General features: G+C 39.9%; 55 protein-coding genes and 1 pseudogene. 28 read left to right on the forward strand and 28 right to left on the reverse strand.

Annotated features, from left to right (window positions below):
• The first annotated feature begins 502 nt into the window (after positions 1-502).
• Positions 503-1,393 (forward strand): DUF4886 domain-containing protein, encoded by an 891-nt coding sequence (locus B3297_RS10065; RefSeq protein ID WP_236560117.1) that lies wholly within the window; start codon positions 503-505, stop codon positions 1,391-1,393.
• Positions 1,394-1,400: 7 nt separating this feature from the next.
• Positions 1,401-1,901 carry a DinB family protein gene (locus B3297_RS10070; protein ID WP_070564653.1) on the forward strand — a complete coding sequence of 167 codons (501 nt, stop codon included), beginning with the start codon at positions 1,401-1,403 and terminating at the stop codon, positions 1,899-1,901.
• A 78-nt stretch (positions 1,902-1,979) separates the two neighbouring features.
• On the opposite strand, the gene sucD is transcribed toward B3297_RS10070, so the two are convergent.
• Positions 1,980-2,852: a succinate--CoA ligase subunit alpha gene (gene sucD, locus B3297_RS10075; protein WP_070564656.1), complete on the reverse strand. Its 873-nt coding sequence runs from the start codon at positions 2,850-2,852 to the stop codon at positions 1,980-1,982.
• A 90-nt stretch (positions 2,853-2,942) separates the two neighbouring features.
• Positions 2,943-3,476 carry an RNA methyltransferase gene (locus B3297_RS10080; RefSeq protein ID WP_070564659.1) on the reverse strand — a complete coding sequence of 178 codons (534 nt, stop codon included), beginning with the start codon at positions 3,474-3,476 and terminating at the stop codon, positions 2,943-2,945.
• Between the two features lie 113 nt (positions 3,477-3,589).
• Between B3297_RS10080 and rpsT the strand changes: the two genes are divergently transcribed.
• Entirely contained in the window at positions 3,590-3,844 is a 255-nt protein-coding gene (gene rpsT, locus B3297_RS10085; RefSeq protein WP_046671646.1) for a 30S ribosomal protein S20, read from the forward strand.
• 148 nt (positions 3,845-3,992) lie between these two features.
• On the opposite strand, the gene B3297_RS10090 is transcribed toward rpsT, so the two are convergent.
• Together B3297_RS10090 and B3297_RS10095 are read right to left on the reverse strand one after the other, a co-directional pair.
• Complete coding sequence (locus B3297_RS10090; protein ID WP_070564662.1) at positions 3,993-4,844, reverse strand: 3-keto-disaccharide hydrolase; 852 nt, start codon at positions 4,842-4,844, stop codon at positions 3,993-3,995.
• Between the two features lie 39 nt (positions 4,845-4,883).
• Positions 4,884-5,717, reverse strand: a complete 834-nt coding sequence (locus B3297_RS10095; RefSeq protein ID WP_070564665.1) for an AraC family transcriptional regulator — start codon at positions 5,715-5,717, stop codon at positions 4,884-4,886.
• Positions 5,718-6,149: 432 nt separating this feature from the next.
• On the opposite strand from B3297_RS10095, the gene B3297_RS10100 reads away from it, so the two are divergent.
• Positions 6,150-7,646, forward strand: coding sequence for a succinate CoA transferase (locus B3297_RS10100; RefSeq protein WP_070564668.1), 1,497 nt, complete (start codon positions 6,150-6,152; stop codon positions 7,644-7,646).
• 141 nt (positions 7,647-7,787) lie between these two features.
• Here the strand turns inward: B3297_RS10100 and B3297_RS10105 are convergent, their stop codons facing one another.
• Both B3297_RS10105 and B3297_RS10110 read right to left on the reverse strand, forming a co-directional pair.
• The gene (locus tag B3297_RS10105) at positions 7,788-8,438 is read right to left on the reverse strand and encodes a DNA alkylation repair protein (RefSeq protein WP_070564670.1); all 651 of its coding nucleotides are present in this window, start codon (positions 8,436-8,438) and stop codon (positions 7,788-7,790) included.
• Positions 8,439-8,529: 91 nt separating this feature from the next.
• Positions 8,530-9,027 (reverse strand): DinB family protein, encoded by a 498-nt coding sequence (locus B3297_RS10110; protein ID WP_070564673.1) that lies wholly within the window; start codon positions 9,025-9,027, stop codon positions 8,530-8,532.
• A gap of 315 nt (positions 9,028-9,342) precedes the next feature.
• Between B3297_RS10110 and B3297_RS10115 the strand changes: the two genes are divergently transcribed.
• The 4 genes from B3297_RS10115 to B3297_RS10130 all read left to right on the forward strand — a co-directional run bounded on the left by B3297_RS10115 (position 9,343) and on the right by B3297_RS10130 (position 14,385).
• Positions 9,343-10,389, forward strand: a complete 1,047-nt coding sequence (locus B3297_RS10115; RefSeq protein WP_083295883.1) for an alpha-L-fucosidase — start codon at positions 9,343-9,345, stop codon at positions 10,387-10,389.
• Between the two features lie 83 nt (positions 10,390-10,472).
• On the forward strand, positions 10,473-10,880 hold the full coding sequence (locus B3297_RS10120; protein ID WP_083295884.1) for an EthD family reductase: 408 nt from the start codon (positions 10,473-10,475) through the stop codon (positions 10,878-10,880).
• Between the two features lie 184 nt (positions 10,881-11,064).
• A complete protein-coding gene (locus tag B3297_RS10125; RefSeq protein WP_286778887.1) occupies positions 11,065-13,332 on the forward strand; it encodes a right-handed parallel beta-helix repeat-containing protein in 2,268 nt (755 codons plus the stop codon).
• Between the two features lie 621 nt (positions 13,333-13,953).
• Positions 13,954-14,385 carry a DoxX family protein gene (locus B3297_RS10130; protein ID WP_115049632.1) on the forward strand — a complete coding sequence of 144 codons (432 nt, stop codon included), beginning with the start codon at positions 13,954-13,956 and terminating at the stop codon, positions 14,383-14,385.
• A gap of 104 nt (positions 14,386-14,489) precedes the next feature.
• Here B3297_RS10130 and B3297_RS10135 read toward each other — a convergent pair whose 3' ends face one another.
• The 8 genes from B3297_RS10135 to B3297_RS10170 all read right to left on the reverse strand — a co-directional run bounded on the left by B3297_RS10135 (position 14,490) and on the right by B3297_RS10170 (position 26,578).
• Positions 14,490-15,782 (reverse strand): hypothetical protein, encoded by a 1,293-nt coding sequence (locus B3297_RS10135; RefSeq protein ID WP_286778888.1) that lies wholly within the window; start codon positions 15,780-15,782, stop codon positions 14,490-14,492.
• A gap of 271 nt (positions 15,783-16,053) precedes the next feature.
• Entirely contained in the window at positions 16,054-16,947 is an 894-nt protein-coding gene (locus B3297_RS10140) for a discoidin domain-containing protein (protein WP_286778889.1), read from the reverse strand.
• A 22-nt stretch (positions 16,948-16,969) separates the two neighbouring features.
• On the reverse strand, positions 16,970-18,802 hold the full coding sequence (locus tag B3297_RS10145; RefSeq protein ID WP_286778890.1) for a RagB/SusD family nutrient uptake outer membrane protein: 1,833 nt from the start codon (positions 18,800-18,802) through the stop codon (positions 16,970-16,972).
• Positions 18,803-18,852: 50 nt separating this feature from the next.
• Positions 18,853-22,227, reverse strand: coding sequence for a TonB-dependent receptor (locus tag B3297_RS10150; RefSeq protein WP_070564688.1), 3,375 nt, complete (start codon positions 22,225-22,227; stop codon positions 18,853-18,855).
• 217 nt (positions 22,228-22,444) lie between these two features.
• On the reverse strand, positions 22,445-23,590 hold the full coding sequence (locus tag B3297_RS10155) for a FecR family protein (RefSeq protein ID WP_070564691.1): 1,146 nt from the start codon (positions 23,588-23,590) through the stop codon (positions 22,445-22,447).
• A 148-nt stretch (positions 23,591-23,738) separates the two neighbouring features.
• The gene (locus tag B3297_RS10160; protein ID WP_070564694.1) at positions 23,739-24,341 is read right to left on the reverse strand and encodes an RNA polymerase sigma factor; all 603 of its coding nucleotides are present in this window, start codon (positions 24,339-24,341) and stop codon (positions 23,739-23,741) included.
• 462 nt (positions 24,342-24,803) lie between these two features.
• Complete coding sequence (locus B3297_RS10165) at positions 24,804-26,207, reverse strand: M56 family metallopeptidase (RefSeq protein WP_286778891.1); 1,404 nt, start codon at positions 26,205-26,207, stop codon at positions 24,804-24,806.
• Positions 26,204-26,578 carry a BlaI/MecI/CopY family transcriptional regulator gene (locus tag B3297_RS10170; protein ID WP_070564700.1) on the reverse strand — a complete coding sequence of 125 codons (375 nt, stop codon included), beginning with the start codon at positions 26,576-26,578 and terminating at the stop codon, positions 26,204-26,206. The genes B3297_RS10165 and B3297_RS10170 overlap by 4 nt, the downstream gene beginning before the upstream one ends.
• Positions 26,579-26,949: 371 nt before the next feature.
• On the opposite strand from B3297_RS10170, the gene B3297_RS10175 reads away from it, so the two are divergent.
• Positions 26,950-27,525, forward strand: a complete 576-nt coding sequence (locus B3297_RS10175; RefSeq protein WP_070564703.1) for a 2,3-bisphosphoglycerate-dependent phosphoglycerate mutase — start codon at positions 26,950-26,952, stop codon at positions 27,523-27,525.
• A gap of 196 nt (positions 27,526-27,721) precedes the next feature.
• On the opposite strand, the gene B3297_RS10180 is transcribed toward B3297_RS10175, so the two are convergent.
• Positions 27,722-28,381, reverse strand: coding sequence for a metal-dependent transcriptional regulator (locus tag B3297_RS10180; protein WP_075991207.1), 660 nt, complete (start codon positions 28,379-28,381; stop codon positions 27,722-27,724).
• Positions 28,382-28,497: 116 nt separating this feature from the next.
• Between B3297_RS10180 and B3297_RS10185 the strand changes: the two genes are divergently transcribed.
• Positions 28,498-30,813 (forward strand): TonB-dependent receptor, encoded by a 2,316-nt coding sequence (locus B3297_RS10185; protein ID WP_286778892.1) that lies wholly within the window; start codon positions 28,498-28,500, stop codon positions 30,811-30,813.
• A 67-nt stretch (positions 30,814-30,880) separates the two neighbouring features.
• On the opposite strand, the gene B3297_RS10190 is transcribed toward B3297_RS10185, so the two are convergent.
• On the reverse strand, positions 30,881-31,405 hold the full coding sequence (locus B3297_RS10190; RefSeq protein WP_070564708.1) for a hypothetical protein: 525 nt from the start codon (positions 31,403-31,405) through the stop codon (positions 30,881-30,883).
• Between the two features lie 323 nt (positions 31,406-31,728).
• On the opposite strand from B3297_RS10190, the gene B3297_RS10195 reads away from it, so the two are divergent.
• Entirely contained in the window at positions 31,729-31,968 is a 240-nt protein-coding gene (locus tag B3297_RS10195) for a hypothetical protein (protein ID WP_070564711.1), read from the forward strand.
• Positions 31,946-32,242, forward strand: a complete 297-nt coding sequence (locus B3297_RS10200; RefSeq protein ID WP_070564714.1) for a hypothetical protein — start codon at positions 31,946-31,948, stop codon at positions 32,240-32,242. Before B3297_RS10195 ends, B3297_RS10200 begins: the two co-directional genes overlap by 23 nt.
• Before the next feature lie 36 nt (positions 32,243-32,278).
• On the opposite strand, the gene B3297_RS10205 is transcribed toward B3297_RS10200, so the two are convergent.
• On the reverse strand, positions 32,279-32,644 hold the full coding sequence (locus B3297_RS10205) for a response regulator transcription factor (protein WP_286778893.1): 366 nt from the start codon (positions 32,642-32,644) through the stop codon (positions 32,279-32,281).
• A 487-nt stretch (positions 32,645-33,131) separates the two neighbouring features.
• On the opposite strand from B3297_RS10205, the gene B3297_RS10210 reads away from it, so the two are divergent.
• On the forward strand, positions 33,132-35,654 hold the full coding sequence (locus tag B3297_RS10210) for a cation-translocating P-type ATPase (RefSeq protein WP_286778894.1): 2,523 nt from the start codon (positions 33,132-33,134) through the stop codon (positions 35,652-35,654).
• A 145-nt stretch (positions 35,655-35,799) separates the two neighbouring features.
• Here B3297_RS10210 and B3297_RS10215 read toward each other — a convergent pair whose 3' ends face one another.
• From B3297_RS10215 to B3297_RS10230, 4 genes are read right to left on the reverse strand one after another with little or no spacing between them, the layout of a single operon-like run.
• The gene (locus B3297_RS10215; RefSeq protein ID WP_286778895.1) at positions 35,800-36,738 is read right to left on the reverse strand and encodes a glycerophosphodiester phosphodiesterase family protein; all 939 of its coding nucleotides are present in this window, start codon (positions 36,736-36,738) and stop codon (positions 35,800-35,802) included.
• A gap of 3 nt (positions 36,739-36,741) precedes the next feature.
• On the reverse strand, positions 36,742-37,257 hold the full coding sequence (locus B3297_RS10220) for a shikimate kinase (protein ID WP_070564726.1): 516 nt from the start codon (positions 37,255-37,257) through the stop codon (positions 36,742-36,744).
• Positions 37,258-37,262: 5 nt separating this feature from the next.
• Entirely contained in the window at positions 37,263-38,447 is a 1,185-nt protein-coding gene (locus B3297_RS10225; RefSeq protein ID WP_286778896.1) for a BT_3928 family protein, read from the reverse strand.
• 7 nt (positions 38,448-38,454) lie between these two features.
• Entirely contained in the window at positions 38,455-38,997 is a 543-nt protein-coding gene (locus tag B3297_RS10230; RefSeq protein ID WP_046673902.1) for a DUF1599 domain-containing protein, read from the reverse strand.
• A gap of 302 nt (positions 38,998-39,299) precedes the next feature.
• On the opposite strand from B3297_RS10230, the gene B3297_RS10235 reads away from it, so the two are divergent.
• From B3297_RS10235 to cysM, 4 genes are all read left to right on the forward strand, one after another.
• Positions 39,300-40,097 carry a HipA family kinase gene (locus B3297_RS10235; RefSeq protein WP_046673903.1) on the forward strand — a complete coding sequence of 266 codons (798 nt, stop codon included), beginning with the start codon at positions 39,300-39,302 and terminating at the stop codon, positions 40,095-40,097.
• Positions 40,075-40,458, forward strand: a complete 384-nt coding sequence (locus tag B3297_RS10240; protein ID WP_070564732.1) for a DUF3037 domain-containing protein — start codon at positions 40,075-40,077, stop codon at positions 40,456-40,458. The genes B3297_RS10235 and B3297_RS10240 overlap by 23 nt, the downstream gene beginning before the upstream one ends.
• 120 nt (positions 40,459-40,578) lie before the next feature.
• Positions 40,579-41,388 carry a serine O-acetyltransferase gene (locus B3297_RS10245; protein WP_046673905.1) on the forward strand — a complete coding sequence of 270 codons (810 nt, stop codon included), beginning with the start codon at positions 40,579-40,581 and terminating at the stop codon, positions 41,386-41,388.
• 5 nt (positions 41,389-41,393) lie between these two features.
• Positions 41,394-42,266, forward strand: coding sequence for a cysteine synthase CysM (gene cysM / locus B3297_RS10250; protein WP_070564735.1), 873 nt, complete (start codon positions 41,394-41,396; stop codon positions 42,264-42,266).
• A gap of 76 nt (positions 42,267-42,342) precedes the next feature.
• Here cysM and B3297_RS10255 read toward each other — a convergent pair whose 3' ends face one another.
• Positions 42,343-42,702 carry a bleomycin resistance protein gene (locus tag B3297_RS10255; RefSeq protein WP_046673907.1) on the reverse strand — a complete coding sequence of 120 codons (360 nt, stop codon included), beginning with the start codon at positions 42,700-42,702 and terminating at the stop codon, positions 42,343-42,345.
• Positions 42,703-42,944: 242 nt separating this feature from the next.
• Between B3297_RS10255 and B3297_RS10260 the strand changes: the two genes are divergently transcribed.
• Positions 42,945-43,919, forward strand: a complete 975-nt coding sequence (locus B3297_RS10260) for a YeiH family protein (protein WP_070564738.1) — start codon at positions 42,945-42,947, stop codon at positions 43,917-43,919.
• On the opposite strand, the gene B3297_RS10265 is transcribed toward B3297_RS10260, so the two are convergent.
• The 3 genes from B3297_RS10265 to B3297_RS10275 all read right to left on the reverse strand — a co-directional run bounded on the left by B3297_RS10265 (position 43,916) and on the right by B3297_RS10275 (position 45,481).
• Positions 43,916-44,380 (reverse strand): GNAT family N-acetyltransferase, encoded by a 465-nt coding sequence (locus B3297_RS10265; protein ID WP_070564741.1) that lies wholly within the window; start codon positions 44,378-44,380, stop codon positions 43,916-43,918. The genes B3297_RS10260 and B3297_RS10265 overlap by 4 nt on opposite strands.
• Before the next feature lie 40 nt (positions 44,381-44,420).
• The gene (locus tag B3297_RS10270) at positions 44,421-44,879 is read right to left on the reverse strand and encodes a MaoC family dehydratase (RefSeq protein ID WP_046673910.1); all 459 of its coding nucleotides are present in this window, start codon (positions 44,877-44,879) and stop codon (positions 44,421-44,423) included.
• A gap of 158 nt (positions 44,880-45,037) precedes the next feature.
• Complete coding sequence (locus B3297_RS10275) at positions 45,038-45,481, reverse strand: SRPBCC domain-containing protein (protein ID WP_070564744.1); 444 nt, start codon at positions 45,479-45,481, stop codon at positions 45,038-45,040.
• Between the two features lie 179 nt (positions 45,482-45,660).
• On the opposite strand from B3297_RS10275, the gene B3297_RS10280 reads away from it, so the two are divergent.
• The 8 genes from B3297_RS10280 to B3297_RS10315 all read left to right on the forward strand — a co-directional run bounded on the left by B3297_RS10280 (position 45,661) and on the right by B3297_RS10315 (position 51,950).
• The gene (locus B3297_RS10280) at positions 45,661-46,467 is read left to right on the forward strand and encodes an alpha/beta hydrolase (protein ID WP_046673912.1); all 807 of its coding nucleotides are present in this window, start codon (positions 45,661-45,663) and stop codon (positions 46,465-46,467) included.
• Between the two features lie 145 nt (positions 46,468-46,612).
• Positions 46,613-47,020, forward strand: a complete 408-nt coding sequence (locus B3297_RS10285) for a hypothetical protein (protein ID WP_070564747.1) — start codon at positions 46,613-46,615, stop codon at positions 47,018-47,020.
• Positions 47,021-47,195: 175 nt separating this feature from the next.
• Positions 47,196-48,077 (forward strand): DUF3347 domain-containing protein, encoded by an 882-nt coding sequence (locus B3297_RS10290; RefSeq protein ID WP_115049647.1) that lies wholly within the window; start codon positions 47,196-47,198, stop codon positions 48,075-48,077.
• 11 nt (positions 48,078-48,088) lie between these two features.
• Positions 48,089-48,520 carry a hypothetical protein gene (locus B3297_RS10295; RefSeq protein ID WP_070564753.1) on the forward strand — a complete coding sequence of 144 codons (432 nt, stop codon included), beginning with the start codon at positions 48,089-48,091 and terminating at the stop codon, positions 48,518-48,520.
• Positions 48,521-48,532: 12 nt separating this feature from the next.
• Complete coding sequence (locus tag B3297_RS10300; protein WP_070564756.1) at positions 48,533-48,805, forward strand: hypothetical protein; 273 nt, start codon at positions 48,533-48,535, stop codon at positions 48,803-48,805.
• 8 nt (positions 48,806-48,813) lie between these two features.
• On the forward strand, positions 48,814-49,194 hold the full coding sequence (locus B3297_RS10305; protein ID WP_159332752.1) for a DUF3347 domain-containing protein: 381 nt from the start codon (positions 48,814-48,816) through the stop codon (positions 49,192-49,194).
• 4 nt (positions 49,195-49,198) lie between these two features.
• Positions 49,199-49,663 carry a DUF2231 domain-containing protein gene (locus tag B3297_RS10310; protein WP_070564762.1) on the forward strand — a complete coding sequence of 155 codons (465 nt, stop codon included), beginning with the start codon at positions 49,199-49,201 and terminating at the stop codon, positions 49,661-49,663.
• 52 nt (positions 49,664-49,715) lie between these two features.
• Positions 49,716-51,950: a multicopper oxidase family protein gene (locus B3297_RS10315; RefSeq protein WP_376778164.1), complete on the forward strand. Its 2,235-nt coding sequence runs from the start codon at positions 49,716-49,718 to the stop codon at positions 51,948-51,950.
• Positions 51,951-52,428: 478 nt separating this feature from the next.
• Here the strand turns inward: B3297_RS10315 and B3297_RS10320 are convergent, their stop codons facing one another.
• Positions 52,429-53,427: a beta-ketoacyl-ACP synthase III gene (locus B3297_RS10320; protein WP_070564768.1), complete on the reverse strand. Its 999-nt coding sequence runs from the start codon at positions 53,425-53,427 to the stop codon at positions 52,429-52,431.
• Positions 53,428-53,727: 300 nt separating this feature from the next.
• Entirely contained in the window at positions 53,728-55,164 is a 1,437-nt protein-coding gene (locus B3297_RS10325; protein WP_201639683.1) for a PLP-dependent aminotransferase family protein, read from the reverse strand.
• A 317-nt stretch (positions 55,165-55,481) separates the two neighbouring features.
• On the opposite strand from B3297_RS10325, the pseudogene B3297_RS10330 reads away from it, so the two are divergent.
• A pseudogene (locus B3297_RS10330) lies at positions 55,482-56,540 on the forward strand (aspartate aminotransferase family protein); the annotation flags it as partial.
• A gap of 128 nt (positions 56,541-56,668) precedes the next feature.
• Positions 56,669-57,091, forward strand: a complete 423-nt coding sequence (locus tag B3297_RS10335) for an NUDIX hydrolase (protein WP_070564777.1) — start codon at positions 56,669-56,671, stop codon at positions 57,089-57,091.
• A 15-nt stretch (positions 57,092-57,106) separates the two neighbouring features.
• Here B3297_RS10335 and B3297_RS10340 read toward each other — a convergent pair whose 3' ends face one another.
• Positions 57,107-57,634, reverse strand: coding sequence for a hypothetical protein (locus B3297_RS10340; RefSeq protein WP_286767008.1), 528 nt, complete (start codon positions 57,632-57,634; stop codon positions 57,107-57,109).
• Positions 57,635-57,671 lie beyond the last annotated feature (37 nt).

Raw genomic sequence — 57,671 nt, forward strand, 5'->3', positions numbered from 1 at the left:
GCTACCTGCCTGTACTTCCCCGACCAGCCCTGCCCTCTAGCCTTTACTGTTAAAACAGCGGATGGTGCAGTAGCATGACCATCGATGACTGTAGTTCAGTTTACAACTGTGCTGTAATGGTATGGAGCATCCTCGGAGTCAGGGGCATGCAACCGTCACCGTGGTCTATCGTATGGTAAATCGACGTAGCCAGCAGGGGTATGCAGTCGTCACTGTGGTCTAGCGGTACTGTGTAGCGTCTGTTCCAAAACTTTCGTATCTGAGTTTTTTTTATATTGCTAGAAGTATTATTGGCCACATTTGGTATGCTGTAGCGTCATAGTCACGGGGTATTGTAAGCCAAGTGGACAACGGTCGCACAAAAGCTACTTGTAATGACCATTAGCCTACCTTGTCCGAACTGTTATCCTGATAGCTTGCAAATGGGATAAAATCTCTCTTTCTGGGGATATCAATTCGCATTTCTACGAGATATTATCTAATTTAGTTGTTATTGCATTATATGATGATAAAAGTAAAACAGGTATTGGTTTTTGGTTTTTTAATCGTATTCTTTTTGAGGAATAATCGATTAAATGCGCAAAATAAATCTTTGGATGATGGTGTGCTACGAATATTGGCCATCGGTAATAGTTTCTCGGAAGATGCTATTGAACAGAATTTATATGAATTGGCGAAAGCCGGCAAGAAAAAGATAGTGATCGGCAATCTCTATATTGGGGGAGCTCCTCTAAATTTACATGTAAGTAACGCAAAAGATGATAAGCCAGCTTATCGCTACCGGAAAATAAATCTTGACGGGCAAATGTCCGAGAAAGCAAATGAGCGCTTATCTGAAGCGCTTATCGATGAGGCTTGGGATTATATTAGCTTTCAGCAAGCAAGTCCGCTATCAGGAGATTATGATTCGTATGCGAAGGATCTGCCACCTTTATATGATTATGTAACAAAACATATTCTATTTCCTGAAACTAAGTATATATTGCATCAAACTTGGGCATATCAGAACGGTTCATCGCATGAAGGTTTTGTTCGTTATAACCGTAGCCAAGATAGTATGTATAGGGCTATTGCCAATACTTCGCAAGAGGTGTTTAACTGGGGTAATTTCGATCTGTTGATTCCTTCGGGTACAGCTGTTCAAAATGCACGTTCGAGTTTTGTGGGGGATAATTTTACGCGTGATGGTTATCACCTAAATCTGAACTATGGACGTTTCGTTGCTGCCTGTACCTGGTATGAGGCGTTATTCCATGAAAATATACTGAACAATACATTTTTACCGCTTAAAGTAACCTATGTAGAGGGAGAAATTGCGCGAGCAGCAGCACATAAGGCAGTGGAATTCCCCTATGCTGTTACCGTATTAAAAGATTTTCAATTAATGAACTAGTATTTATATGAGTATCAAAAAGAGCTATTTGATCGAATTGGATCACGAAACAAAAAATACCAAACGTATTCTAGATCGGATACCGGACGATAAATTGGATTGGCGCCCGCACGAAAAATCGATGAGTTTGGGCGAATTGGCTGCTCATGTTGTCGAGTTACATAACTGGGTACACAAGGCAATACCAAAGGACGTATTTGATTTTAAAGTAGATTATAAGCCTCTCAAAGTATCCTCTGTCGAAGAGTTGAAAACAATCCTCACTCTTGGACTGGAAGAGAACAAGGCAACACTAGCGGATATCGCCGAATCGGATTGGTTTAATGAATGGGTGCTTAAAGCTGGGGACCATGAGATTGCCCGTTTGCCACGAGCTGGAGCGATACGTTTTATTGTCAATAATCATATCGTTCATCATCGTGGTCAGTTGACTGTTTATTTGCGATTATTGGATATTGCCGTACCGGGCTTATATGGACCATCGGCAGACGAAGCAATGTCTAGTTAATGTTGTCATCTAATTATTAGGTATAAAAAAAAGGGAATCAAATTTGATTCCCTTTTTTTTATATGCTCGATGGTCTAATTATTTAGCCAATTCTTCTGCGATTGCTTTTCCAATTTCAGCTGGAGATTCAACAACACGAATACCACACTCACGCATGATTTTCATTTTTGCAGCAGCAGTGTCATCTGCACCACCTACAATTGCACCAGCGTGTCCCATACGACGTCCTGGAGGCGCTGTTTGACCTGCGATAAATCCAACAACAGGTTTAGTACCGTGTTCTTTGATCCAACGAGCAGCTTCAGCTTCCATTCCACCACCAATTTCACCGATCATGATGATCGCTTCAGTTTCAGGGTCATTCATTAATAATTCAACAGCTTCTTTCGTTGTTGTACCAATGATAGGGTCACCACCAATTCCGATTGCTGTTGTGATACCTAATCCTGCTTTTACAGTTTGATCTACGGCTTCGTAAGTTAAAGTTCCTGATTTAGAAACAACACCTACATTACCTTTTTTGAAGATAAATCCTGGCATGATACCGATTTTAGCTTCGCCTGCAGTGATGATACCTGGGCAGTTAGGACCGATCAAACGAGAGTTTTTGTCGCTCAAGTAAGATTTTACTTGGATCATATCTTTTGTTGGGATACCTTCTGTAATACAAACAATCACTTCGATACCAGCAGCGGCAGCTTCCATGATCGCATCTGCAGCAAATGCTGGAGGTACAAAAATAATAGAAACATTAGCTCCTGTAGTGTCAACTGCATCTTGCACAGTATTGAATACAGGACGGTCTAAGTGTTGTTGACCACCTTTACCAGGAGTAACACCACCAACTACATTTGTTCCGTACTCAATCATTTGAGTAGCATGGTAAGTACCTTCGTTTCCAGTGAAACCTTGAACGATTACTTTTGAATCTTTATTAACTAATACACTCATTTCTTCTTTAAATTTTGCACACAAATCTACTATTTTGCTTTCTAAAATGGAAGCAATGTGAATAGGAATGTGACCTTTATTGATAAATTTTTAATTGAAATTGCGTTTTTGGATAAAATCCCAAAGAATAATGCCAATTGCGACAGATACATTTAAGGAATGTTTGGTTCCGTATTGGGGGATTTCGATGCAGGTATCAATTTTTTCCATGACATCTTCATCTACTCCATTGACCTCATTTCCAAAAATCAATGCATACTTTTTATCATTTTCTGGTTCAAACTGATGTAACATAACACTATCATCTGCTTGCTCGATGGCAATAATGACATACCCTTCTGACCGAAGCTGATCAACAACAGCTGTGGTATCTTTGTGGTATTCCCAAGCAACTGATTGAGTAGCCCCGAGGGCGGTCTTTTCGATTTCGCGATGGGGAGGTGTGCCCGTAATGCCACACAAGTATATTTTTTCAATAGCAAATCCGTCTGCAGTACGGAAGGCCGAGCCCACATTATGCATGCTCCGTACATTGTCCATAACGATTGTGATAGGAGTTTTTTCTTGTTTTTTAAACGATTCAACATCTGTACGTTGAAGTTCATCCATCGATAATTTTTGCATGTCGCAAATATACTAAACCTAAAAAATAAAATAGATTTTGAATATTGAAAATAAGGTGTTATTTTTGCAGTCCGAATTACAAGAAAAAATTGAATAAAAATTAGCTAAAAAAAATGGCAAATCATAAATCAGCGATCAAAAGAATTAGAGCAAACGCTACTAAACGTTTAAGAAACCGTTACCAAGCAAAAACTACACGTAACGCAATCAAAAAATTACGTCACACTACTTCTGCAGAAGAAGCAAAAACATTGTTACCACGCGTAATTTCTATGCTTGATCGTTTGGCAAAGAAAAATGTGATCCACAAGAAAAAAGCTTCTAACAACAAATCTAAGTTAACAAAATTTGTTAACGGTTTAGCGTAAGCTTTTCGTATAGATATAGAGGGGTACAGCTCGCTGTATCCCTTTTCTTTATGTTATATACTTTGGATTTCTCTTTCCAAGCGAATGGTAAATAAAAAAGCATCGATATTCGATGCTTTTTTATTTTAAAACTGACTTGGAGTGTTTTTTATTGTTGCAAATTTGGAAGTAGCTCCGCGATGACCTTTTTCAATTTGTTGGGATCTTTCATGTAAGGTTCCAAATCGTAAAGTTCCACTTTTTTAAAGTCAATGGGATGACTCTCACTCTGCAGTGAAATAGTCCCCTTACTTAAAAGCTGACCATCCTTTTTCACTTTAGGATCGAAACCACTTACATTGCCGCCACCAATTTGGGGTTTATTATACTGTAATACGACCTTGTTTTCAAGGATATGCTGCACAAGTGAGTCTCCCAATACTAAGAAATCAGCAGTTACCCATTGATCTCCAGCATAGGTTTTTGATGTTGAGCTGCTGCAATGTGGTGTAAATAGCTTATTGTCGATCACAACGTTTGTGCCTGGTGTACAAAGGTTACTTGTGGTCCGTTCGTCCTTGCCATTTCCACCCAGCAGTTGCCCCTCGATCGATATTGGAAAGTCTTGATCCACCCCCATGGTATTAGGATCCTGTCCATGTAGCATGGCTCCGCTATTACGCCAGGCCCAACCTTCTCCACCATTTACCTGTTCACCAACAAATCTGTAAGTGACGCGCAATAAATAAGCTGAGAATTCTTTATTGTAGAATAGATGACCATACTGAAAATTAAAATTATCATAACCATCATATCTTACTTTGAGTAAACCGTCTTCTACACGAAATGTATTTTTATAATTATCCCCAACTTTGTGGTTTCTGATTTTTGGGGTCCAGTTCTTCAAATCTTTCCCATTAAATAACTGAATGGGTTTGGGTTTCTTATCTTGAGATTTGGCAAATAAAGAAGTGCTGAGCAATAAAATTCCAGCACTATAAATGATATGTTTGAATTTCATCCTGAATTAGGTTTATTGACCTAAATTAGGTAAACATTTTTAAATAAGCAATTCTTTTTGTTTGACATATTCGCTTGGACGGATACCGACGACCTTATTGAATGTGTTACTAAAGGTGGGGAGACTATTGTATCCAACTTTGAGTGCAACTTCATTTACACTTAGTTTTTCGTCTAAAAGGAGCTTAAGAGCAGTCAGCATTCTGAGAATAGTGTAGTACTGGATAAAAGACATATTTAATTCTTTTTGAAATAGTCTGGCTAATGTACGTTCACTAATGTTAAATAATCCGGCAAGTTTTTTAAAGCTGACATTTTCCTCTATATTCTCTTCGAGGTAAGTGACGATATCCTTTAATTTCTGATGATTAGGATAGGGCAAGGCCAATGGAAGCTCATGCAGCGATAATTCCGGCAAGATAAGTTTAAATGCTGTAGCGATACTATATTTAGGTTCTTCGATCGGAAAGATATTGCCATTCCAGCGGTTGGTAAACATAATCAGCTCTATCAAAAGATCATTTACTGGATAGATTCCCATTTTGCTATAGAAGGGTGCGTCATTATTGGTTTTGGGAAAGTACAAATTACGCATAACGACCTCCGGTGTACTTGGATGAATACTATGTTTTATTCCAGCGGGAATCCACAAATAATGTCGGGCAGGTAGAAAATATGATTTTTCCTCTGTCTTAACAAATACGACACCGCCTTCTGTATATAAAAATTGGTCCTTATCGTGGCAATGTTCGGAAATATGATTCTCTGCAATAATAGCGTGGTGACAGTAAATGCTATCTTCAAATGAGTCTACTTCCGTCATATAATAACGGTTGACATATTTAGCATCTGTCGTTATATCTTGTGTATTCATTTTAACCTATAATACTATGTCACAAAGGTAAGACTTTTTTACTAGACCCCACCTTTACTTCTTGAAAGTGAGTGTATGCTTACGTTAAAATGGCAATTAATCGACAAGAGAGTTAGTCTTTACTTACTTTGGTTTTACCTTTGTTGTTGTAAGTTGTTTGTTATCAGTGTGATATATATTATCAATCAGTGTGATATAAAATATTTTTTATTATGATTTGTTGTATATTTTTGATTTGTAGCGAGTTGTGGCTTTTTAGTCTCGTTTGGATAATTTTGTGTCGAATGGTAATAAATATGCAGTTGAAAAAAATGCTAAAATTGTTTGGTTAAGCGGTTGGAAAATATAACAAAGAACTTTACAAATAAGGGAAATATATAGGTTTCAATTTCTTAAGTTTACAATAATGGAATAAAATCAAACTATAACAATATGGCTTACGAAAGAATAAAAGTTCAAAGCTTACATGATAAAGTGATTACAGCGGAAGAAGCTGCTAAGCTATTTCAAAATGGAATGGTCGTTGGATCGAGTGGTTTTACTAAGGCTGGAGACAGTAAGGTTGTGTTACCAGCCTTGGCTGAACGTGCAAAAGTGGATCCATTGAAAATAACCTTGATTACTGGGGCTTCGTTGGGACATGGAACAGACGGTAAATTGGCGGAAGCGGGGGCACTATCCAAGCGGATGCCTTTTCAGGTAGATCGTATTTTACGTAATAAAATTAATGCCGGGGATGTGCTGTTTATTGATCAGCATCTAAGCGAAACAGCCGAATTGCTGCACAATAAGAATTTGCCTCAGGTGGATATTGCTGTTTTGGAAGTAGCAGCAATAGAATCAGACGGAAGTATTGTTCCAACGACTTCTGTGGGAAATTCGGCTACTTTTGCTGCATTGGCTAAGCAGGTTATTTTGGAGGTCAATACTGCGATACCGATGACGATTAAAGGGATACATGATATTTACCAAGCAGAAGATTACCCTCGCCGTAATGTTATTCCGATTGTAGCACCTGAAAATAAAATTGGGCGTAAAACTATTCCTTTGGACGCAAGCAAGGTGGTGGGAATTGTGTTTACGAATGAGCTTGATAGCCCAGCCGATATTGCTGAACCGGATACCAAAACTACAGCGATAGCGAAGCATATTTTACAGTTTTTCGAAAATGAAGTAGAGCTAGGCCATTTGTCAGAAAGCTTGATGCCCCTCCAAGCGGGTATTGGAAAAGTAGCTAACGCTGTTCTGACCGGATTTATACATAGTAAGTTCCGTAATCTAACGATGTTTTCTGAAGTGTTGCAAGATAGTACCTTTGATCTTATCGATGCTGGAAAACTGGATTTTGCTTCTGCTTCTTCAATTACTGTTTCGGAAGAGTGTTATTCAAGAGTGTTCGATCATTTGGATCGATACCGCGATAAAATTGTATTGCGCCCACAGAACATTTCCAATACACCTGGACTGATCAAACGTTTGGGAATTATAGCAATTAATACAGCCATAGAGTTTGATATTTATGGAAACGTAAATTCTACCCATACTTCGGGAACAAATATCATGAATGGTATCGGTGGATCGGGTGACTTTGCACGTAATGCTTATTTGAGCATCTTTGTTACACAGGCAGCCTCTAAAGGGGATGCAATTTCTCATATTGTTCCTATGGTTTCTCACGTAGATCATACCGAACATGATGTCGATATTTTGGTAACAGATTATGGTTTGGCAGATTTGCGTGGTTTAGCGCCTCGTGAGCGAGCGAAAGTAATTATTGAGAACTGCGTACATCCCGATTATAGGGAGCAGCTATCAGACTATTATAACCGCGCTTGTGAAAGGGGAGGGCATACACCACATTTGTTAGAAGAGGCTTTTAGCTGGCATATTAATCTTCGTGAAAAAGGAACAATGAAAAAAGATCACTAACCGAGGGCGCGCGGTTACATATAGATTAAATGTATAAAGAAAGGCGAGGCTTAATGGTAGACTTCGCCTTTCTTGATGTATAACTATCACAAAGAAAATCACGTATTCATTTTATTGGTTACAATGAGCCATTGTGGCTTCCTATTGGATCTGTTTAGCCCCCAATTTGTGGCGATTGAGACCAATCGTAATTTTTGTCCGAAACCATTGTTTGGTTTCTGGCGATTCAATAACTTTACTGTAGCAAGCAACTAGCTTAGGGTGAAACTTTGCGATTGTTTTGGCCCCCCAGCCGATTCCTTTCTTCACGTGGAAATCTGTCGTGTTTGACAATGAAATCAGCAGCTTCAACAAAATGTCTACGAATGTGGCTGGTAGTCCCTTTTTTACAGCATAGTGCGTAGCTACACCAATGGTACGAACAATCCATTTATCAGGATGATGAGCTAATTCTTCTAATAATGGTATTGTCTTTTTAGGTGAAGTCAACAGCGCATGACCAAGTACGCGTTCGCCGATGATATCACAGACGTACCATTGATTGCCCATGGTTATATAGGTGCAGGCTTTATGGATGGATTCTTCAAAGTGTTCGGGGAGACGTTGCTGAAGAATTATTCCCGTTAAAACATAACTTCCCATTTCTGTTGTGACAATGAGACGATCCGTCAAGTGTAACTGCTCGGCCTCAGGCACGAATAGCATAATTTCCCTGGCCGCAAACTCCAGAAGTGGAAATCGAACTTTCTTTTTCAGTAAACACTCTTGTAAGCTTAATATAAGGCATTCAATACCGGATTGCTGTCATTGCTGTTTCGCCGCTGCGACAATTTCTCGGATTTGTACTTTACTGGTAATTTGGTCCATAGCGCTGCTCGAATCCCTATTGTTGATCTTTATAAATATTCCAATAATTAAAGTCTGTCATTGGGGCATCCGTAATTCCAATAGCTCGACCCATTGTAACGATTTGTCCCCTATGATATGTTCCGTGGAGGATCAGCTGTTGTATGTATTCATACTTTGTGAAATCGCATTGAAACCATGGTGATTCCACTTTGATATTTTTTTCAAGATCTAACTCCGATAGCTTGTTTATATAATCCACAAGTTGGACTGAACTTCTTCTTAGCGCTTCAAATATTTCTTCTTTTGTGGTTCGCTTTTTTTCAAAATCGAAATCATTGCTTTCTGAAATGTGGCTCCACCAATATTCCTGTGTCTGCAAGATGTGGTTTAAGGTTTTCAAAATGGTCGGGAAGCTTGAAGGTACCTCCTGGTTAAGTTGGTCGTCCGATTTATCAGCCAGCCAATTGATGTATTTATTGACAACCCAGTCGTTATACTCGGCACTTTTTGTAATTAAGGTCTTTAAACTCATAATTTCAATCTATAGTATGGTTTTTAATGAAATATTTACTAAATATAAATCCTTTTTGGAAAGAATTTATATTAAATTTCATAGCAGATAGACTGTTTGATAAGCTGCTTTGGAAGTTTTCATTTTTGTAAAATTGAGGCAGGTATAGCCCTGTACGCTAAGCGTAACTTCTTTGCAATAAATAAAAAGTGTTGTTCATATTTTTTATATTTATTTTGCAATAGCAGAATGGTTTAGCATTTGTCGAATGCGCAAGATACCGATAGAAGATTTGACAGCCGCTTGAGCTTGTTGGATTAACCAATTATAATAAATATGATAAAAGCAACGCATTGTATTCTTTCTCTACTAGCCATGTTGTTTATGAACATGGGAAACGCCCAAGTTAATAATTTAAAGGAATCCAAAAAGGATTTTGATGAACGGATGCATTGGTTTAGGGAAGCAAAATATGGAATGTTTATTCATTTTGGGCTTTATAGTCAACTTGGAGGGATATATAAAGGGAATTCAACCAAAGGATATGCCGAGTGGATACAATCGGAAATGAATATTCCGAAGGCAGCCTATTCGGAGCTGATTAACACATGGAACCCTAAGGACTTCAATGCAGATCGTATTGTTCAATTGGCTAAGGATGCTGGAATGAAGTATATTGTCCTGACGACCAAACACCATGAGGGCTTTTGTCTGTGGGATTCCCCCTACACAGATTATGATATAGCTTCGACCCCAATGAAAGGAAGAGATCTCGTGCGGGAGTTGTCCACAGCTTGTAAGAAAGCTGGGATTAGATTTGGTACCTACTACAGTATTATCGATTGGCATCACGATTCGCAATATGTCGATCCCAATGGTAAAGGAGATTGGGGCCAGATCCTCATCAAGCCAGAACAGAAAGCTGCTTATATTCAATACATGAAAAATCAATTGAAAGAATTGGTTGTAAAGTATGATACCGACATCCTTTGGTTTGATGGGGACTGGGTGAACTGGTGGGATATGGCCGCAGGAGAAGATCTTTATCAATATCTACGCAAATTGAAGCCCTCTCTTATCATTAATAACCGCGTAGCAAAGCGTGATCAATTTAAGCGAGATTTTGGAACGCCTGAACAAGAACATCCTGGAGCGTTACTGGATTACGATTGGGAAGCCTGCTATACCCTGAACAATTCTTGGGGATATAAAAAATCAGATAATAATTGGAAATCTCCCACAGAAGTAAATACTAAGCTACGAGAGATAAATGAAAAAGGTGGAAATTTGTTGCTCAATATTGGACCTGATGCTAACGGAAACGTGCCGGTTGCTAGTAAAGAAATTTTGTTGAAAGCAGCCACAGAGCGCAAAAAGAACTAATCTAAGCAATATTCGCTGCTTGTTGACTCATGGCAAATGTTTTTGGAAAAAAGAGTGTTATTTAATCTTACTTATCAACAAATATGAAAACAAAGATCATTTTAGTTATGGTTTTGATAACCATGCTGTTGGGCTTTCAGTGCAATGTAAAGGCAGATCCACCTTTTCATAAAAAAGGGATGATCAGGGTATCGATTTTTTATCGTAATGGACCTGGAAAGACATTTGATTGGGATTATTATCTCTCTAAACATATTGCGCTTGTCAAAAAAGTTTACGGTAAAGCACTGAAAGGCGTAACCATTGATAAAGGGCTTTCGGGACGTAGCTCAGCAGAAGGTCCGATTTATTTGGCCATTTGCCATTTGTATTTTGATGCTGTTGCAGCCTATCAGGATCCTTTAAAAGAAAATGGGAAAAAGTTTGCTGAAGATTTTCCAAAGTACACGAATATTGCGCCAGAGGTACAGATTAGTGAAGTGATTCAATAGACCGTTCGTTAATTAGGCGAAATACTATTGTTTTGTGAAATATAAATCTGATCGAATGAAACACGAACTGAAAAAGTCGTTTGTGCATAGCAAACGACTTTATTTTTATGGACTTATAGACCTAACTATATAGCGGGTTTATAGTCGATGTAATCTAGCTAAAACTATATGAACGATTAAAATTATGAAGATATCTTGTATGCTATTTCCTAAATTATTATTTATTGGCCTTACCGGTGTCACTTCGCTTAGTGTGCGTGGGCAACAGGCTGGCTCGGTCAAACGTATTTATGTCAGTACAAAAGGAAGTGATAGAAACCAAGGAACTATGGCCAGTCCCTATGCCACAGCTGAAGCCGCATTGCGATCGGTAGAAAAACAGAAGCAAGGGAAAAATACACCAGGCATCGAAATCATCTTTATGGCAGGCACCTATCAGCTGGATAAACCGATTGAATTGTCTGCTGGGATATCGGGTACAAGAAGGCAACCCTTGCGGATTAAAGCTGAGGATGGAGCACAAGTTACGCTGAGTGGTGGCAAATCGCTTAACCTCAAATGGAAACAGGGCGATCATGGTATTTGGGAGGCTAAGGTTCCAAGAGGATTAAACTTCCAAAGTCTATATGCTAATGATAAGCATCTTGTCCGGGCACGTTATCCAAACTACGATCCCACAGTCTTGCCATTTCAAGGCTATGCTGCAGATGCATTAAGTCCCGAACGTGTTGCAACCTGGAAAAACCCTAAGGGGGGAATTGTACATGCTTTGCATGCTGGTCGCTGGGGAGGATTCCACTATAAGATTACCGGAAAAGATGGCTTATCAACAGTTACACTTGAAGGTGGACAGCAAAATAATCGTCCCAGCAAAATGCACGAGACCTATCGCTTTGTCGAAAATATCTTTGAAGAACTCGATACCTTTCAGGAGTGGTATTTGGATGAGGAGGAGGCACTCTTATTTTACATGCCTGCTAAAGGAGTTGATCCCAACCAGCTGAAGTTTGTAGCGCCACAATTGGAAAATCTAATCTATCTTTCAGGTTCATCTTCCAGACCAGTGCATGATATTGAGGTTAGTGGCCTTCGCTTCATGTATACTGCTCCTACCTTTATGAAAACAAGCGAACCACTCTTACGTAGCGATTGGACGATCTATCGACAGGGAGCCGTAAAGATTGAAGCTGCGGAAAACTGTATCTTCCGCGCGAATGATTTTATTGCTTTGGGTGGCAATGCAATATTTGTTAATAATTACAATCGCGGGGTCAAAATCGAAGGCAATCGGATTGAACAGATCGGTGCCGGAGCGATCAATTTTGTAGGAGATCCAGCAGCAGTACGCTCACCGGAATTTCGATATGAAAAATTTGTTCCGTTTGACCAAATGGATACCATCAAAGGGCCAAAAACCGATAATTATCCTATGGACTGTGAGGCGAGTGACAATCTGATTCATAACATTGGATTGATCGAAAAACAAGTAGCAGGTGTACAGGTCTCTATGGCTGAATCTTTACGAATTTTGCATAATACCATTTACAATGTGCCGCGAGCAGGTATTAATGTAGGTGATGGTACCTGGGGCGGTCATGAGATAGCTTACAACGATGTTTTTAATACAGTCCTGGAAACCAGCGATCATGGAGCCTTCAACTCATGGGGGCGCGACCGATTTTGGCATCCCAATCGAAAGGAGATGGATGAACTGACGGGGAAACATCCCAATTTAATATTGCTGGACGCAGTCAAAACAACCAAAATTCATGATAATAGATTTCGCTGTGATCACGGTTGGGATATTGATTTGGATGACGGATCTTCCAATTATGAAATTTACAATAACCTTTGTTTAAGTGGAGGGCTAAAACTAAGAGAAGGGTTTTATCGCAAAGTGTACAACAACGTGATGATCAACAATGGTTTTCATCCTCATGTATGGTTTCAGCATAGTCACGATGTATTCCGTAATAATATCGTGATGGAGTCCCATCAGGATATACAGGTCAAGTATTGGGGGGAAGAGGTAGACCATAATATTTACGGACGGCAGGATGACCTCGACAAAGATCGAGCAAAAGGCATAGAAAAACATGGTCGGGTTATTCAATTGAACTTTACGAATCCCGCACATGGTGATTTCCGGTTGAAAAACTGGAAGGATCAGGATTTTAAAAATTTTGACATGCTGCATTTTGGCGTTACCAGTAAAAAACTTAAAACTCTTGCCGCTAGTCCTGAAATACCTCAGTTGATCCAATCCGAAGCAAAGGAGCAGGGGAGCAGATGGTCCTGGAAGTCGGGGGTATTTAAATCAGTGGAGACTTTGGGGGAGCAGTCGGCCGCAGGCCTACCCGCGATAAACGGCGTGCTGCTGCTCGAGTTGGATGAAAAAGGCAATCTTTACAAAAGCGGTTTGCGTGTCGGCGATGTTGTATTGAATTATTAGGGCGAGAAAATAGATCAATTAATAGACCTGCAACAAGCGATAAAAAAGCATGTACACGCTGACCAGCCGAAGGTGTTCATTTTTAGAAACCAACAGCAGCAGGAATTAACCCTGCAGCTGTAGTAAATTTTCTATGGACTTATTGAAATATAGCATTGTACTTTGGTTTGTTGACATGCGATATAGCTATTGTGAGCAATTAGCAGTAAACATGGCAGTTGTGATAGATCGATCATCTTATGACGATATTATTTTTTTGTTTATAATTTTTATTTCCATTGGGACTATTGAGCATCTTGGTCGTCATTATAACAGTGTGTTATCATTTACTGGGGTAGACACATGATATTAAATTCTTATTCGTATTAATTGATGTATAAGGCTGTACAGCACATGAGTGCTGGCAGCCTTATTGATTTAACTGTGCAATGGGTTTGACCAAAGGTAATCGCCGAACGATGAGCGAGGAAGTGAAGGTACAACACGGGTATTACAGCGAGGGGAGTCTTTGTGAGTATGGGATGGTTGAAACAAATTTCTTAAACTGGTTTAAGTTTGGACTGTTTTTGTTCTTTTAAATTTGGTTTATATCGTTTATACCCTATTTATATAATTCATACCATGTATAGTCAACTTTTTGTACGTTTAGCTGTATCTACAGCGTTTCTGTCTGCTGTCGCAGATCGTTTGGGGCTGTGGGGGGTACCGGGGGCATCACATGTTTCCTGGGGAAATTGGGCCAATTTTGTAGCCTATTCAAATACCCTTAATTTTTTTGTGCCTGAAACTTTAGGTAATATACTTGCTATCGGCGCAACATTATTAGAGGTTGTCTTAGCAATCCTATTGCTGATCGGCTATAAACTGCGTTTTACTGCATTCGTTGCCGGGATTCTACTGATCTGCTTTGGGGTGGTGATGACCCTCTCGTTAGGAATTAAATCGACGTTCGATTATTCGGTCTGGGTAGGAGCGGCTGCCTGTTTTCTACTGCGGACTGCCGATAACTTTCCCATTAGCATAGATCGGTATATTGAACTTCGAAAAAAGTAAATGGATGGGTAACTGAAGGGTCGAAGATTTGATCGTCTTAGAAATACGTTTTAAAAAGCATAAAAAATGCCGTCAAACAAAGGAGCTTAACGGCATTTTTTTGATTACATTTCCTTTAAATTTACCTCTTTCTTTTCACCGTATTTGTCAATGGTGACGTGCTTTTCAACATTGGCTTTGTCGACATAGGATGATCTTGCCGTACCATAATTTGTCGTGGAACCTGTATAACCCCAATAGTTATAATAATTGGTGTAGCCTGATACATAGGAATAGTTGTAAGAATTGGTAAAATCGAAGCTCGCCATAATCACGTATGCACCTGGCATGAGACCTGCAAATTCGAAATGCCCCTCATCATCATACACCTTTGCTTTTTTAATAGCATAGCCAAAATCGGGATCCAATGGAACTTCCTGCACCTTTTTCTGTTTTCGGATCTTTTTATTGACTTCCAGCCATTCTTCGTAATAGGCGGAGTTGGCGAAGAGCGTAATTTCTGTACCTTTTGGGGCATATTGCTTTTTGGCGGTATTCACGAGTCCGCCAAGTTTTTTTCCGGAGCTAGATCGAGCGTAAGCCGTCCCGATAATAACACTGTTACCCTGGGAAATCTGTTGGGCAGCCTGTTCTTTGTTAAATCTATTTTTAATAGGTTGATAGTCCAGTTCTTCGTTTACGGTAATTTCCCATTTGCCGTTTCCCATGGACATTTCCCTTTGCCATAATCGGCGATCTTTCTTATCGATGACATAATTATAGATGGCTCCGGTACTTTCTTCTAAAAGTGTAACCAGCCAACTGTCGTGTTTACCTGTTTTTGGGGAGCCATAACTGTAGCTTTTTACTTCCTTGATGGCATAGTCTTCGACGAAAATGTCCGAATCACTATTATAATAAAATTGCGGGATGCGCGCTTTATACCCTAGGTCTAAAGGGAGAGTTGAAATCAGGTGATCTGTCCAGTTAAAATCCACAAAAGGTCTAGTTGGCTGTAAGTTGATCTTTTTTTCCTTTTTCGTTTTCTTCGAATAATAATTACCTGTAATTGTTTCTCCAAAGTTGAGGTTTACTTTTGTTTCCTTGCCATCGCTAGAATAGCTGATAGACCGAAGTGTTTTTGCGTCGGCAGTCGTCGTGCGTATCGAAGTCCAGGCATTGTCTTTCGGAACATAGGTATTGGTTAACGTCAGCTGATTGTTGGCCGCTACAATATCGTAGGTCAGTGATCCTTGTTTGTCCCAATTGTTGTCTTTAACATAATAGACCGTATACAGTGATTTTTCTGGTTTTATATAGTTGGTATTGATATCGCTGCTCCCAGGGGTGACGGTCTTTTGACATAATCCTACGGCTGGAAGTAAACCTACTCCCAATACAAAGGCATATAATTTCATATATGTAAACTATAGTTAATGAAAAAACAAGTTGTTTTCTTGTTCGATTTATTTATCTAAGGTAATAAAAAAGTTTTTTATTTTTTTGCTGGGGATCGCTTCTTCACATAGGCTGATGCTATAGCGGAAATTTGACCTCAGAGCATTTTGGAGCTTGTTTGAATGTTGATGATATACTAGAGCGAAAAGTAAAACGGAGGTATTTCTACCTCCGTCGTTGTGCTCTTTTGAGCACCATTGATGATTAGAAAAAAAATCTTTGTGATGATGGTCAATAATTATCTTCAACTTCCTTTTCTTTGTCGATGATAGAAGAGCGCATCCGGTAGACATTCATTTCACCCAGATGGGTATAACTTTTCCCGCCGTTTTTAAGGATCATTAGCCGGAAAAATTTGGCCTTATAGTTTTTATCAAAAGCCAAACTTTGCTCTTCAGCTACATTTGATGTGGAAAGATTATCCTTTGATGTAAACACTCTTGTCCACTGCTGGCCGTCTGAACTTATTTCTATTCCCCATTGTTTCGGACGTCCGGCTTCGTCGCTATTGTTTTGTCTGAAGAAGTACTTTATGGCGCCAATCTCTTCTTCTTGGGGAAAATTTAGTTGGATCCAGTGCGGAAGAGGGGCTGTATTTGCAGACCATGCTGTATGCCAATATGTATTCTTATCGCCGTCAAATAAATTCTTTTTGGGTCCCTCGCTGTTTTCCTGCGTGTAGGTTTCTACCATATTATCGGTCACCTGTATTTTAGTTAACTCGTTCGGGAAATAGGTCACTTCCGAAGGCCTAACGATTGGCCGAACACTATTGCTGCTTATGATATCTCCCCCAATGCTTGTTTTCTTGTCTTGATTGAACAATTGGACGTTGAAGACATATTCATATTTGTTGATCAATCCGTCGATCCGCATGGTGTCGGCAAAAGAACTTATATTGATTTTATAGATTTTATCGGGATCTTTTGATCCCACTTTTTTATATGTGATCTGTCCATAAAGATAATTGTTATCTGAAGGAAGTTTCCATTTCAGGAGAGTCCCGCCAATACGTGGTTCAGCTTCAATCGAAACCAGTTGTGGTGGCTTGGTCATTTTTATTTCGACTTTTTTACACGCTATTGCTAAAAAGAGTAGAGCGAATATTCCGATATTGTATTTCATCTTGTGCAATTCATTAAATTAATTAATAACCGGGATTTTGTACCAATTCCTCGTTTTTATTGATCTCTTCCTGTGGTATAGGCATTAAATAATTACGCTGACTAAAACTACGTGGAAAAACGACCGTTGTTATTTTGAAAAATTCTGTATCGGTAGCTCCTTGTATATTCATTCCTTTCGCCTGTTGGTTGAGGTATTGATCGGCGATCATCCAACGTCTTAAATCCCAGAAGCGATGGCCTTCCAAGTAAAGTTCAATAGTACGTTCTTGTCTGACGATGGAACGTAGTGTTGCCTGATTCGTTGCGCCGCCAATTGGAGCCCATGCGACATCAATTGTTGGGATGCCCGCACGGACCCTAACGCGGTCAATATATTGTTTGGCCGTATTCAGATCCTGACCGTATTCGATCAGCGCCTCCGCGTAGTTCAGGTACAATTCTGCTAGACGTATCACAGGCCATGGATAATTGACGGAGACCTGCAGTCTACTTTGGTTCAATTCGGGCGCAATACCTTTTTTGTTGAGATATCCTGTTGGTGAGTAGTTATTAGACCGTCCTTGGATGCCGCAATTGTCATTTTTCCGAAACTGAACTAGGATTTGATTGGCACTCCCTCTAACCACTTCATAGTAGCTGTTGTGATATGCAATCCAAGCATTGAAGCGCGGTTCTCTGTTTAGATTTAACGATAATGTATTGCCATTGGGTGTACTTGTTACAGCGTATCGTCCATTATAGTCATAATTGGGGTCTTTGTCAATCGGTAAACCATTTTTACTATAAAACGATTCGATCAGAGTGAGGGTCGGGGATACACCGTTATACGACTCACCTTGTGCGCCGCTAAGAAAGGGAGTAGATTTATTTTGAAAATCGTAGAGACCTTCCCGACGTGTTTCCGCCCAAATCACTTCTTTGGTATTGGCTTTGTCAATAAAAGTAAGGCGTAAGTCCTTTTCAATAGGATTAGCTGGTAGTACGGTATTGTAGGTGCTGTTTTTATACAGTGAAGCCCCACTTTGTTCAGCTGCATCAATGGCTTCTTTAGCCGCTAGGGCTGCACGGCGCCATTTTTCTTTGTCGAAGGTAGTACTGATCAATGCTGTGCCATCCAAATTTTTGAAATTGGCATAGAAGCTCTGTTTATTACCTCCACCGCCATTAAAGAGCGGTGATGCTGCATAAAGCAATGCCCTACCCTTTAGCGCTTTGGCAATAACCGAGGAAGCACGACCCCACTCATCCGCAGCACGAAGAGCAGGTAACTGTCCAGCTGTCTCATCCAGCTTTTTGATAATAAAATCAACGCAGGCATCATAAGTCGAACGTTTGGGATACGCTGAAGAAGGGGCATTGACGTCAAACTCTTGGTCTGCAATAACGACTGGACCGTACATCCGGACCAGTAAGAAATGATAAAAGCCGATCAGGAAATTGGCTTCAGCTTTATATTGTGCCGCCTCCTGTGGATCTATCCCAGGGACTTTATCTACATTGCGAATTAAGATATAGCATTGTCTTATTCCTTTGTAAAGGTTATCCCAGTAGGAAATGACAGGACTTGAGGCCGTATATTGCCCACGGGGAAATCGAGCAAAGGTTTCATGTTCAAAAGCAGTTGTTACTTCGTCGGAAGTCATCAAATCAATGGAAGAGGTGCCTACCCGAGAATTTGGAATCCACGCATAGCAGGAATACAAATAACCTTTGGCTGAATTTGGATCACGAAAGGCGTCTGCTTCCGAAGGACGTTCATCAGGGACGATATCCAAGAATTTACTGCAGGAAGTGGTAGTCAAAAAAGTCGCGCATGCGAATAATGCAAGGTAGCCTATATATTTTCTTTTCATCTGATAAATCATTTTAAAATTCTATTGATAGTTTTAATCTTGAAGTTGTTTTAATTGAAACGAAGTTGGACTCCGAGATTGAATACTTGCTGTGTCGGATATCCCAAACCATTGCCTCCACCTTGTTCAGGATCCCAAAGTTTGAACTTAGAGAAGGTCAATAGATTATAACCACTTAGAAAAATGCGTGCAAATTTGTGCGAATATCCAATCTCAGCACTTCTGAGTTTTAGGAATGCCCCATTTCTCAGCCAATAAGAAGAAGCTTCAGTATTGTTGAGATTGTCCAATTTGCTCAGTCGTGGATAGGCAGCAAATATGTTAGGATTTTCAGGACTCCAGCGGTCCTCGGCAATAAACTGCAATACATTGCGTACACCTTGATTTCCAAATGGATGGAAACCACTGATCATAAAAGAAGTTCTATCAACTCCCTGTAGGAGGAAAGAAAAATCAAATTTTTTGTAATTGATGGAAGTACTCAAACCATAGACAATTTCAGGTGTTGTTGGATAACCCATTCGAACTCTATCATCGCTATTGATGAGATTTAGACCATCAATATCATTGGTTAGATCTTTATATTTGATGTCTCCCGGAGCGACAAAACCCCCTAGCTGTTGTAATGGACTGTTATCTATTTCGGCCTGATCAATAAATAAGCGTTCAGCAAGATAGCCTAGGTTTGTGCCAATAGAATACCCAATTTGCGAGAGGTTGCGGTATTTGGTAAAGGCTGGCTCATTATTTTTCAGTACGGTGTTATGTGCATATGTAAAGGTTCCACGCATCGATATTCCCCAATCTTTTTCACTTTTGTTCCATTCTAGGGAGAAATCAAATCCCCTATTTCTTACCTCACCAACGTTGCCATACACTTTCGTTCCTGCAGTACCAAATACGTTAGGGATTGTTGCCGAACGATCAACGAAAATATTGGTTCTATCTTCCTGGTATAGGTCGAAAACAATATTGAACTTATTGTTAAGAATACCGAGGTCCACACCAATGTTTTTCTTCTCTGCAACTTCCCAAGAGATCATTGGGTTTGCAAATTGTAAGTAAGTAGGTCCTGTATAAGTCGTATTCTGATCGATACCTGTTGTAAACGATGCTCCATCCAATTTGAGGTCCGAAAGATAAGGAAAACGTCCTCCGCCAATCTGATCATTACCAACCTTACCCCAGCTACCTCTAATTTTTAAATTACTGACAGCAGGAAATAAATCTGTGAAGAACTTTTCGTTACTGAGTACATAGCCCAAACCAACGGAAGGGAAGAAGCCAAAGCGACTTCCAGTGGCAAAGTTTTCGGAACCATTGTAGCCAAAGTTGACTTCGGCAAGATATTTATTGGCGAAACCATATGTTGCACGTCCCGTAATGCCCTGGCGTCTACGCGGTAGCGAACTGATTAGATCAGCCGGATTATTGACATTGAAATCGGTGGTATTGTAAAGAAATAAACCTGATACGGTGTGATTACCAAATGTTCTATTGTATTCGATGGAGGGCTGGAAATAGATTTCGCGATCACCGCTAGTGCCCGTTTCGGTTCCCAGGGAAAGATTTTGTGGCTGCCCCACCATGACTAGATCGTAGGTATATCCACCTGCAGGATCGGGTGCATAGCTGTTAATCATGTATTGATTGTAGCCACTGGTTCTTTTTGTTGTTGTGTTGCTCCAGTTTTTAAAGGAAACCAAGGCTTTAAATTCTAGCCCTTTGGTAATGAAATCAAGTTTTTGAGCACCGTCAATGGTAGTCAATAAGGTACTTTGGAAACCATTTTGATAGCCATTGACCATGCGGGCAAAGGGATTGATAAAACCATTGTTGACTGTACCACCAGCTTTTCCTCCGTATTGAACGTCTCTTCTGTCAATACCGGTAAATGGAAACATAATAGGGAAGTCCACTGGATTGGCATTCATGATGTCGCCAAATACGCTTGGAGCATCTACACCGGCACCGTAGTAATCACGAAGTTGTGCATTGAGCTTTAAAGCTATTTTGGTGGTTGAAGTAAGGTTAACATTGATATTGTTCTGAAAGCTATACCGTTTGACAGAGACATTGTTGTCAAAAGAGTTGAGGTCAAATTTACGCAATAAACCGTTGCTAATGTTGCCGGTTGCACTGAGGAAATAGCCTATTTTGCTGCCACCACCTTGTACATTTAGATTGAGCTCGTTGTTGATGGTACGGGACTTAAACATTTCATTATACCAGTCAACATTAGGATATACATAGGGATCCAAGCCTAATCTTGTGCCGTTTATTTTATCTTGGGAATATAAAATTTCACCAGTACCGCGACCTGTAACCGCTTCATTGAACATCTCCATATAACTTACACCATCAACAAATTTTGGTATGGAAGTAGGTCTTGAGATCTGTGATTGTGCACGTGCTGAAATACGCGGTTTATTGAGGTCTTTACCTGTTTTTGTGGTGATAATTAGGACGCCGTTTGCTCCCCTAGTACCAAATACGGCAGTGGCAGTAGCATCTTTAAGGACTGAGAAGCTTTCGATAACTTCTGGTGCCAATGCGTCCAGGTCGCCTTTGGAGATTGCTACACCATCCAATAAGATCAGGGGATTGGTGGCTCCGCTAAATGTCGATACACCACGAATGAAAAAGCTAGCCCCATCTGCACCGGGTTCGCCCGAACGTTGTACTGCGATTACACCCGAAAGTCTTCCTCCCAATGCATTGGACAGATTGGCCGTTGGGATACGTAAGGTTTCTGGTTTTACTGATTCCAATGCTCCCACGACACTGGTTTTTTTCTGTGTTCCGTAACCGACAACAACAACTTCACTTAAGCTCTGATCGGGACTTAGCTGCACATCAATGCGACGTTTGTCGGCAATGGCAATTTCCTGATTGGCGTAGCCGACATAGGAAAATATTAGTGTCGAATTTGCGGGAACCACAAGAATGTATCTTCCATTGCCATCTGTTGTTGTACCGATTGACGGGCTGTCTTTAACCTTGACACTAACACCATAAAGATTGTTTCCATCATTTTTCACTGTACCTACAATCTCAACCTTACCGTTTTTTTGAACGGTGGGGGCGAGGGGTGTTTTTTTTTCTCTATCCGAAATCACAATGATGCCATTGTCAATTGTAAAGACCAAAGGCTGATGTTCCAATAATTTTTCAAGGGCCTGTTTTAGTGGCTTATTCTGGATATCTATGTTTTGAATAGGCCTTACTTTGTCGAGTTGGCTTGTCTTAATGATAAAATCGACGTTAGTCTGTTTTCTGATTTCTTGAAATGCTTCGGACAATGTAATCTGCTTGTGTTTAAGGGTAACATTTTGAGCAGAGGAGACATGTGTTAAAAAGATAAATGCTGTTAAGAGGACCGCAACTTTTGTAGATCTGTTGCATAATGATCCGATGTATCGCATAGCTTTAATAAAAAAGACAATGCAATACTTACTACATAAATAATAATGCATATATTTATAAATTGGTTAACTGGTTTGATGTTGAAATGAATTCTTGTTTTCCAAGTAAAAAATTAGTCGAGAGTGCTGGCAGGCATTTTCGGCTATTTTTTTGGAAGAAATGTTTAGGCTGGACTGGTTTCTTTCATAATCAGTGGTTATTAATGTGTGTTATAGTTTATTGCGATATGTACAGTTTATTGTTTCGTATGTTATACTTGATGGAACCGGAAAGCTGAAGTGCTCTTAATACATCGTTTAATCGTTTTTTTCTAGAAATTTGAGCGACATAGGTTTCCTGTGAAATGGGGCCTTCAAAAATTACTTCAATGTTATACCAGCGCGAAATTTTACGCATGATTTCCTTTAAGTTGTTATTGGAAAAGTTGAAATCACCATTTTTCCAATCTAATACTTGATCCAGGTTTATTGATCTTACTGCGATATTTTGATCCGTTAACGTAGATTGTTGTCCTGGTTTTAGTAAGGTTGTATTGTTTTTGCAACTCACTCTTACAGACCCTTCTGCAAGGGATGTCTGTGTGGAAGATTCATCATCGTAGGCATTGATATTGAATTTAGTCCCTAAGACTTCGACCTTTTGAAGCGAAGTTTCGACAATAAATGGTTTTTGTTTATTTTTTGACACTTCAAAGTAGGCTTCACCCGTCAGTTCTACACGGCGTTCAGAGGTTGAAAATGCACTTGGATATTTAAGGCTGGAATTGGAATTTAGCCAAACTTTTGTGCCATCAGAAAGGGTTATCTGGAATTGCCCGCCCTTTGGTACATTCAAAAGATTCATAGCGATGCGTACATCGGTATTTCCCTCAATTTTATAATTAATTCCGCCTTTTTCTGTTTTTTCAATTGTTGTGCCGAGCTCTTCAGTTAATTTTCCATTAGCAACATCCTCCAGTACGATCGTTTTACCGGAAGAAAGCACAAGTGTTGCTTTATCGCGACCAGGTTCGATGATAGTAGCTGTATGATCATTATATGTGCTGCGGTTAAGAAATAAATAAGAGATAGAGATAATCAGTATGATGGCAGCTGCAACGCCTGTAGTTTTATACCATGTAGGACTTTTGAAATTTTGTGGTTCCGTGTCAAGATCAATTTTACCAAAAACACGGTCTAAAATCATCTTGTCTATAAGTTCTTCCTTATCCCGAGATTCAAGTTGGTTCTCGATCATCTGTTCAAGCGCCTCCTTGTTATTCGTATCCTGAAAATATTGAAATAGCTCCGCCGTCTCTTCTCTTGAAGCGTGGTTATTGAGATATCTTTCAAATAATAGTTTTATATGTTTTGAATCTTTCACTGAGTAGCTATTTATATATAATACGGAAAATTAGAGCCTGTCCTCTGCTCTGATTTTAAAAAAAAGTAAAAAAAATTAAAAGTGTTTAAAAAGGGCTGTTTGAATACCTATGGGAGTGACCTGTTTGTCGATAGAAACAGCGAGTGTCTTATTTTTGATTTAATACGGCACTGATAAGAGCAATTAACAGGGACGGTGTAATTTCCTTGCTCAAACAGAAGCTCTGAATCTGTTTTGTAGCCTTCACGATATGGTCACTGATCGTAGAAGTGGAGATACCTAAGGAACTACTGACCTCCTCATAGGTTTTCCCCTCTATTTTGCATAAGGTATAAATGAGTTTGCGTTTTGGAGATAAGTTTTCAATGGCTTGATTGACAATTTTTTTAGACTCTTTGTACGCATATTCCTCCTCAATGTGGGAATAGTCTGATGTTGAAATGGAAATAATCAACTCTTTTAGATTTCGATTTTTGATCTCTTTATGAAAGAAATCATACACGAGGTGTTTAGCAATAGTGAAGAGATAAGACTGAAAGGACTTGTCGGGGTCTATTTCACCGCGCCTCTCCCATAATTTCTGAAATACATCCTGAAGGATTTCTTCTGCACAGGCAGGTATTTTGACTAGGTTAAGTATATGACGGTAAAGTCTAGGGCTATAGCGATAGTAGAGCACCTCAAATGCCTTATGATTGCTTGACTTAAGAGCGAGCAGTAAGGCCAACTCATCATTTTTACATGCCTCCATAATTTAAACTTGTATTTAAAACCAAATTCCTCCTGATCAGAATTTAATAATTGGGTATCATACCGTATAGTAGCAGTATTATCTTAATGATAGCAGATGAATACAACAAGTATATTAGAAGTATATTGTTGGTATACTACTGGTACTCTTCTACAATGTTACCGATTTGTTATTTGGTTTTTATACAATTTTTTTACGCAAACGATTGCTTTAAAAATAAACTACAGTAGAATTTATCGTTTTTTAAACCCGAATCCAATCCTTAATTATATTTTGGAAAATACTGATGTTTGTTTTTAACTTGATTTTAGATTATATCAATAGCTATAAGAAGAGTTGGTACATTAAATTTTGAATGATCTAAACAACATTCTGGTTTATAGGTGAGTAATTGTGAGGGGGAGACATATCGCAATAAGAGGAATTGTATTCCTCTTATTGTATTCCGAAGAATTCTGCTATCTATTTTTTATTTACAGATTTTACTTCTACTTCGGGTTTCATTTTAAGGACGATCTTTACGGGCGTTTCCTCCTTAACTTGAATATCTTTTTGATCTTGATTTGAACTGACAGTCGCATTCGCAGAAAGATTGATACGTTTTGGTTGACGCGGTTGAATATTCTCGACCTTGACTTCCTCAATTTTAGGTGCTACTTGCACTTCTTCGACTATCGGTGAAACTCTTTTTGATGGAGTAGACTCTTTTTGAGGCTCCGCAAATTTGATTCGCTCAACATGTACCTCATCGATTATTTTTGGGGAATTTTGAGGTGGAGCAGGTCTTTTCCGAGGTTCCGGGGAACGTACATTACCTTCTTGTTGGGAAGAAGACCTGCGCTGGGATATCATTGGCGGAACCATTTCTTTTGTCGGTGATTTAGGAGATCTTCCACTAGTTTTAGGAGCGTCCGGTCGCCTTGATGCAGCGGGCCTTATTGCGGTGTTGGTAGCCGCTGCTTTTTTTGTCGTGGTCGGCGTTGTTTTCTGTGCTTCCACATGTGTTGAAAACAATGTAGATATCGCTACTGTCAGTAATAAAGTAAGCCCGGGCATTAGCAAGAGTTTACTTCGGGTTGTTCTTTTTTGTAACATAATTAATCGTTTTTTTGTTGTTAAGAAATTAAAATTACTGGCCGGTAATGTGTTTATATCAGGGGTGGGCATGCTCCACTCGATAATCAAATGTTGGTATCTTAACTTTTCATGAATCTTGACTACGGCATTATCTGCAAGGTATTCATGAGTTTGTCGGATCGATTTCTGAATGAGATAAATGAAGGGATTGAACCACAAAAATATACCCAAAATCTGTATGAAAAGTACATCCATCGAATGGCGTTGATTGGCATGGGCCCGTTCGTGAGTTATAATTGACTGATCAATACCGCCCTGTTGATAGGCATCTTTGGGAACATAAATTTTTTGAAAAAAGGAAAAGGGTGTTTTTAAACCATGTATACAATAAATGGACTGTTCATGGGTTGGTGTGGCACTTCGGATATAATATAGGAATTTGCGGTATAACCATACTTGTCTCAGAAGTAATGCAATGGTGACAATTACATACATCAGCAGAGCGACATCGTACCAATCGACGTGATAATTATTGAAGAGCGCTGAATCTGTTGCGGGCTGTTTAATGATCGGCCCCGCAGGGGTAACATCACTGTTTCTGTCGTTCAGTAAGTTGAAAACATCAAATGGGACAGCGATCTGTAACAATGGAATGATGACAGATAGGGGGATAATCCCGAGTAAATAACAACGGTTGAATAGCAGTAGTTTTTGGTTGCGTAGTATTGACCAATAAATAAGATAGAGTAAACCCGAACAGGCTATCAGTTTTCCAATATATAGCATCATGTCTCTTTGTTTTTAATTTCGGAATCAATTATATTTTTCAGTTCCTCCAATTGCTCTTTGCTCAGCTGAGATTGTTTAGTGAAAAAAGAAGCAAATTTTAATGCTGAATTGTCGAAGTAGCTTTCTACGATATCATTTACATGTGCTAAATAATAGCTGTCTTTATCAATTAGTGGATAATACTCTCTCGAATTTCCATAAAGCACATAAGATATCGCTCCCTTTTCAGTCATTCTCTTCAATAATGTAGCAACAGTTGTTGGCGCCGGTTTAGGTTCAGAATACGCTTCCATAAGATCTTTCATAAAAGCTTTTTTCATGTCCCAGATGTAGCCCATCAATTGTTCTTCCGTAGCTGATAATTTATTCATACTACAAATATAGAATGTATTCTATATTGTGTAGAATTAAAGTGTGTTAAATAATTTATTATTTTTTTATTTTGTTGATTTATAAGTGTTTATTTTTTTTTTTTTTGAGGATGGAGATAATTTTCACCGTAAAATTAGTTGCTGTTCCCAGATATAACCGATAAGCTTATACAAATAATAGGGGAGCTGAATATGTCCGTATATTGTTTTAACTAAGGGATCTGTCGTTGGATATTGAAGTACTTCGGTCCCAGGTTTAGATGATTAGACAAGGACTAAGTGGTATAAATAAAACAAAATGGAATGTATCGCTATTATATATGATGTTGGGTGCGTAGTGAGATACCGTTTAGAAAAACTTTGGATAAATAATGGCAAAACTTTTTTTAGTCCGGCATGGACAGTCGCAATGGAATTTAGAAAATCGCTTTACGGGATGGCAAGATGTTGATATTACTGAATTGGGACAACAGGAAGCTCGGGAGGCGGGACTGGCTCTGGCAAACGAACCAATTGATATAGCATATACCTCGACACTTATAAGAGCGCAGCATACGTTAAAGATTATTTTGCATGAAATGGGCGATCCTCACATCCCCATTGTTATAGACGCTGCTTTGAATGAACGAGGTTATGGAAAGCTTGAGGGCTTGAATAAGGCCGAAACAGCCGAAAAATATGGTGCTGAACAGGTGCATATCTGGCGCAGATCTTTTGATGTGCCTCCGCCTGGAGGTGAGAGCCTTAAAGATACATACGAACGTGTTATTCCATATTATGAACGTTTTATAGCACCCAAACTGAAAGAAGGTAAAAATGTACTCATTGTTGCGCACGGCAATAGCCTAAGGGCGCTGATTATGTTTTTGGAACATCTTTCTCCGGAACAGATATTGGAACGGGAGATTGCTACCGGGCAACCGATCAAGTATCAAATTGAAGAATAAACGCTCAATTTTTACAAATTGATAGTTGAACTGTAGAGACTGATAATTTATCGTATTTCTATAGATTCTCCGGGTTTAGCATTTTAAAGATTTACTTGTTTTTGTTAGTTGTATCTAACAATTGTTTTCTTAACAAAGAGAAATAACAGTAGATTTCATTTCAAAAAATAACATTTTGATCTCATTCTCTCCTAGTTTAGGCGATAAGGCGTACAAGTAGTGTTGCGGTGACTTTGCTGCTTAGGACTTCTATTGGCCTGTCTTTGTATTCCACTGTGATGCTAGCATCGAACGGTTCTATTGATTTGATTGTTAAAGTCGTACCGAGCTCGAGATTTTTCGCTGTCAAATATTGTAAAAGCTCCTTAGAAGATGGCTGAACCGCCATTAATGTAACTATATCACCTACTTTACAACTATTTAGAAACACATAGTTTTCCAAAGGCATAACCCCATTAGAATCGGGAATTGGCGACCCGTGGGGATCTACCGTCGGATAACCCAATAACTCATCCATTTTACTGAAAAATTCGGGCGAATGTATATGCTCAATCTGTTCAGCAATCTGATGGACTTCATCCCAGGCAAACCCCATTTTCTCAACCAGATACATTTCAGTAAGTCGATGTTTCCGGATAATAAGGGCGGCTTCTTTCTTTCCTTCTTCAGTTAGCCGCAATGGTTTATAGCTTTCATAATGAACGAAACCTTTGTCGGCTAGTTTTTTCATCATACTATTTACTGTGGGCATCTTGATGTCGAGCCTTTTACTTATTTCATTGACATTCGCATCACCCTTTAGGTAAGTGAGGTTATACAATGCTTTTAAGTAATTCTCTTCGGTCTGTGAAATCATAAGACAAATTTATTAAATATTAGCCGTGTCTAATAATTATGTTATAATTATTTTGTTAGTCTAATCTAACTTATTAAATTTGCTTATCTAAATTTATAAATATAAAAAAGCAAAACATGATGAAAGTGTACAGTGCTCATTTGACAATTGCCATGGTGCTTACAGGATTTATTTCCTTTGGACAGACAGGTAAGATTAATGGTAAGGTTTACGATAAGAATGGTATGCCGTTAGGAGCAGCATCCGTTGTTATTCCAAAATTACAGATAGGTGCCAAATCGAACAACTCAGGAAGATATATCGTTGAAAGTATCCCCCATGGTACCTGGGAAGTGGAAGTAAAACACATTGGATTTAAGGAATTCCGTGATTCAGTAAAAGTCGGTCCAGGGGTATTGACCAAAGATATTCAGTTAGATGGGGCTGAACTTTTACTGGATGAAATTGTGGTAACGGGTACCAAAACATTTAAACGCAAAACAGAGAGTCCTGTAATGGTAAATGTTTTAGATAGCAAGACTTTGGACAATCTACAAGTGTGTAATCTTTCGGAGGGTTTGAAGTTTCAACCCGGATTGCGCGTAGAAACAGACTGTCAGACCTGTAACTATACGCAATTGCGGATGAATGGACTTCAGGGTGGTTATTCACAGATTCTGATTAACGATCGGCCAATTTTCAGTCCGTTGATGGGGCTCTATGGTATGGAGCAACTACCGGTCAATATGATTGAAAAAATTGAAGTTGTTCGCGGGGGGGGCTCCTCATTGTATGGTTCAAGCGCAATTGGCGGAACGGTGAATGTGATTACAAAGCTCCCACGGGCAAACAGCTATGAAATCAATTCTTTCTATCAGCGTATAGGTGGGGGGACAAATGATTTTAATCTCGGGGGCAATGCAACATTGGTCAACGAGAAGGGGAATGCCGGAACTTCATTCTTCTTCAACAAGCGGGATCGTGGTTTTTACGATGCAAATGGTGATAATTTTTCTGAAATACCCAAAATTGAAAATACCTCTTTAGGAATTAATTCATTCTATCAGTTTTCAGATAATCAAAAATTAGAAGTCTCCTTAAGCAACCTGAATGAATATAGGTTCGGTGGTGAAATGACCGATAAACCGGCGTATTTAACACTGCAGTCAGAAGAGCGGCACCATAAAATTTGGATGGGAAGCACTGATTATCAGATTAACTTTAATCAAGATAAATCGGCATTGATCGTCTATACTGCTTTTCAAAATACCAATAGAAAACATTATACAGGGGTATTTCCAGATGATCCTGAGGCGATTGAAAATCATCTCAAGCATCCACCTTATGGGGATTCTAAAACAACAACACTTCAGGGAGGTTTTCAATTGAATCATGAGATCAGCAATTTCTTTAATGGTCGTAATGTATTGACCATTGGGTCGGAGTACGTTTCTGATAAAGTTTATGACGAAATTCCGAGTTATAATTATCTCGTGGATCAGCATACCAAAGATTGGGGAAGCTTCTTTCAAAGTGATTGGGATTTGGCGGCTAAGTTTAATGTATTGTCGGGTGTTCGGGTTGACAAACATAATTTATTGCATAAAGTTGTTGTCAGTCCGCGAATAGCACTCCTTTATAAATATGCCCCTACAACACAATTTCGATTAAGCTATGGAACCGGCTTTAGAGCGCCACAGGCATTTGACACCGACCTGCATATTGCGTTTGCTGGTGGCGGCGTATCGCGTGTACAGTTATCCCCTGATTTAAGGGAGGAGCGTTCAAAAAGCCTGAGTGGTTCGATAAACTACGACAAAGCAACTGAAACGTGGATAGCAGGCTTCACCCTGGAAGGATTTTATACGCACCTGAATAATGCATTTGTACTTGAGGAAATCGGTGCAGATAATTTTGGGAAGATTTTTGAAAAGCGAAATGGAAACAACGCAACTGTAGCCGGAGGAACATTGGAATTACGTGCAAATTATGCTAAGAAGATTCAGTTGGAAACTGGATTGACAGTGCAGCAAAGCAAGTATGATAGTCCGGTGTCGTATTTGGAAGGAGTAGCTCCAATTCGATCATTTTTGCGGACACCCAACGAATATGGTTTTGCCAACCTCAATATTACAGCAAGTAAACCCTGGACAGTCAATTTAAACTATGTTTACACGGGAAATATGCGTATTGCCCATGTCGGGGGAGCAGATAATTTTCCTGACGATCAAATGGTACGGACAGGAGCCTTTTCGGAGCTCAATAGTAAAGTAGCTTATGCATTTAACTTACCGAAATACAAAAATATCATTGAGCTTTATGCAGGGGTAAAAAATATTTTTAACGCGTATCAAACTGATTTTGATACCGGGAAAAATCGCGATAGCAATTACATTTATGGGCCCAACATGCCAAGGACATACTTTGTCGGTGTAAAGATAAAAACACCTTAATGGTGAAAACAAAAAATCCTGCACACCGATGATGAGCAGGATTTTTGTTATTTGTATTCGCGTTATGCTATTTCAAAACGAATTTAAATCCTAAAGAAAAACGCGATGGCTCGAAATTAGAACCATGAGAAAGATTCCACCAAGGTTTCCAGTCGAAATGCATGGCCAATGGTGCAGAAGGTATTTTGAACTCTAGACCCAAAGCTGGACGGATCGCAAAATCAGTATGTGTTTTTCCATCTTTCCAATGGTAGTCGTCATACCAGTCGTCGTGCCATTTACCATAATCAATAAATGATACTTGTGGACCAACACCAATGTACCATGAAAGACCTCGAGATCCAGGAATACGTTTGTTGTATGAATAATCTACGCCGATAACAGTAATATTGTCTCCAAATAATACTTGTGCATTTCCAGCGTCATTTCCACCAAAATTGTGTTTTATCTGTGGACCGAATAATGTTTGACCATCGCCGACGTCTATTCCAAGACCAATGGCTGTCCGATAGGGAGTTTGTGCGTTTGCTTGCTGATGAGCAACAAATAGTAGCGTAAAAAGTGTTAGAAAAGGTAGAATTACTTTTTTCATGATAATTTAAAAAAATATAAGTTGTGTGCTTCCGATTAGAAAGCTTTCGCTGTTCAAACAAATAGTTTGCCAAAGATTTTTTTAATATTTTGATAAACAATAAATGATATGTAACTACCTCTTTTTTAGTTGATTTTTTTATGGATAATCTAAAAAAAAATCAACCATATATATTAAAGTATTGTTCTTATAATAGAGAGCTGCTTTTTTAAGGTTTAATAGTGCTCAGGCTATTTTTTATTGATGGCTATTATAATTTTAATCGGTGAGGTGTTATTAAATGTTATAAAAAGCAGCATTTAAAATACTACAAAATACAGCAGATGGAGAAACTACAAATTAATACGGAAAGGATCGAAGAATGGATTGCAGCGGGATATGATGTTCTTCAAGATGGAAAATTAATAAAAGTCGAAGGTGATCTGCAGGAATTTCTAAAACAGTTTGCTGATGATACAGCAGATGGAGGACCAAAAACATATCTGTTGAAGGAGCTGCTTACCTGGCCAGAGGAAGATTTAAAAAAAGTAGAAATGGGTTATGGAACAGATGAAAATAGCTGAAGATAAAATTGTACCATTGGATTTTGATTCAGAAGAATTACCTTTTGAAATTCGTGAGCTACGTCCCGTTGTATTTAGAGAAGAAACGTCGTATTGGTGTTTACTGGGGCCCGATCCGCATCAAGGCATTTTCGGAAACGGTGAAACGGCTTTAGATGCTTTAGCCGACTGGCTAGAAAATTTACAGGTACGTTTAAAAACTGGGGACGAAAATGATGAAGTAGCGAATTATGCTCGGGAAAGTCTTCGGGCATCGAATCGTGATGTCTGGTAATATTCCGTAGTTATATTAAAAGTCTCCCCATACAGATTAATCACGATTGTTAATCGTCAGTCGATTGACCCGTAATAGGAGTTCTTCCGGGCTAAACGGCTTCACCATGAAATCTGAAGCGCCAAGATCAAAAGCTTCAATGACGACTTCTTCTTGTCCCATGTTGGAAAGTACAATGACGGGGATTTTTTTCTCGAGCTTTTTTATGGAAGAAAGTACTTCTAATCCTGAAGCAAACGGCATCATAATGTCGGTAATGATCAAATCGAGATCCATTGTATTGAGCTTTTCAATTGGATCTTTTCCATTGGTGGTAGTGATAACCTCATGACCTGCCTTGATCAGTTTGTATTGAACTGTCCGTAATATCAACTCATTATCTTCTGCAATTAAGATGACCATCTTATTTTTATTATTAATATACTACTATGGAGGCCACAACAAGTTTAGATCCTATTCCATATCCTGACGATAGGTACAGAATATTTTACAATATATGTTTAGTTTTCAGCTTCTGTTTGTGTTTTACATGGTCTGAAAACATAGGTAGCAAAGAAGGACTTCAATAGCAAGAAGCTGTCCTGGTATTATTGGAAAATGATCGCAAAATTGCTTTCGGCTAATATGAAATTCAATGTCCCCAAGTGAATTTCTGCGCAAATATAGGATTGTAATAGAAATATTCAATAAAAGAAAAGCAGTAGAAGGTAAATTTTATGCTAATCTGTTGTTGATGAGTTTTGTATCCTTCCTTTTTTACAAAAAGTAAAGGCTGAAAATTAAAGATTGTAACATGATGTTACGGATAAGGGAGACGATAGCTGACAGATGTTTTAATCCCTGTATACCAGAATTATTCATTATATTTAATCAACCTAGTTCATTCGATATGTCATATAATATTCCCGAGAATCTGAAAGGTCTTTCCGCAACTGAGGTGCATGCCTCCCGAGCTAAATATGGTTGGAATCAATTGAGCGATAGCCACAAGAATACATGGTTTGAACTGCTTGTGGATATTTTGAAGGAGCCTATGCTGATTCTATTGATTATCATCTCGATGATTTATGTTTTTGTGGGGAATTACGGAGAGGCCGTATTTATGTTTGTCGCTATTGTTGCCGTTACGGCAATTTCCTTTTATCAGGACAATCGTAGCAAAAAAGCCCTGGAGGAACTTGAAAAGCTGAATGAACCATTAAGCACTGTGATTCGAAATGGGAAGGTTAGTGAAATTCCAACACATGAGATTGTTGTGGGCGATCTCTGTATTACAGAGGAAGGTCGAATTATAAACGCCGATGGTCGTATTTTACATAGTAACGATTTTTCTGTCAATGAATCTTCGCTGACAGGGGAAAGTTTTTCGGTCTTTAAGGACAGTAAGTCCGAGGATAATCTGGTCTACAGTGGGACAGTTACGGTCTCGGGCCTGGCCGTGTTTGAAGTTACTGAAATCGGTAAAGAGACACGTGTTGGGAAAATCGGTGAATCGATAAAGAATATCAAAGAAGAAATTTCGCCATTGCAGGTGCAAATCCAAAAGTTTGTAAAAGCAATGGCCATTGTCGGTATACTCATTTTTTTATTCGTATGTATATACAGTTTTATTGATAGTGGTAATTTGGTGGCGAGCTTGCTCAATGGACTTACGTTGGCGATGTCTGTGTTGCCAGAAGAGATTCCTGTTGCATTTACGACTTTTATGGCGCTTGGCGCATGGAAGCTCATGCGTGAGGGGATTATCATCAAAAGAAGCAGTATTGTTGAGACTTTGGGCAGTACGACGGTGATTTGTACCGATAAGACCGGGACTATTACAGAGAATTCCATGCAATTGAAATACCTCTATAATTATGCTACGGATTCATCTTATGATCAGGAAAGGTTTGATGAATCCGATTTAAGAGAGCTTATCGATTATGCGATGTGGAGCAGTGAGCCTGTGCCCTTCGACCCCATGGAAATTACGTTACATAAAATATATGAAAAAACGCAAAAGCGGGACCTCAGAAAGGAATATGCACTATTTCATGAATATCCTTTAGAGGGTAAACCGCCGATGATGACCCATCTTTTCGAAAATACAGGAAAAGATCGGATTATTGCTGCCAAAGGGGCGCCGGAGGCTATACTTAGCGTATCCAAGCTGTCCGATAAGGAGAAAAATAAAATTAGGGCTATTGTTAAATCCTATGGAGCGCAGGGTTTTCGCTTATTAGGTGTGGGGAAAGCGACATTCGAAGGCAATAATTTCCCTGCGAATCAACAGGAATTTGAGTTCCAATTTTTAGGGTTGACGGTATTTTATGATCCGCCCAAAAAGGGTATTCAGGACGTATTTCAAGATATTTATGATGCGGGGATTAAAGTCAATGTGATTACCGGCGACAATGCCGATACGACTCAAGCAATAGCAGCTCAGGCCGGAATTCGTATTTTGTCTGCGCCGGTCAATGGCAGTGAAATCGTAAACAAGTCCGAAGCTGAAATTATGGCGATAGCAGAGCAAACAACGCTATTTACCAGAATGTTTCCGGATGCTAAACTGGCCATTGTAAATGCCCTGAAAAAGAAAGGCGAGGTCGTGGCGATGCTTGGCGATGGGGTGAACGATGGCCCAGCATTAAAAGCAGCCCATATCGGCGTGGCAATGGGCAATAAAGGTACTGAAATTGCAAAATCAGCCGCGGCATTGATTATCACAAACGACGATTTACAAAAGTTAATAATCGGTATAGCCGCCGGAAGAAGGATTTACGCAAACATCAAGAAGGCGGTTCAATACGTCATTTCTATTCATATCCCCATTATTTTGACCGTATCACTCCCTTTGTTTTTAGGCTGGGTATTTCCGCAGATTTTTAGCCCTGTGCATGTGATTTTCCTCGAATTGGTCATGGGGCCTACTTGCTCGATTGTATATGAAAATGAACCTATTGAAAAGGATACCATGAAGCGGCCTCCTAGAGCTATGAGCGACACTTTTTTGAGTATAAATGAGCTTGGAATCAGCATTGTTCAAGGCCTGATAATCACCATAGGAATTCTTTTTGTTTATCAATTTGCTGTTCAGCAGGGGGGAACCGAGGAAAAAACAAGGGCTATGGTTTTTGCTACTTTAATCTTTGCCAATATTTTACTGAGTTATGCCAATCGATCTTTCCATTATAGTATCCTGGAGAGTTTTAAAAACCGAAACTTGCTGCTCGTTGGGATTTCGATCGCTGTGCTTCTATTTTTAGCGGTGATATTATATGTTGCTCCGGTTGCCCAATTTTTTGCTGTAACAGCCCTAAGTGGATATGAATTGGGAATAGCGCTGTCCGTGGCTGCAGTATCCGTTTTATGGTTTGAGGTTTATAAATTGATCCGGAGAATTTCAGTTCAAAGAAAATCTGATAAATCTTAATATAAGATTAGGATTTGAAATTTACACTAACAACGATTAGCTGAAAGGCAGCCTAAGCTCATGATGCGATGCAGTGTCAAGTGCGATATTTGATGGCGAAATGATTTCTGTAGTGATTTGAGGTGGAGAAATGATGTTATCAGTCTTACTGAATAAATTTCGAAGTAATTCCTCTTTTCTTGATGTAGAAATTCAGCGCTCGCCCTGCTTCCGTAGGTCGATCTGTACTTAATATGTCTGCGCCGCGATCAATAAACCCAGCATAAACTTGAAAGCCTTTTTTGTCGGCCTGTTTGTCCAAGTTCCCCAGTGTACCCAATATGCACATGATGCCATGGTCATGTAGTATTTTGGTTAATGCTGGATCTGCTTCACGTGTTCCGACGAAAGCTAACAAGCGATTGTCGGGTATATCTTTTTCATTTAGACGAGCAAGGTCCTCAATGTTATTGACCGAAGCCGAAATCATGATGTCGCTCGCCAGACTGTGCACTTTGGCCGCTTGGTTGGCACTATACGTGATGATGACTACGCTGGATTCTGCTCTTTGTTTGCGAATAGCGTTGATAACGGCTTCATAAGGGACATCATTTTTAATGTCTAAGGTGAAGATTACCTTTCCTTTTCCCCAAGCAAGTGCTTCTTCCAGCGTAGGGATCCTATAGGGTGTTATCTTTTTGTTATTGTCCAATAGACGAAGACTTTTGAGCTCAGCCAATGTGCTGGCGTTCACAGTCCCTCTACCTGTGGTTGTTCGGTTTAGCGTATTATCATGCATTAATATTAATGCCGAGTCTTTACTGATACGAACATCACATTCAACAAGGACTGGCTGTAAGCTCGCGTTATAGGAAAAAGTTTCGATTGCATTCTCCGGGTATCCGGATGCGGGGCCCCCACGATGCAAACTGACCAATGGATAACGATTATCATCATAGGTCAAAAACTGATATAATTCCTCCACATTTTGGAGCTGTATACGTTTACCCACCGGCAAGCCATCCGTATTGTCTCCATTACGAAAGCAACTGCTTACGATAAAGCAGATCAATAAAAGGAAGTAGTGGGGGGTACGTATATTCATTGTCTATCTATTGTACTGATTAATCAAATCGGCCAGTGTCTCGACACTCGTGTTTAATTGGTCAATCGTCAAATGTGCCTGTGTATAATAAGGTTCTCTTTCGATCAACTTTTCTTCAATAAATAGCCGTAGTTCCTCCGGTGATTTTCCGATCAGAATGGGCCGTTTGTGTAATTTAGATTGAGAAAGACGGTCAAAAAGTGCTTTGGGCGACATCTGTAAGTAGACGGCATAACCATTCGCCCTGATCCATTCCATGTTATCAAAGAAACAGGGGGCGCCACCACCCGTAGATATTACGGCAGCATTCTCCGCAAATTTACGCAATTGCTCGCGTTCTAATGTCCGGAAGGCGTCTTCACCATGCTGACTAAAATATTCGGTAATGCTCATGCCAATTTGTTTGACGATTTCCTCATCAGTGTCGATGAAAGGGAGCTCGAGTTTGGTGGCAAGTTTCTTACCCAGGGTAGTTTTTCCACTTCCCATATAACCAATCAAAAATATAGGTTTAGGCATAGGTACTATTTGTCTTTACTTAGAAATTTATCTGCAATGGTTTTGGCATCCGGAAAATTATTATAGTGCCATTTTCCGAGGACGTTGCCTCCTTTTAGGAGCAGTACACCAGGATTTGCTCTCACCATGCTTTTCAGAGGAATGAGATCGGCATAGAATATCTCCGCAATTAATTGCATTTTATCACTCAGATATTGCGCGTCTTTGGATGCAGAAGCAGTCAATAGAACAACGCGCAGTCCATTATAATCTTTTGTTAACTGAATGGCTGTCTGATTGATCTTTTGGATAGCATCAATATTGGTCGAAGAAAGATCTTTTGCAACGATCACAAGGTTATAATACGGGTTGGCAATGATTTCCTGTGTATGATCTGCACCATCAGCGTCTGTAATTAAGAGATCAGGAATAGGGATGTCATATCCTTTTTTTACTAATCTACTCTCAGGCTCACCTATAATTTCCCATGATTCATCTTCCCATAGCTTGTCAGCCATATAGACTTTGTCATTGACCTTTTTGGTTTCGCCTGTCTTTTTGTTTTTCATGGTATAGATTTGCTCAAAGACATCGCCTTGTTTGCCTTCAGGTAATACCATTAATGAAGGTAAGTTGTTGCCAACTTTGTAGGGTAAGAAATCAATAAAGGGGAGGTAGTTTACGGTGTAAACACCAATACCTAAGGAGATGATCGCTGTAATCAAAGTAGCAACGAATTGATTGCCTGATCCTTTGATAATTGATCGTAATTGTTTTCGGTTAAAAAATAGAATAAGGATCAAGGCCAAGAGCACCAGATCTTTAGAAAATGATTGCCAAGGTGTGAGTGGGATGGCATCGCCAAAACAACCACATGAGGTCACGACCTCAAAAAATGCCGAATAGAAGGTTAGAAAGGTGAAAAACAGGATCAGCAGCAGCAGGCCCCAGGCAACGGTATTTGCATAAACCCCAAGTAATAAAAGTGCGCCTAACAAAATTTCAAAACCACATATCACCACGGCCATGGCAGTGGCGTATTCATTAAAAGCTGTGAGATGAAAGACCTCAAAGTATTCCTGAAGCTTATAGCCAAACCCTGTCGGGTCATTTGCTTTAATAAAACCGGAGAATATGAACAAAAGTCCCGTAAAAATCCGGCAAAATCCTAAAAGATAATTTGTTTTGGTACGCTGCTGTGTGGCTGTCATAATCCGATTATTGTTGTGCAATTCCTAATTTAATTAATGCAAAAACTGCGTAGTTGAGCATATCTTGATAGTTGGCATGGATGCCTTCAGAAACAAGGGTTTGCCCATCATTATCTTCAATTTGTTTAACGCGGTGTATTTTCATCAAGATCAGATCTGTCATGGAAGAAACACGCATATCGCGCCATGCTTCACCATAATCGTGGTTTTTGGCAAGCATGAGATCTCTGGTCTCGGTAACCTTTTCGGTATATTTCTGATTCACAAAAGTTGGATCCAGATTTTCTTCACCATCTTCACCCAAATCAATCTGAATCATGGCCATGACACAGTAATTGATAATACCGATATATTCGTCGACAATGCCTTCGCCAACTTTGGAAACCTTTTTGATTTCTAGCGTGCGTATACGTTGTGCTTTAATGTAAATCTGGTCTGTAATGGAAGATAGGCGCATAATCCGCCAGGCCGTTCCATAATCTTTTGTTTTTTTAATAAATAAATCCTGACAATGTTTGATAACATTGTTATATTCCTGAATGGTATCCATATCGTTGATTGAAGAAACTTGATGAGACAAGTTGTGATTACACTACAAATATAATTAGAAAATAATACTTCCAACGGTCAAATGAATGTACAATTTGTGCTTTATTGCTAAAATATAAGCAATAATTTTGGATATTACCACACTTAATAGTTCGCAGGGACAAAGAGTAGCGGGATTGTGCAAGTACATGACGTGAATTTCTCGTTTCCTATAGCTGCAAACGTTTAAATATAGGTAACTTTAGATAAGTTTGATCAGTTTGCATGGTATTACCAACTTTGAAGATCGTAAAAATATAATTCATGGATTTTAAACAACCTGTTATTAGAGATGTAGAGATCATCCGATATGTTCAGCCATTTCGGGAAGGAGGGTCTTTGCCCGCATTAGTCGATGCCGATGACGGCTTTAGTTATGTTATAAAATTTAGAGGGGCAGGTCAGGGACGAAAAGCATTGATCGCAGAACTGATCGGTGGAGAGCTAGCAAGATTGCTAAAATTGAGGGTTCCCGAAATTGTATTTGCGGAGCTGGACGAATCCTTTGGCCGTACAGAACCCGATGAAGAAATTCAGGATCTGCTCAAATTTAGTGTAGGCAAAAACCTGGGACTTCATTTTCTGAGTGGAGCCATCACATTTGATGCGAATGTTGATGCCATCGGCGCGGAGGAAGCTTCGAAAATTGTCTGGTTGGATTCTCTCTTGATGAATGTTGACCGTACTGTTCGGAATACAAATATGCTGATATGGCATAAAGAACTTTGGTTGATAGATCACGGCGCTTCCTTATATTTTCATCACAGTTGGGATAACTGGGAAGAACAATCCCTAAAACCATTTGTTCAGATTAAAGATCACGTACTGCTCAAAAATGCGAGTATGGTGGAGAAAATAGATCAGGAATATCGTTCCGTTTTTACGGAAGCGGTATTTCGTGGAATATTGGCGGTGGTACCCGATGAATGGCTGGAAGATGCCGAACGTGAGCTCTCCGCAGCCGATGCGCGCGAAGTGTATGTTTCTTTCCTGAAACAGCGTGTAGCCAATTCATCCATTTTTGTAAAACAAATAGAAGATGCCAGAAAAGACCGTATATGAGTATGCTGTGGTACGTTTGATACCACGAGTGGAGCGAGAGGAATTTATCAATGTAGGCGTAGCTCTTTATTGTCGTAAGTATCGTTTTGCGAAGATGGTTTATCTGGTCAATGAACAAAAGGTGCGTGCTCTTTGCCCGAATATCGAGTTGGAGTTGATCGAAAATCATCTGTCTTCCTTCCAGCGAATCTGCCACGGCGAAAAAGATGCCGGTAAACTTGCCGAGTTAGATATCACTGAACGGTTTCGTTGGCTCACAGCGAAGCGGAGTACCCTGATTCAATGCTCGGCATCACACCCCGGATTATGTGAGGATCCCGAAACAACATTGAACGAGCTGTTTGAACGCTTGGTTCGCTAAGCTAAAAGATATGCTCTGCTCATCAAATGAGCTCAATGATCGGCAATGGGGCTAAGTTTTGATAATAAGGCTTAATCTATCAATATTGTATAGTATATTTGTTTTAATAAACTAGTGAAGATGCATGATTTTTATCAACATATCTATGAACAGCAATTGGCTGTTCTAGAAATGCCTTCTAACAAGAAGATCTGCGGCTGGGCTATCCGAATTGTGGATGTGCTCTTCCCCGAACGAAATTCTAGCGAGATGAAATCGGTCGATGATGTGAAGCTCGCTTTTGAACAATTTGAATTGGAGCTTGAGCAGCTCCTGAGCAAATCCAAAGCTTGTCAAAGCTGCAATCACTCGGAAGTAGCGCACCAGTTTTTTGAACGGATTCCACAACTTTATGAATTGATGTGCTGGGATGCAGATGCATTGATGGATGGCGATCCTGCAGCACAGAATAAAAGAGAGGTTGTACGTACTTATCCCGGTTTCTTTGCGATCTGTATTTTCCGGATGGCGAACGAACTACATCGCCTGGGTGTTCCTTTGATACCGCGCATATTGACAGAACATGCGCATTCCAAAACGGGAATTGATATCCATCCTGGAGCAACAATAGGCCATCATCTGCATATTGACCATGGCACCGGATTGGTTATCGGCGAAACCTGCACCATCGGTAATTATGTGAAACTTTATCAGGGTGTAACCCTGGGGGCCCTGAGTGTGGATAAGGTGTTTTCCAATGTAAAACGCCACCCGACAATTGGCGATCATGTTATTATCTACTCTGGAGCCACAATCCTGGGCGGCGAAACACACATCGGCCATCATTCGGTCATTGGCGGGAATGTCTGGTTGACAAGTTCTGTCGAGCCTTACACCACCGTATACCATCAGGCTACATCAAAATTTATAGATTCAAAACCAATAATATAGATACCATGGGAAATATCATAGATACCATAGGAAATACACCCTTAGTCGAGATTACACAATTTCATACAAATCCCAAGGTGCGGATCTTTGCAAAAATGGAGGGTAATAATCCTGCGGGCTCGGTGAAAGATCGTGCAGCACTCAATATGATCCGTTCGGCGATGGAGCGGGGCGATATTACAAAAGATAGTAAATTGATCGAGGCAACGAGCGGTAATACGGGGATCGCACTTGCTATGATCGCCGGTATATATGGACTTAACCTCGAGCTTGTGATGCCAGCTTCTTCAACGCGGGAGCGAACACTTACGATGGAGGCTTACGGGGCGAAAGTTACTTTATTGGAATCCATGGAAATATGTCGCGATTATGCAGAAGAAAAGGCCGAAAAAGAAGGCTATTTTATATTGAATCAATTTGCAAATCCAGATAACTACGAAGCACATATCAAAACAACGGGACCTGAAATCTGGCGTGATACTGCGGGGAAGATTACACATTTTGTAAGCGCCATGGGGACTACGGGGACAATTATGGGAAATTCCATCTATTTGAAGGAAAAAAATGCAGCCATTCAGATCGTAGGCTGTCAGCCCACTCCTGAATCTTCCATACCAGGCATACGGCATTGGCCCGAAGCCTATCTGCCTAAGATTTTTGATCCAAGGAGGGTAGATCGCGTTATCGATATATCCCAACAGGAGGCAACAGCGCTTGCCCGGGAACTTGTTAAGCGTGAAGGTGTTTTTGCAGGAATGAGCACCGGCGGAGCTTTTGCAGGAGCACTTAAAATTGCAAATGAAATCGACGAAGGCCTTATTGTATTTATTGCCTGTGACCGAGGTGACCGCTATTTGAGTTCAGACCTTTTTGGCTAAGAACCCATACGAACAATACCAAGCCCACTATGGATCTTTGCTGATTTTTAGCAATCTTTAGTGGGCTTTTCGCTATTTAAGCATCGGCGCCAAAGGTGAGTAGATTGCTGTCGGGATCTAAAATCGAAAACTCCCGCTGACCCCAGGGCTTAATCTCAAGTTTGCCATTGGGGTGAATCTCAACGTGATTTTCTTGAAAAGACTGATACAGACAATCAATGTCGTCTGTGCGTATATAAACCATACCATAATTTTCTTCTGGTGGAAGTTCTTGGAATTCAAAAAAATGAATTTCAATATGGTCTTTTTTTAGCATCAGGTAACCTTCGTAATCGACTGCTCCACATAATGAAAATCCAAGTTTATGTAGATAAAAATCTTTTGTGATGGTTTTGTTGCGCATGGGCAGTTTGGGATGAATGGCTGTCAGTGTCATCGGTATATAATTATTAAGTCAAGTTTAATTCCTATGAATAACCTCGTTGAAATATAATCATTTATCGTAATACTTTAATGTTCTAATGGGAAGGATTCTTTCATTTTAATAGCGTATCCTTTAATTATTTTGGTTAAAATGCAGTTGTCTGTTATAACCAATTGTTATGACTCATTTGTAATTGTGTCTTTTAAAATAATTGAGAGTTATTCAATTTTGTGCCAAATCAAAGCATCATTGTCATGGACAAAAAAATAAATACGACAATTCGTTATAAGCAGCTGCTCAATCGAAAGGTCTTCGTTCGGGAAATCATTTTTATACTCCTATTTGTATTATGTCTTACCCCCTTTGTGTCGGCCCCTCTTGCCTTACTTTTGGGTATTATTGTGGCGCAATGGATTGGCCATCCCTTTCTGGCAGTCAATCACAGGGCAACACAGATTTTGTTACAGATTTCTGTGGTTGGACTTGGATTTGGAATGAATATCGATACAGCTATCCAAACGGGTAAGCAGGGGTTTGTGTTAACCGTTATTTCTATTCTCGGAACATTATCATTGGGCTATCTATTGGGTAGGTTACTCAAGTTGGAAAAGGTGACCGCTTATTTGATTTCTGTTGGCACTGCCATTTGTGGAGGAAGTGCCATTGCTGCGGTTTCACCGACGATAAAAGCCAATGAAAAGCAAGTAAGTGTGGCTTTAGGGACCATATTTGTACTTAATGCCATTGCTTTATTTGTATTTCCTGTCGTCGGTCATTTGCTTGATCTCAGCCAGACGCAATTTGGTTTATGGTGTGCGGTTGCCATACAGGATACCAGTTCTGTCGTTGGTGCGGCAAGTAAGTACGGTAATGAAGCACTACAGGTTGCGACAACCGTAAAATTGACTAGAGCGTTATGGATTATTCCAATTGCCTGTTTAAGTGCTGTAGCATTCAAAACCAAAGGGACAAGAATTAAAATACCGTATTTTATTGGCCTCTTTGTATTGGCGGTTATCTTAACAAGTTATATCCCTTTTTTTCAGTATATAGGAGGCTATGTCGTTTCTATTTCAAAGATGGGGCTTACCTTAACGTTGTTTTTAATTGGAGCAAGTTTGTCGAGGGAGGTCTTGTTGGCAGTAGGTTTTAAAGCAATACTACAGGGGGTAGTGCTGTGGTTGGGATTATCAATACCAGTACTCATCTATATCTATTTTTGTCTCTAGGGATTTAACGTATACCGCAGCATAATCATATCTTTCAACAACTGGCCATTTTCATAAATAGGCAGCTCATAATTTTCAATGAAAAAATCTTTACGGATGGCGTATTTAAAAAAGCCATTTCGTTCATAAAAGCGAATTTGGGCCAGGCCACAATCTGCAGTACCTACAATCAGGTTCGGGTATTGCCGGTAGTTTTCCTTGATAAAATCAAGTAGTTGACTTCCGAGCCCCATACCTTGAAACTCGGGTGATACGGCAATGTTTTTAATTTCTAATGTCTCTGTATTGACCGGATACAAACAGAAAACAGCGATCGGTTTTACCGATTCATAGACAACATAAACCAGCGATTCATAGAGGTATTTGTCGATTGCATGAATGGTTTCGTCTGCCAAAAGCAACAAATCATAAGGATATTCCTTATGATTTGTAACAAGTTTTATTTGAAAGCTATTGCGCATGTATAAGAATTCGCTAATGGCCTATAGTCTAAGGTTGGAATTAATTGAAATGATATAAAAAGATGACATCACCCACATAAGCTGGTTTTGCACTGTCTTTGATTTTCAATGTAGCTTCGATGGTAACTTTGACAACCCCTCTCAAATTGACAACCGATTTTACTTGTGTATGGAGCTGTACAGCATTGTCAACCAAAACGGGTTGTGCAAAACGTAAGTTTTCAATCCCATAATTGATTTCCATTTTGACATTTCTTACTTCAGCAATTTGTTTCCATAAATAAGGAATGAGGGACAAGGTCAGATAGCCATGAGCAATAGTCGATTTGAAAGGACTATCAGTTTTGGCCTTTTCACTATCTAAATGAATCCATTGGTGGTCAAGGGTTGCATCCGCAAATTGATTAATTTGTTTTTGATCAATAACATGCCATTGGGATTCGCCTAATGATTTTCCTTCAAAGGCTTTGTACTCTTCATAATTGTTAATTATTGTCATATGTAATCTTTTTATCGCGTTTTGTTGGTATCGTTCTCCGCTTTCTATGAAGAAGGGGGAGACGAATTAGTGGCTAAATATAACTATACTTTTAAGAATCCTAAGCATATCCTTTATTTAAAAGATGATCGCATGAAAAGACAAGCTAAGCTCAATCGTCATTCATGCGATTGCCCGAGCTGTGTCGTTGCATAGGTGTTTTCAACGTAGGATCTGAAATTTTCGAGTATGGCCTGCCATCCATTACGTTGCATATCAATAGGATTTTCCGTTTCTGCATCAAAAATTATCGTGATATCCGTAGCAGACTTTTTTGCATTGAAGTTGATTTCAACATGACGACCATCAGGCATAACATAGGCTATTTTTTTAAAGGGTTCAAGCGCGGTATAGCTGCCTTCAAAATCAAAGCCCATAGATCCATCTTTTGCCTCCATTCGGTTTTTGAACTTTCCGCCAATACGTAAATCATTGATCGAACTTGTACAGTGCCAGTCATCTGAAGCATGATTCCATTGCATGATATCCTCGGCCGAGTTATAGGCATTCCAGATCGTTTCTACGCGTACGTTGATATGGGTTTCAATCTTTATCCGTTCCATATAATGTTATGATGTTTTCTAAGTTAATAACAGGAAAATTTGTGTTTTGTTATATCTGTTGCCAGATAATTATCAATATATAATAAAAAGTGTAAAGTTGAAACTTATTTTAACGCAACCAAATGGTTTTGTTGGAGTTTTGTTAACTTTAAGCTATTTAATACTTAAATCCGATTTATATGTCTTCCAAATTGCTTGTTATCTTCTTTTTTCTGCTTTCACCGAGTTTGATGTTTGCGCAGCACTATAAAACGACAACCGACGTTGCCTATTGTAGACCAGATGAACCAGATTCTTATAAGAAAGAACGTTGTAAATTGGATATTTATATACCGACTGATCGTAAAAATTTTGCTACCATCGTATGGTTTCATGGCGGCGGACTAGAGGAGGGAAATAAATTTATTCCACTTGAACTTAAAGAAAAAGGTGTAGCGGTTATAGCAGTCAATTATCGGCTAAGCCCCAGAGCGAAAGCGCCGAGCTATATCGAAGATGCTGCTGAGGCTGTTGCATGGACATTTTCACATATTGCAAACTATGGCGGAGATCCCTCAAAAATTTATGTGTCGGGACATTCAGCAGGCGGATATTTGGCTTTAATGGTTGGTTTGGATAAGCATTACCTGCAAAAATTTGGTGTTGATGCAAATAATATAAAAGGGCTGGCACCGATTAGTGGGCAAACAAATACGCATTACACGATTAAAAAGGAACGTGGGCAATCCATGGTGATCCCCCAGATTGATCATTTTGCACCGCTTTCGTTCGCACGGAAAGATGCACCGCCAATTCTCCTGATCACTGGGGATCAACAATTGGAAATGGCGGCACGGTTTGAAGAAAACGCCCATTTGGCAGCGGTCTTAAAACAGGTAGGGCATACCAGAACCTCGTTGTATCAGCTACAGGGGTTTGATCATGGGGGAGTGTATGCGCCTGGTTGCCTGTTGATACTGAACTGGATCAAAGGACTCGAAAAGTAGTTTTTATGCGGCCAGGCCGAGAATCGGAAATACAGCAAATCAAAATATTATAAATAAAATAAAAAATATTACAATTGTACATTCGAAAATTCTACCGAAATTTATCTCCAAAGTAGCACATCTCTACTTTTCAAATTAATCCGTTATGTGGGCAAAACGTAATATCGTATTTATAATCTGTATGCTGGGGCTTTTCTTAGCACCGTATAGGTTATTTGCCTGCCACGAACCGTCCGAAAAGCCAAAACAGGAAGAAAAATCATGTTGCCTTGATGAAAGACAACAGGTAAAGGACGTCGAAACAGCAGATTGTTGTAAAGATGAAAGAGCTGAATCACCAAAATCAGATCATCATGCGGATGACTGTGGTAAACATTGTGGCGAAAAATCATGCCGTACCTCTTCTCTGCAATGTAATCCTATTGTTTCAGTGATCGAAGCTCAGCTTATTTTACCCTTATATGCTGATGCATCAAGCGCTTATGCGCGCTATAAACAGCCTTATTGCGCTGATGCCTATTTTTCCATTTGGCAGCCTCCTCAGATCGCCTAGTGTTAGACTGATAGCCCATGCTATGTCTTTTTGGATCGGTTTCTCTATCCAAAGCCCCGTTTTATTTTAGCTTATGAAAATCCCTTTGGATCTATCGGATTCAATACGCAAATACAGTAAATCGCTGTAGAAGGGTTTTTCGTCGGTATTCTTTTATATACTACATATGATAATCATGAGATTAATGTCATTACTTGGTTTGGTAATCCCTGTATTACTATCCACCCAACATACACATGCACAAATTAAAAATGCAAAGACAGCGACTGTAAAGATTTTTGGAAATACACCGGCTGTTAAAACGATCATTGAAAAAGAAGGTCGGGACGGACAATTTGCGAAAGTTGACTGGAATCAGGCAACCAAACTGGCGGTTGTTACCTACGACTCGTCAAAAACAAGCGCGGATGAGGTTCTTAAGCGCATTGCATTGGCAGGGTTCGACAATGAAAAATTTCTGGCTCCAGATGATGCTTATGTCCAATTGGCAAAAGCTGAACAATATGAACGAGTCCTAAAACCAGCATTAAAAAATGATACTGAACAGCAGGTCGATCATACGAATCATCGTCAGGGCGTACAAACAACAATTCAGCCTTCGGTGAACTCAAAAGCAGCGGATGAAAAGACCGCATTTGCACTGTTGGCAAGTTCTTACTTTGCGCTAAAGGATGCATTGGTGAAGACAGATGCGGTGGCGGCAGCGGCTCATGCCGAGGCATTTCAAGCAGCAGTCAAAGCTGTCGATATGAATAAACTTGGCCACGATGAACATACCGTATGGATGAAGGTGATGAATAAGCTGGCAAGCGATGCGACAGGTATAACTAAAAATAAAGATATTGCTAAGCAACGTGTGGCTTTTGCATCTCTTTCAAATGCGTTGTATGAGCTGCTGAAGGTGAGTAAATTGGACGGACCTATTTATTATCAGCATTGCCCTATGTTTAGTGAAGGCAAGGGAGCGCATTGGCTAAGTAAGGAGAATGCCGTGAAAAACCCATTCTTTGGAGCGCAAATGATTAGTTGTGGAAGTACAGTAGAAACGTTAAACTAATCGCCTGTGTTATGAATTATTTCCTAGCGATCCTATCGGTTGTTGTATTGTCTTTAACGGCCTGTAGCGGTTCACAAACAAATACCAAAGCTGAAGATCAAATAGCTTCGACTGATCCGGCGATCAGTTTGCCTGTACCGTCAGTTCAATATAAATTGGGTGATCTCGTCCCTACAGCACAAGTTTGCATGGTGAATGATGCTTTTATGGGGAAAAAACAATTGCTGGTCAGGCACGAGGGTAAGGATTATTATGGTTGCTGTGAAATGTGTAAAAAGCGCATACCGCAAGAAGCTGCGGTACGTGTAGCCATCGATCCTTTTTCAAAAAAAGAAGTGGATAAGGCGACGGCTTCCATTGCAATTACCGGCGATCAAGGGGAAGTTTCCTATTTTGAAAACGAAACAAACTATCGAAATTATATTAAAAATCTAAACCTATAAATACACGTAATTATGAAAAAGTTTATGCTAATTGTGGCGATCGCATTGATATTCGTTGCATGCAACAATTCAACATCGAAAAATACACATGCAGATCATACGGTCCCTGTTGCTGCGGATACCGCAACGACGAATGTCGACAAAAGCAAAGGCGATAGCGCTTTGACTAAAGAGGCTGCCAGAGTAAATAATACAGCTGCAAAAATAGAACCATCGGCGGGGAAAGTTGATGTAACAGCAGCTAGCAATCCTTTGCAGGCTTATACAGCGCCTATTTCGCGCTGAAAGATGCATTGGTTAAGGATAATGGCGCGGCTGCACAGACAGCAGCGAAAGGAATACAGGCTGCCATTGCAAAACTTAATAACGAGCAATTAGATGCTGTTCAAGGAAAACTTTGGAAGGAATACCAACGGAAATTGGCTTTCGACGCAGAGCATATTGCTGGGATTACGGAAAATGAACATCAGCGAGAGCACTTTGTGACCCTTTCCAAAAATATGTATGTGTTGATGAAATCTGTCAAACCTGAAGCTCCAGTCTATTATCAGCATTGTCCGATGTATCGTGATGGAAAAGGAGCCAATTGGTTGAGTACACAAAAGAAAATTGAAAATCCTTATTTAGGTCAATCAATGGCCACCTGTGGATCTATCGTAGAAACAATACATTAATACAATGAAAAGCTTATTCGAAGGACTGCCCAGCTTACACCCGCTATTGGTACATTTTCCGATTGTGCTCTTGCTGATGGCCTTGATTAGTCATATAGGTGCCTTATTGTTAAAAAAACATCGACGTCCTTTCACTGTGCTGACTTTCGGATTGTTATTACTGGGAACACTTGGAGCTCTTGCTGCAATTCAGACCGCAACCCATATTTCAGGCGATGCAGATGAAAAGGCCCTCGCGGTTTTTGAGATCCATCAACGTTTTGCCTGGATCAACTTTTGGATTGCAAGTAGCACTACAGTCCTGAATTTTCTTGGATTGCGAAAAGATACAAGTGCTTGGATAAACTATTTGATATTGATTTTGTTGATCAGTTTATCGGTGACACTATTTATCACGGGGCATCATGGTGCTAGATTGGTCTACCAATATGGCGTAGGACCGATGGGAAATGGAATACTAATGAATTAAATGAATGAACATGTATAAAAAGAGTAATATATTAACGGTTGTCTTACTATTGATGACACAACTGACAGTGCTGGCCCAGAAGGTGGTTCGTCATGACCTTTATGTACGGGATACCATTGTCAATTATGCCGGCAAATCAAAACGGGCAATAGCTGTAAACGGACAGATTCCAATGCCGACCCTGACTTTTACTGAAGGGGATACGGCGGAAATTGTTGTTCACAATGAGTTAAAGGAAAGTACTTCGCTGCACTGGCACGGTATTTTTCTGCCGAACAAAGAAGACGGTGTGCCACACCTGACGCAGGAACCTATAAAGCCGAATTCGACTTATACCTATCGTTTTCCGATAATTCAACACGGTACACATTGGTATCACTCGCATTCGGGCCTCCAGGAACAGATCGGTATGTATGGTAGCCTTATTCTCAACAAGCGTGCAGATGATAAGACTTTCCGAAAAGGAATTGATGATTTACCCACGATTCCGGTCATATTAAGTGAATGGACAAATTATAACCCCGATAACATTCAGCGAATGCTACACACGGCCAACGATTGGGCCGCGATAAAAAAAGGGTCTACACAATCGTACGTCGAAGCAATTAAAGAAGGGAAGTTTAAGACGAAAGTCACGAATGAATGGAAACGTCAGCTGGCGATGGATGTCAGTGATGTCTATTATGATAAGGTGTTGATGAACGGGGCTCATTCCACGGATTTAAAGTCGGTGAATGGTAAAGCTTTGAAAGCAGGAGATAAAGTGCGTTTACGAATTTCCAATGGCGGTGCTTCGTCTTATTTTTGGCTGCGCTATGCAGGTGGCAAAATTACCGTTGTTGCCAATGATGGGAATGATGTGGTTCCGGTGGAGGTCGATCGATTAATGATTGCGGTATCGGAGACTTATGATGTCGTTGTAACCATACCAAATGAAGGTACAGCTTACGAATTCATGGCAACAACAGAAGATCGAACACAATCTGCCAGTTATTTTGTCGGAAATGGTATTAAACAATTGATTTCCCCGCTTCCCCGCCTTAAATATTTTGAGGGCATGAAGATGATGAACGATATGATGAAGATGAATGGTGATCTCAATGATATGGGCATGAAGATGAGCCTGAACCAGATGGATATGAATGTGGTAATGTATCCCGAAATTACAGGTGATGGAAAGAAAAAAGAAGATCACAGTAAACATAGCGGTATGAATCATGGACAAATGAACATGGACGAAGATCCCAATCGTTATAATGCCAATGCATTGGGCGATATTGTCACGCTCAACTATGCGATGCTGGAGTCTCCCCAGGCGACTGAACTACCTAAAGAAGCGCCGATACGAGATCTCAAATTTACCCTGACGGGAAATATGAGCCGTTATGTATGGAGCATGGACAATAAAATTCTTTCTGAAACGGATAAGATACCTGTAAAAAAGGGCGAGGTATTGCGCATTACCATCTATAATAACTCAATGATGCGTCATCCAATACATCTGCATGGCTTTGACTTTAGATTGTTAAATGGAAAAGGATCAAAAGCGCCGTTGAAAAATGTGGTGGATATCATGCCCATGGAGACGGATACGATCGAATTCTTAGCGAATGAAGAAGGAGACTGGTTTTTTCATTGCCATATCCTGTATCATATGATGGCGGGGATGAACCGCGTTTTTGCTGTGGACGATTATAAAAATCCCTATCTTCCAGATAAAGCTAAAGCCTATAAGGAGTTGCAGATGGAAAGTAATATGACTCATTTCATGGCGCAAAATGATTTCGCTACCAATGGAAATGACGGTCAGGCAATGTTTCAGAATGCACGCTGGCAGCTTGGTTCAGAATGGCGTTTGGGGTATAATGATATGCACGGTTATGAAGTGGAAACCCACTTGGGTAGATACTTTGGGAAGATGCAATGGTTTATGCCATTTGTCGGTTTTGATTATCGTTATCGTCGAATGGGTGAGGATGAACATGAGAAAAATATTTTTGGACAGGCCAATAAAAAAGATAGTCGCAAAGCTTTAAGTCTGGGTTTTATGTATACTTTACCCATGTTGGTCAATTTTCAGGCAGAGGTGTATCACGATGGAATTGTGCGATTGCAGCTTATGCGTGAGGATATCCCGATCGCTAGAAGGATCCGTGGCGATTTTATGATCAACTCAGACCTTGAATATATGGCTGGACTAAATTATGTCATCACCAAAAATATGGCTTTTAGAACACATTATGATAGCGATATGGGCTTTGGTGTGGGCTTGTCATTAAATTATTAAAAACGAGATTTTATATTGGATTTTTAAAGGGGGCTTTGCATCGCAAAGCCCCTTTTTTTTGTGCTATAAAAAGAGTGGATAAGTGGCGTACTGTTTATGAAATAATCCTGATTTTATTGGTAGATTATTGGGAGATAAATCGGACTTTAGCCGCGTTCATCCGAATGAGGTCCCTATAAGGTCCGAATAAGGTCCCTATAAACTCCCTATTATTGAATATAAAAATAACTTGTTATGTAAGCCTTGTCTACAATGTATTTTCATGTTTTGCCCTTCGGGTTATCGCTAGCTTAGTGCTTTCCCCGCTAGCGTATTCCTTTCTCCGCTACTCTGCCTATAAAAGGAAGATAGATCAATTCTTATTGGGGGATGGCGAATCTGGTTTTGGTAGATGGAAAGAAAGAAAAACGCCAGAAAAGGTTTATTCCTGGCGTTTTATACTAGTGTGAATTTTATGACGACTAAAGTTTTTGATCGCTTAAATCATCCATTTAAATATGCTGGCTCCCCAAGAGAAACCTGCACCAAAGGCGGTTAACATGACTAAATCACCGGTATTTAATTTTTTAATATTCTGCCAGATACACAACGGGATCGTGGCAGCAATGGTATTTCCTAGGTATTCGATATTACTTAATGCTCTGTCTTCTGGTATATTCAGACTACGCCCAACGGCATCAATGATGCGCTGATTAGCCTGATGTGGAATTAACCAGTTGATATCTTCAATCTGTAGGTTGTTGCGTTGTAAAACCGTATTACAGGCGTCGCTCATAGACTGAACAGCATGTCTAAATACAGTTTTGCCATCTTGTTTCAGGAATCTGTTGTCGTTGACAGGAAGATTCCTGTCGATTGGATACAAAGAACCGCCGGCTTCGATTTTTAAGAATTCTTTTCCCGCGCCATTGCTACATAGATAGGCATCCATAATTCCACCTTCCAAAGATGGCTCAAGCCATATCACACCAGCGCCATCACCAAAAAGAATATTGGTCGAACGATCTTTTAAATCGACATAAGTACTGATGTTGTCAGCACCGACTACGAGTACATTTTTATAACGGCCTGTCTCAACGAGAGCTGAAGCCATGTCTAAGGCATATAAAAACCCAGAGCAAGCAGCGTTGACATCAAAAGCCCAAACATTGGTAAGACCTAATTTTTCTAAAATGATATTTGCTGTTGCCGGCATTGGCATATCGGGTGTAGAAGTCGCTACAATTAGCGCATCTACATCGTTCAGATTTTTATGATATTGTGTTGCCAAATCTTGTATAGCTTTTACAGCCATGTCTGATGTGGCAAGATTTTCTTCTAAAATTCTCCGCTCCTTAATACCTGTACGTTTGATAATCCATTCATCGGATGTATCGCAAAACTGCTCCAAATCTGTATTTGATCTCTTATTCGGTGGAATATATCCGCCAACACCAGTAATTGCTGCATACGGCCTGCTGGGTATTCTCTCAGTCATAAATTAATGTACTCTATTCTCTCTCTTATTATAGCTATCCTATTAGGAATGACTCGTGTGTTTTTTGCGCCGTAAAACTACGGTTAATTTATGCGATTAATAAGCGAAAAAAATGATTTATGGCAAAAAATTACGTTTTGCCAACACTTTTAACTGTTTTTTACATATTGTCTATACTAATCTTTTAATCGGTCTTTATGATGCGGAATTAAATATTGAATGCGCCTGTTTTTACGAAATATTAATCTAACTATGTTCGTCCAATTCGCAAAATAGTCTAGTTGCTTTTTGTGTTTCAAATCATCGGAAGGAGCGTTTCGCCTGTTCCAAAAGTTCAGCTAAAATGATGATTCCTTCCTCGATCAATTCCTCAGATAAGGATCCATAACCAAGTCGTATTCCACCAAAAATATTTTCTCTGCTGTAGTTTTCGGGATGCGGTATATGGACTGATCTTTCCCTTAATTTTTGGGATAAAAATGCCCAGTCGATCTGATGTTTAAATGATAGCCAAACCGCCAATCCTCCTTGTGGAGAAGTATAGCTCACATGATCCTGCAGATATTTGTCTACTTGGGCGATCATGAAATCACGTTTCTTTTTGTAAAGCAGCGTTGCTTTTCGGATATGTCTACGAATTGTTCCATCCTGAATGAGTTCCAGGACAGCTTGCTCCATAATATTGTCACCTTGTATATCGATGATGTAGCGAAGTTCGGTAACCTGCTGGAGTAGCTGCTCGTTTCTTGTCGCCAGATAACCGATACGGAGTGCTGGTGCAACAACTTTGCTAAGTGTACCAATGTAAACAGTATTGATCAGTTCCTGCTGTGAAGCGAGTGGGTAATAGGGCGCTTGTTCAAAATGAAATTCGTAATCGTAATCATCCTCAATGATCGTGAAGTTATGTTGGTTGGATAATGCTATTAATTGTGATCTCCGTTCTTTGCTTAAGGTCACAGTGGTTGGATATTGTCGATGTGGAGTAAGATATAGTGCCCTAATATTGCTTTTTTTCAATAAATGTGGGAGAAGTTCATCAACGATAAGACCATCGGTATCGACAGGGATAGGAATCAATCGCGCACCAGCTTTTTCAAAGATTTTCCAGGCTGAATGGTATCCAGGGGACTCCACAAAGATATAATCATCGTGCCGTAATAGGCATTGGGCGACCAGGTACATGGCCATTTGACTTCCACGACTGATGCATAGGTTATTTTTATCAATGTGCATGTTGCGCTCGATGTTGAGCATATTGGCGATTTCTTCCCGAAAATCAAGATGTCCTCGGGGATCGGCATAGCCCATCATTTTCCAACGTGCGCTGCGTTTAAAAATTTGACGATAGGCCCGTCCGAGCTGTTCTATCGGGGCAATCTTGCTGTCTGGATTACCATCATCGAATATAATACGTGTGGGGGCTTGATGATCAGATAATTCGATCTTTTGTGCAACATATAGGTTAGAGCCATAAGGTAATTGAGCCGCTACAAATATACCTCTACGTGCCTGACTAACCAGCCAGCCTTCGCTCAACAGCAACTGTATGGCATCAATTACCGTGTTTCGGTTTAATTTTAGTTGGGCTGCAAGAGATCTGCTACTGGGTAAGGCCGTTCCTTTCGCCAATCGACCAGATTGTATATCAGCAGCAATGTTATCCGCTATTTGGATGTAAATCGCTTTTGAAGAGGATCTGTCAATATCTATCGTTAAATTCCAAGGTCTAAGCATGAGGCTATTGTATCGGGTAATTGTTCAAATATACAATTGTTCTGCAGGATTAAAATACATCGGATAGATGATGCATGATCAGTGCTGCGCTATTCTATTTAAGATGAGTTATTTTGTTTATTGTACGTGACGGCTGGACTAGGAATAAATAACCATCTTGGACTAGGAATGAAAGGAGATTTAAGTTGATTTTTGAGTTTTACTAATCGAAGTCATTCATGAAACCATTTCCCGTTTTTGAGAAAGTTGATATTGCGATCGAACGAGCCCTTGGTTGCTTTGTTTATGATAAACAGCAGTAGGCCTATTTAGATCTATATGGTGGTCATGCCGTTATTTCTGTTGGGCATAGCCATCCGCATGTTGTTGAAGAAACTATACAACAGATGAATAAGATCGGATTTTATTCAAATGCAGTTACAAACGATCTTCAGGATCGTTTGGCCGAGCGCTTGGGCAGTGCCTGTGGTTATCCTACATATGCTGTTTTTTACAGTAATTCGGGGGCCGAAGCAAATGAAAATGCACTGAAGTTAGCTTCGTTCCATACGGGAAGGAGGAAAGTATTGGCGATGTCAAATGCGTTTCATGGGAGAACCTCAGCCGCGGTTTCGGCAACGGATATCCGGTCGATTCGTGCACCATTAAATGACAGTGAACAATTTGTCTTTACACCCTTTAACGAGATCTCCAGTTTGAAAAAACAATTGGAAACCGAAGAATACTGCGCTGTAATCATTGAACCTATTCAAGGTGTCGGGGGGATTCATCGGGCAAGTCCTAGTTTCTTACAGGAAGTAAGAGCAATCTGCACGAAAACTGGGACTATGCTTATTTTGGATGAAATTCAATGCGGGTATGGGCGCACGGGACGTTTCTTTGCACATCAGCATGCTGGGATAGAAGCCGATTTAATTACGGTGGCCAAAGGGATTGCAAATGGCCTCCCGATGGGGGCGACAATTATTTCGCCTAAAATAAAGCCGGTCACGGGGCAATTGGGCACTACTTTTGGCGGTAGTCATGTGGTTTGCGCGGCGGCACTGGCTGTACTTGATGTCATCCAAATAGAGCAATTGATTGATAATGCCGCAGCTGTAGGTGAATTTCTGTTGAGAGAATTAAGAAAAATTCATGGGGTAAGTGAAGTGAGGGGGCAAGGATTGATGATTGGCGTAGAGTTTGAAAACGATATTCAACACCTACGGGAAGAACTTTTGTTTTCTGAAAAGATTTTTACAGGATATGCAGGACGCTATACCCTCCGCCTATTACCGCCGCTCTGTTTCACCATGAATCACGCGGAGACATTTTTGAAGAGTCTACGGAAGCTTGTGCATAAAGAGAAACTAGCCGATGATGTTTCGGTATATTGATTGGACCCGCTGTATTGATTTTTTGCGAAGTTTTAACGAAGGATTCTCCAGATGAGCTGTTGCGCTTTGATAAATGTTGTAAAAGAAGTAATTTCACATCTAGCGTATTTAATCAGTAATAGCGTATAATGGATTTCAAGACAACAAAAAAATATTTGCCTACAGCGGGTTTAGTGAGTATTAAGGAAGATAAATTATTATTGGCGTATAGCAACAATAGAAAGGCATGGTATCTGCCAGGTGGGAAGATTGATGCAGGGGAGGAAGCCCTGCAGTCCCTACGTCGCGAGATTTTGGAGGAGTTGAATATCAATCTGGATCCGGATAAAATCTCGTATTATTGCCATGTAACAGCTCCGGCGTACGGGCTTGTGCCAGAGGTTATCATGGAACAGGATTGTTTTCTGTACCCATTAACAGAGCAGATCGAACCCAGTAATGAGATTGGCGCCGTTCGTTATTTTTCACACCAAGAGTACCAGAAAGAACCTATCCAGGTCATTGGCGTTTTGCATGTGTTTGACAAGTTGAAGGCTGACGGATTGATTTAAAAAATCCTGTCGCCGCTAGATGCCATAGCCTTCATTGAGGCAGCTGATACCCTTTGTGTCTTTTAAAGGAATAATTTTTTGGCTTTTGGTATCCATTCGCCATGCCTTGACGATTTTGTCGAAATATTCTTTGCTTTCATCGACCCGGCTAATGGCTATAATTTCGCTGTCTGGTTTGTCACCTTGCTTGCAGTTGCATAAGCTGAGTTGCTCGTTGGACTTCAGTTTTTGAATATTGATGGTATCCAAAATCTTATATTTGACTTTACCTTTGCTATCATCGGGTAACAATTCCTCTAAAATACAAACACCATTTTTGGCATTTGTAAAATAGCCGGCAGCAAAGCGAAAGTCTCCTTGGGTATTCTTGTCGGTTTCAATAAGTGCACCAGTTGTATATGTATAAGATTTTAATTCAGCAATTTCATTGATCTCACGGAATACTTTCCCATATAAGGGATTTTTCTGGTCGTTAACGGTCTTGAAACTGGACCAACTGCAAATGGATAGCATTGCAATGGGTATAATTAGTATATATCTCATGGTTTTCAAAAATTAAAAACGTTGTTTAAGTTAACAA

The sequence above is a fragment of the Sphingobacterium sp. UBA3519 genome, assembly GCF_002377215.1.
Lineage (GTDB): Bacteria > Bacteroidota > Bacteroidia > Sphingobacteriales > Sphingobacteriaceae > Sphingobacterium > Sphingobacterium multivorum.

Excerpts from the sequence above, each read along its gene's own strand:
- B3297_RS10325 (WP_201639683.1), bottom strand. The coding sequence starts at position 55,164 with ATGCTTAGACCTTGGAATTTAACGATAGATATTGACAGATCCTCTTCA.
- B3297_RS10240 (WP_070564732.1), top strand. The coding sequence starts at position 40,075 with ATGCCAGAAAAGACCGTATATGAGTATGCTGTGGTACGTTTGATACCA.
- B3297_RS10185 (WP_286778892.1), top strand. The coding sequence starts at position 28,498 with ATGATGAAAGTGTACAGTGCTCATTTGACAATTGCCATGGTGCTTACA.
- B3297_RS10190 (WP_070564708.1), bottom strand. The coding sequence starts at position 31,405 with ATGAAAAAAGTAATTCTACCTTTTCTAACACTTTTTACGCTACTATTT.
- B3297_RS10080 (WP_070564659.1), bottom strand. The coding sequence starts at position 3,476 with ATGCAAAAATTATCGATGGATGAACTTCAACGTACAGATGTTGAATCG.
- B3297_RS10255 (WP_046673907.1), bottom strand. The coding sequence starts at position 42,702 with ATGACACTGACAGCCATTCATCCCAAACTGCCCATGCGCAACAAAACC.
- B3297_RS10320 (WP_070564768.1), bottom strand. The coding sequence starts at position 53,427 with ATGACTGAGAGAATACCCAGCAGGCCGTATGCAGCAATTACTGGTGTT.
- B3297_RS10135 (WP_286778888.1), bottom strand. The coding sequence starts at position 15,782 with ATGAAATTATATGCCTTTGTATTGGGAGTAGGTTTACTTCCAGCCGTA.
- B3297_RS10115 (WP_083295883.1), top strand. The coding sequence starts at position 9,343 with ATGATAAAAGCAACGCATTGTATTCTTTCTCTACTAGCCATGTTGTTT.
- B3297_RS10100 (WP_070564668.1), top strand. The coding sequence starts at position 6,150 with ATGGCTTACGAAAGAATAAAAGTTCAAAGCTTACATGATAAAGTGATT.
- B3297_RS10070 (WP_070564653.1), top strand. The coding sequence starts at position 1,401 with ATGAGTATCAAAAAGAGCTATTTGATCGAATTGGATCACGAAACAAAA.
- B3297_RS10295 (WP_070564753.1), top strand. The coding sequence starts at position 48,089 with ATGAATTATTTCCTAGCGATCCTATCGGTTGTTGTATTGTCTTTAACG.
- B3297_RS10225 (WP_286778896.1), bottom strand. The coding sequence starts at position 38,447 with ATGACAGCCACACAGCAGCGTACCAAAACAAATTATCTTTTAGGATTT.
- B3297_RS10170 (WP_070564700.1), bottom strand. The coding sequence starts at position 26,578 with ATGAATAAATTATCAGCTACGGAAGAACAATTGATGGGCTACATCTGG.
- B3297_RS10150 (WP_070564688.1), bottom strand. The coding sequence starts at position 22,227 with ATGCGATACATCGGATCATTATGCAACAGATCTACAAAAGTTGCGGTC.
- B3297_RS10335 (WP_070564777.1), top strand. The coding sequence starts at position 56,669 with ATGGATTTCAAGACAACAAAAAAATATTTGCCTACAGCGGGTTTAGTG.
- cysM (WP_070564735.1), top strand. The coding sequence starts at position 41,394 with ATGGGAAATATCATAGATACCATAGGAAATACACCCTTAGTCGAGATT.
- B3297_RS10310 (WP_070564762.1), top strand. The coding sequence starts at position 49,199 with ATGAAAAGCTTATTCGAAGGACTGCCCAGCTTACACCCGCTATTGGTA.
- B3297_RS10090 (WP_070564662.1), bottom strand. The coding sequence starts at position 4,844 with ATGAAATTCAAACATATCATTTATAGTGCTGGAATTTTATTGCTCAGC.
- B3297_RS10275 (WP_070564744.1), bottom strand. The coding sequence starts at position 45,481 with ATGGAACGGATAAAGATTGAAACCCATATCAACGTACGCGTAGAAACG.
- B3297_RS10130 (WP_115049632.1), top strand. The coding sequence starts at position 13,954 with ATGTATAGTCAACTTTTTGTACGTTTAGCTGTATCTACAGCGTTTCTG.
- B3297_RS10245 (WP_046673905.1), top strand. The coding sequence starts at position 40,579 with ATGCATGATTTTTATCAACATATCTATGAACAGCAATTGGCTGTTCTA.
- B3297_RS10270 (WP_046673910.1), bottom strand. The coding sequence starts at position 44,879 with ATGACAATAATTAACAATTATGAAGAGTACAAAGCCTTTGAAGGAAAA.
- B3297_RS10220 (WP_070564726.1), bottom strand. The coding sequence starts at position 37,257 with ATGCCTAAACCTATATTTTTGATTGGTTATATGGGAAGTGGAAAAACT.
- B3297_RS10230 (WP_046673902.1), bottom strand. The coding sequence starts at position 38,997 with ATGGATACCATTCAGGAATATAACAATGTTATCAAACATTGTCAGGAT.
- B3297_RS10340 (WP_286767008.1), bottom strand. The coding sequence starts at position 57,634 with ATGAGATATATACTAATTATACCCATTGCAATGCTATCCATTTGCAGT.
- B3297_RS10110 (WP_070564673.1), bottom strand. The coding sequence starts at position 9,027 with ATGAGTTTAAAGACCTTAATTACAAAAAGTGCCGAGTATAACGACTGG.
- B3297_RS10300 (WP_070564756.1), top strand. The coding sequence starts at position 48,533 with ATGAAAAAGTTTATGCTAATTGTGGCGATCGCATTGATATTCGTTGCA.
- B3297_RS10260 (WP_070564738.1), top strand. The coding sequence starts at position 42,945 with ATGGACAAAAAAATAAATACGACAATTCGTTATAAGCAGCTGCTCAAT.
- B3297_RS10180 (WP_075991207.1), bottom strand. The coding sequence starts at position 28,381 with ATGATTTCACAGACCGAAGAGAATTACTTAAAAGCATTGTATAACCTC.
- B3297_RS10165 (WP_286778891.1), bottom strand. The coding sequence starts at position 26,207 with ATGATGCTATATATTGGAAAACTGATAGCCTGTTCGGGTTTACTCTAT.
- B3297_RS10065 (WP_236560117.1), top strand. The coding sequence starts at position 503 with ATGATGATAAAAGTAAAACAGGTATTGGTTTTTGGTTTTTTAATCGTA.
- B3297_RS10120 (WP_083295884.1), top strand. The coding sequence starts at position 10,473 with ATGAAAACAAAGATCATTTTAGTTATGGTTTTGATAACCATGCTGTTG.
- B3297_RS10210 (WP_286778894.1), top strand. The coding sequence starts at position 33,132 with ATGTCATATAATATTCCCGAGAATCTGAAAGGTCTTTCCGCAACTGAG.
- B3297_RS10215 (WP_286778895.1), bottom strand. The coding sequence starts at position 36,738 with ATGAATATACGTACCCCCCACTACTTCCTTTTATTGATCTGCTTTATC.
- sucD (WP_070564656.1), bottom strand. The coding sequence starts at position 2,852 with ATGAGTGTATTAGTTAATAAAGATTCAAAAGTAATCGTTCAAGGTTTC.
- B3297_RS10280 (WP_046673912.1), top strand. The coding sequence starts at position 45,661 with ATGTCTTCCAAATTGCTTGTTATCTTCTTTTTTCTGCTTTCACCGAGT.
- B3297_RS10235 (WP_046673903.1), top strand. The coding sequence starts at position 39,300 with ATGGATTTTAAACAACCTGTTATTAGAGATGTAGAGATCATCCGATAT.
- B3297_RS10145 (WP_286778890.1), bottom strand. The coding sequence starts at position 18,802 with ATGAAAAGAAAATATATAGGCTACCTTGCATTATTCGCATGCGCGACT.
- B3297_RS10285 (WP_070564747.1), top strand. The coding sequence starts at position 46,613 with ATGTGGGCAAAACGTAATATCGTATTTATAATCTGTATGCTGGGGCTT.
- B3297_RS10205 (WP_286778893.1), bottom strand. The coding sequence starts at position 32,644 with ATGGTCATCTTAATTGCAGAAGATAATGAGTTGATATTACGGACAGTT.
- B3297_RS10195 (WP_070564711.1), top strand. The coding sequence starts at position 31,729 with ATGGAGAAACTACAAATTAATACGGAAAGGATCGAAGAATGGATTGCA.
- B3297_RS10140 (WP_286778889.1), bottom strand. The coding sequence starts at position 16,947 with ATGAAATACAATATCGGAATATTCGCTCTACTCTTTTTAGCAATAGCG.
- B3297_RS10125 (WP_286778887.1), top strand. The coding sequence starts at position 11,065 with ATGAAGATATCTTGTATGCTATTTCCTAAATTATTATTTATTGGCCTT.
- B3297_RS10175 (WP_070564703.1), top strand. The coding sequence starts at position 26,950 with ATGGCAAAACTTTTTTTAGTCCGGCATGGACAGTCGCAATGGAATTTA.
- B3297_RS10160 (WP_070564694.1), bottom strand. The coding sequence starts at position 24,341 with ATGGAGGCATGTAAAAATGATGAGTTGGCCTTACTGCTCGCTCTTAAG.
- B3297_RS10265 (WP_070564741.1), bottom strand. The coding sequence starts at position 44,380 with ATGCGCAATAGCTTTCAAATAAAACTTGTTACAAATCATAAGGAATAT.
- rpsT (WP_046671646.1), top strand. The coding sequence starts at position 3,590 with ATGGCAAATCATAAATCAGCGATCAAAAGAATTAGAGCAAACGCTACT.
- B3297_RS10290 (WP_115049647.1), top strand. The coding sequence starts at position 47,196 with ATGAGATTAATGTCATTACTTGGTTTGGTAATCCCTGTATTACTATCC.
- B3297_RS10315 (WP_376778164.1), top strand. The coding sequence starts at position 49,716 with ATGACACAACTGACAGTGCTGGCCCAGAAGGTGGTTCGTCATGACCTT.
- B3297_RS10200 (WP_070564714.1), top strand. The coding sequence starts at position 31,946 with ATGGAACAGATGAAAATAGCTGAAGATAAAATTGTACCATTGGATTTT.
- B3297_RS10095 (WP_070564665.1), bottom strand. The coding sequence starts at position 5,717 with ATGAATACACAAGATATAACGACAGATGCTAAATATGTCAACCGTTAT.